The 40,740-nt window shown below is 74.3% G+C and carries 29 protein-coding genes, 2 pseudogenes and 1 riboswitch (1 of these 32 cut by a window edge); of the genes and pseudogenes, 11 read left to right on the top strand and 20 right to left on the bottom strand.

All coding sequences use genetic code 11. The features are described 5' to 3' along the window. Positions 1-418 precede the first annotated feature (418 nt). Positions 419-1,315 (bottom strand): annotated as a pseudogene (locus ABZ576_RS18670) (LysR family transcriptional regulator); the annotation flags it as partial. A gap of 101 nt (positions 1,316-1,416) precedes the next feature. Between ABZ576_RS18670 and ABZ576_RS18665 the strand changes: the two are divergent. Continuing rightward, positions 1,417-2,814, top strand: a complete 1,398-nt coding sequence (locus ABZ576_RS18665; protein WP_360741431.1) for an MFS transporter — start codon at positions 1,417-1,419, stop codon at positions 2,812-2,814. 62 nt (positions 2,815-2,876) lie between these two features. Further along, positions 2,877-3,701, top strand: coding sequence for a serine hydrolase domain-containing protein (locus ABZ576_RS18660; RefSeq protein WP_360741429.1), 825 nt, complete (start codon positions 2,877-2,879; stop codon positions 3,699-3,701). Between the two features lie 227 nt (positions 3,702-3,928). Here the strand turns inward: ABZ576_RS18660 and ABZ576_RS18655 are convergent, their stop codons facing one another. The 6 genes from ABZ576_RS18655 to ABZ576_RS18630 form a co-directional block, all read right to left on the bottom strand. Continuing rightward, positions 3,929-4,918: a malate dehydrogenase gene (locus tag ABZ576_RS18655; RefSeq protein WP_360741427.1), complete on the bottom strand. Its 990-nt coding sequence runs from the start codon at positions 4,916-4,918 to the stop codon at positions 3,929-3,931. 484 nt (positions 4,919-5,402) lie between these two features. Next, positions 5,403-6,857: a DUF2690 domain-containing protein gene (locus tag ABZ576_RS18650; protein WP_360741425.1), complete on the bottom strand. Its 1,455-nt coding sequence runs from the start codon at positions 6,855-6,857 to the stop codon at positions 5,403-5,405. A 172-nt stretch (positions 6,858-7,029) separates the two neighbouring features. Then, the gene (locus tag ABZ576_RS18645) at positions 7,030-7,698 is read right to left on the bottom strand and encodes a response regulator transcription factor (RefSeq protein ID WP_360741423.1); all 669 of its coding nucleotides are present in this window, start codon (positions 7,696-7,698) and stop codon (positions 7,030-7,032) included. A 30-nt stretch (positions 7,699-7,728) separates the two neighbouring features. Then, the gene (locus ABZ576_RS18640; protein ID WP_360741420.1) at positions 7,729-8,898 is read right to left on the bottom strand and encodes a sensor histidine kinase; all 1,170 of its coding nucleotides are present in this window, start codon (positions 8,896-8,898) and stop codon (positions 7,729-7,731) included. Positions 8,899-9,234: 336 nt separating this feature from the next. Further along, a complete protein-coding gene (locus tag ABZ576_RS18635; RefSeq protein WP_360741418.1) occupies positions 9,235-9,705 on the bottom strand; it encodes a DUF3017 domain-containing protein in 471 nt (156 codons plus the stop codon). Further along, entirely contained in the window at positions 9,695-10,549 is an 855-nt protein-coding gene (locus ABZ576_RS18630) for a bifunctional methylenetetrahydrofolate dehydrogenase/methenyltetrahydrofolate cyclohydrolase (RefSeq protein WP_360741416.1), read from the bottom strand. The genes ABZ576_RS18635 and ABZ576_RS18630 overlap by 11 nt, the downstream gene beginning before the upstream one ends. 239 nt (positions 10,550-10,788) lie before the next feature. On the opposite strand from ABZ576_RS18630, the gene ABZ576_RS18625 reads away from it, so the two are divergent. Beyond that, the gene (locus tag ABZ576_RS18625; RefSeq protein WP_360741414.1) at positions 10,789-11,394 is read left to right on the top strand and encodes a hypothetical protein; all 606 of its coding nucleotides are present in this window, start codon (positions 10,789-10,791) and stop codon (positions 11,392-11,394) included. 234 nt (positions 11,395-11,628) lie between these two features. Here the strand turns inward: ABZ576_RS18625 and purH are convergent, their stop codons facing one another. Beyond that, positions 11,629-13,191 (bottom strand): bifunctional phosphoribosylaminoimidazolecarboxamide formyltransferase/IMP cyclohydrolase, encoded by a 1,563-nt coding sequence (gene purH / locus ABZ576_RS18620; RefSeq protein WP_360741412.1) that lies wholly within the window; start codon positions 13,189-13,191, stop codon positions 11,629-11,631. After that, complete coding sequence (gene purN, locus ABZ576_RS18615) at positions 13,188-13,826, bottom strand: phosphoribosylglycinamide formyltransferase (RefSeq protein ID WP_360741410.1); 639 nt, start codon at positions 13,824-13,826, stop codon at positions 13,188-13,190. The genes purH and purN overlap by 4 nt, the downstream gene beginning before the upstream one ends. 294 nt (positions 13,827-14,120) lie before the next feature. On the opposite strand from purN, the gene ABZ576_RS18610 reads away from it, so the two are divergent. Then, positions 14,121-15,293 carry a hypothetical protein gene (locus ABZ576_RS18610; protein ID WP_360741408.1) on the top strand — a complete coding sequence of 391 codons (1,173 nt, stop codon included), beginning with the start codon at positions 14,121-14,123 and terminating at the stop codon, positions 15,291-15,293. 1,002 nt (positions 15,294-16,295) lie between these two features. On the opposite strand, the pseudogene ABZ576_RS18605 reads toward ABZ576_RS18610, so the two are convergent. Beyond that, positions 16,296-17,669: pseudogene (locus ABZ576_RS18605) on the bottom strand (DUF6350 family protein); the annotation flags it as partial. A gap of 96 nt (positions 17,670-17,765) precedes the next feature. On the opposite strand from ABZ576_RS18605, the gene ABZ576_RS18600 reads away from it, so the two are divergent. Further along, on the top strand, positions 17,766-18,689 hold the full coding sequence (locus ABZ576_RS18600) for a sigma factor-like helix-turn-helix DNA-binding protein (protein WP_360741406.1): 924 nt from the start codon (positions 17,766-17,768) through the stop codon (positions 18,687-18,689). Between the two features lie 58 nt (positions 18,690-18,747). Here ABZ576_RS18600 and sucD read toward each other — a convergent pair whose 3' ends face one another. The 5 genes from sucD to ABZ576_RS18575 form a co-directional block, all read right to left on the bottom strand. Then, positions 18,748-19,632: a succinate--CoA ligase subunit alpha gene (sucD, locus tag ABZ576_RS18595; RefSeq protein ID WP_360741404.1), complete on the bottom strand. Its 885-nt coding sequence runs from the start codon at positions 19,630-19,632 to the stop codon at positions 18,748-18,750. Between the two features lie 27 nt (positions 19,633-19,659). Continuing rightward, positions 19,660-20,838, bottom strand: coding sequence for an ADP-forming succinate--CoA ligase subunit beta (sucC, locus tag ABZ576_RS18590; RefSeq protein ID WP_360741402.1), 1,179 nt, complete (start codon positions 20,836-20,838; stop codon positions 19,660-19,662). A 699-nt stretch (positions 20,839-21,537) separates the two neighbouring features. After that, positions 21,538-22,722 (bottom strand): VWA domain-containing protein, encoded by a 1,185-nt coding sequence (locus ABZ576_RS18585; protein ID WP_360741557.1) that lies wholly within the window; start codon positions 22,720-22,722, stop codon positions 21,538-21,540. A gap of 185 nt (positions 22,723-22,907) precedes the next feature. Next, a complete protein-coding gene (locus ABZ576_RS18580) occupies positions 22,908-25,586 on the bottom strand; it encodes a DUF5682 family protein (protein WP_360741400.1) in 2,679 nt (892 codons plus the stop codon). Beyond that, positions 25,583-26,713, bottom strand: coding sequence for an AAA family ATPase (locus ABZ576_RS18575; RefSeq protein ID WP_360741398.1), 1,131 nt, complete (start codon positions 26,711-26,713; stop codon positions 25,583-25,585). The genes ABZ576_RS18580 and ABZ576_RS18575 overlap by 4 nt, the downstream gene beginning before the upstream one ends. Before the next feature lie 131 nt (positions 26,714-26,844). Between ABZ576_RS18575 and ABZ576_RS18570 the strand changes: the two genes are divergently transcribed. Together ABZ576_RS18570 and ABZ576_RS18565 are read left to right on the top strand one after the other, a co-directional pair. Then, entirely contained in the window at positions 26,845-28,200 is a 1,356-nt protein-coding gene (locus ABZ576_RS18570) for an SWIM zinc finger family protein (RefSeq protein WP_360741396.1), read from the top strand. Between the two features lie 61 nt (positions 28,201-28,261). Continuing rightward, positions 28,262-29,941 carry a DUF5691 domain-containing protein gene (locus ABZ576_RS18565; RefSeq protein ID WP_360741394.1) on the top strand — a complete coding sequence of 560 codons (1,680 nt, stop codon included), beginning with the start codon at positions 28,262-28,264 and terminating at the stop codon, positions 29,939-29,941. On the opposite strand, the gene ABZ576_RS18560 is transcribed toward ABZ576_RS18565, so the two are convergent. Continuing rightward, the gene (locus ABZ576_RS18560) at positions 29,917-30,339 is read right to left on the bottom strand and encodes a cobalamin B12-binding domain-containing protein (RefSeq protein WP_360741393.1); all 423 of its coding nucleotides are present in this window, start codon (positions 30,337-30,339) and stop codon (positions 29,917-29,919) included. The genes ABZ576_RS18565 and ABZ576_RS18560 overlap by 25 nt on opposite strands. Before the next feature lie 223 nt (positions 30,340-30,562). Between ABZ576_RS18560 and ABZ576_RS18555 the strand changes: the two genes are divergently transcribed. Together ABZ576_RS18555 and ABZ576_RS18550 are read left to right on the top strand one after the other, a co-directional pair. Further along, entirely contained in the window at positions 30,563-31,414 is an 852-nt protein-coding gene (locus tag ABZ576_RS18555; RefSeq protein WP_360741391.1) for an alpha/beta fold hydrolase, read from the top strand. A gap of 254 nt (positions 31,415-31,668) precedes the next feature. Next, entirely contained in the window at positions 31,669-33,192 is a 1,524-nt protein-coding gene (locus ABZ576_RS18550; RefSeq protein WP_360741389.1) for a M23 family metallopeptidase, read from the top strand. Between the two features lie 51 nt (positions 33,193-33,243). Here the strand turns inward: ABZ576_RS18550 and pcrA are convergent, their stop codons facing one another. Continuing rightward, positions 33,244-35,733 carry a DNA helicase PcrA gene (pcrA, locus tag ABZ576_RS18545; protein WP_360741387.1) on the bottom strand — a complete coding sequence of 830 codons (2,490 nt, stop codon included), beginning with the start codon at positions 35,731-35,733 and terminating at the stop codon, positions 33,244-33,246. Positions 35,734-35,996: 263 nt separating this feature from the next. Continuing rightward, positions 35,997-36,166: riboswitch (cyclic di-AMP (ydaO/yuaA leader) on the top strand. 8 nt (positions 36,167-36,174) lie between these two features. Here pcrA and ABZ576_RS18540 point away from each other — a divergent pair. Then, a complete protein-coding gene (locus tag ABZ576_RS18540) occupies positions 36,175-37,545 on the top strand; it encodes an NlpC/P60 family protein (protein ID WP_360741385.1) in 1,371 nt (456 codons plus the stop codon). A 16-nt stretch (positions 37,546-37,561) separates the two neighbouring features. Here ABZ576_RS18540 and ABZ576_RS18535 read toward each other — a convergent pair whose 3' ends face one another. Then, positions 37,562-37,915, bottom strand: coding sequence for a hypothetical protein (locus tag ABZ576_RS18535; protein ID WP_360741383.1), 354 nt, complete (start codon positions 37,913-37,915; stop codon positions 37,562-37,564). Positions 37,916-38,328: 413 nt separating this feature from the next. Between ABZ576_RS18535 and ABZ576_RS18530 the strand changes: the two genes are divergently transcribed. Further along, positions 38,329-39,411 (top strand): NlpC/P60 family protein, encoded by a 1,083-nt coding sequence (locus ABZ576_RS18530; protein WP_360741381.1) that lies wholly within the window; start codon positions 38,329-38,331, stop codon positions 39,409-39,411. A gap of 75 nt (positions 39,412-39,486) precedes the next feature. On the opposite strand, the gene ABZ576_RS18525 is transcribed toward ABZ576_RS18530, so the two are convergent. Together ABZ576_RS18525 and ABZ576_RS18520 are read right to left on the bottom strand one after the other, a co-directional pair. Next, positions 39,487-40,224, bottom strand: coding sequence for a response regulator transcription factor (locus ABZ576_RS18525; RefSeq protein WP_360741379.1), 738 nt, complete (start codon positions 40,222-40,224; stop codon positions 39,487-39,489). Further along, positions 40,221-40,740: the 3' end of a PspC domain-containing protein gene (locus tag ABZ576_RS18520; protein ID WP_360741377.1), read on the bottom strand. Its footprint extends 770 nt past the window's final position; the window shows 520 of its 1,290 coding nt (coding positions 771-1,290); the start codon falls outside the window, past its right edge — the gene reads right to left on this strand; its stop codon occupies positions 40,221-40,223. Before ABZ576_RS18520 ends, ABZ576_RS18525 begins: the two co-directional genes overlap by 4 nt.

Below are 40,740 nucleotides of genomic sequence, written 5' to 3'. Positions count from 1 at the left end.
TCGGCGACCGGAGGGCCGGGACGGAGGGCGCGGAGGGGGACGGACGGCCGGGGCGGCGCGGCGACCGGAGGGCCGGGACGGAGGGCGCGGAGGGGGACGGACGGCCGGGGCGGCGCGGCGACCGGAGGGCCGGGACGGAGGGCGCGGAGGGGGGCGGACGGGCGGAGGGCCGGGACGGGGCGCGGGAAGGGCGGCGCGACCGCAGGAGGGCCCCGCGCCCGCGCGGCCGCGGGCGTCACCGACCGGCCGCCGGCCCTCCGGGATCACGCGGAACCGGCCCGTCCGACAGCGGGCGGGTTGGGTCCACCGGAAGGCGGGCCGGGTCCACCGGCGGGAGGGCGGGGCCCGCCGGAAGGCGGGCGGGGGCCGCCGGCAAGGGGGCGGGGGCCGCCGGCGGGAGGGCGGGGGCCGGCCCCGCGGCCATCAGCTCCCGGACGCAGTCGCGCAGCCAGGCGTGTGCCGGGTCGGCGTCGTGGCGGGGGTGCCAGGCGAATCCGACCTCGGCGGCGGGGAGATCCAGCGGGATCTCGAAGGTGACCAGGCCGAGGGTGTCGGCCAGCGGCCGGCTCCACCGGCTGACCAGCCCGATCAGGTCGGTCTCGCGCAGCACGAACAGCGAGGCCGGATAGGTGCCGACGCTGCCCACCACCCGGCGCTCCAGGCCGAGACCGGCGAGGGCGTCGTCGACCGGCCCGCGCTGCCTGCCGCGCCGGGAGACGATGAGGTGCCCGGCCGCCCCGGCGAACCGCTCGGGCGTCAGCGGGCCGTCGAGCAGCGGGTGCCCGGCCCGTACGACACCGAGCATGCGGTCTCGGTGGACCGTTTCCACGTGCACCTCGGGGGCGACCGAGTCGATCACCCCGACCTCCAGGTCGGCGGTGCCCTGGCGCAGGAACGGGGCGTCCACGTGGCTCTCGCTCAGGAAGCGCAGCCGGATGCCGGGTGCCTCGCGGGCGGCGCGGGCGAAGAGGGCCGCGCCGTGGGCGGCGGCGATCGCGTCGTGGCCGAGGATCGTGAAGGTCCGGGTCACCGTGCGCAGGTCGGTGTCCCGGCCCGGGGCGAACAGCGCCCGGGCGCGCTCCACCACCGCGCCGACCTCGGCGCGCACGGCGAGCGCGTGCGGTGTCGGCACCATCCGGCGGCCGGCCCGGACCAGCACCGGATCGCCGAGCGCCTTGCGGATCCGGCCGAGGGTGCGGCTCATCGCGGGCTCGGACAGGTGCAGCCGGCGGGCGGCGCCCTGCACGCTCTCCTCCTCGAGCAGCACGTCCAGCGCCACCAGCAGATTCAGGTCCAGGCCCGCGGATTGCGTCATGTGCAGGTATCCCTTGCGAAGGTTGCACTGGAGTGCAGGTCGGTGGCGAGCCTACGGTGGGCGGGCATCCCACACCACCCCGTCTGCTCCCGGGAGGAGCCGTGCCCGCGCACGCCCTGAAACGCTCGACCCTGCTGACCCTGTGCGCCTGCGTCCTGGTCGCGCAGAGCATGGTCGCCGCCATCAACCTGCTGATACCGCAACTGGCTTCCTCCGCACCGCACCCCTCGCACACCGAGATCCTGTGGACGGTGGACGCCTACGTCATCGTCTTCGCGGGGCTGCTGGTCCCGGCCGGTGCGCTCGGCGACCGGTACGGCCGCAAGGGCGCCCTGCTCACCGGCCTGGCCGTGTTCGCCGCGGGCGCCGCGACCAGCGCCCTCGCCCCCGATCCGGCCCTGCTGATCGCGGGCCGGGGCCTGTCCGGCGCGGGGGCCGCGCTGATCACCCCGGCGACGATGTCGATCCTGGTGCAATTGGCCGGCCCCGAGCGCCGCGCCCAGGCGATGGCGTCCTGGACGCTGGCCATCGGACTGGGCGGCATGGCGGGCAACCTGGGCGGCGGCCTGGTCGGCCAGTACCTGTCCTGGCGGGCTCTGTTCGCCGTGATGGTCCCCCTGGCGGGCGTCCTCGCCGCCGCGGTGGCGCTGACCACCCCGCGCACGGCCCGCTCCCCGCTGAGCAGCCCGGACCCGGCCGGCACCCTGCTGCTCACCGCGGGTCTGGTCGCCGTGCTGTTCGGCATCATCGAGGGTCCGGACCACGGCTGGACCTCGGCGCGCATCCTGACCGCGTTCGGCGTGGGCGCCGTGCTGGTGGCGGCCTTCACCGTGCACGCCCTGCGTTCGCGCGCCCCGCTGTTCGACCCGCGCGTCTTCCGCTCCGCCGGGCTGCGCGCCACCACGCTGGGCCTGGCCACGGGCTTCTTCGGCCTGTTCGCGCTGTTCTTCGTCAACTCGCAGTACCTCCAGGAGGTCAAGGGCTTCGAGCCGGCGGTGACCGGGGTCGCGATCGTGCCGCTGATCGTCGGCATGGCCCTGGTCCCGAGGTTCGCGGCCCGCTGGTCGGCGCGTCCGCGCCCGGTCGTGGGCACCGGACTGGCGCTGATCGGCGCGGGCCTGCTGGCCGCGTCCACGGCGGACGCGCACACGCCGTACCCGCTGTACGCCTGCTGGCTGCTGGTCATCTCGGCCGGCACCGGACTGGCGATGCCGGCCCTCACCCTGGGTGTCGTGGTGTCCCTGCCGGCGCATCAGGCGGGGCTGGGCTCCGGGCTCGGCACGTCGGCCCGCGAGGTCGGCGCGGCCCTCGGTGTCGCCGTCGCCGGCACGGCCCTGGCCGGCCACGCCGACTTCGCGAACGGGATGGGCCCCGCCCTGCGCGTGGTGGGAGCGACGGTACTGGTGTCCACGGCCCTGGTCGTGACGGGCTTCCGGGGCTCCGGCCGGGCCTCCCGGGTGGCCGCGGAGGCACCGTCGGCCACGGAACCCGTGGCCTGAACCTGCCGGTGAGTCACCGTCGACGGCACAGAATGCCGACGTCGAGGAAAGAGAGGACCACCGTGCGCCGTATCCCGACCTGTGTGCTGAGCGACGCGGGCCCACCCCGCGTCGGCGACGGGCACGCGGTGGACCGTTACGTCGAGATCGGGTCCCTCACGAAGGCGCTCACCGGCACGCTGCTCGCCCGGCTGGCCGAGGCGGGCGTGGTCGGCCTCGACGACCCCGTCGAACGGTGGCTCCCGGCGCCGCCCGGCACGGGTGTCACCCTGCTCCACCTGGCCCGGCACACCTCGGGCCTCCCCCGGCTGCCGCCCCGCGTCGGCCGCCGGGACCCGTACGCGGCGTTCGACCACGCGGAGTTGCTGCGGCTGGTGCGCGGCCTGGACGCCCTCGCCGTACGCCCGCCGGGGGGCGAGGAGTACTCCAACCTGGGGTACGCCGTCCTCGGCGCGGCCCTGGCCCGGGCGGGCGGGGCCGGCTACGGGGAACTGCTGGACACCCACGTCCTGCGCCCGCTGGGGATCACCGAGGTGACGGTCCGTCCGCCCGCCGGACGGCGGCTGACGGCGCCGGGGCTGCTGCCGGGCACCCGCCGCAGGCCGTGGACGATGGACGGGGCGATCCTGCCGGCGGGCGGGCTGTGGGCGACGCCGCGCGCCCTCGGCGATCTCGTCGTACGGCTGCTGGTGGAACGGCGGTTGGGCGAACCGGCCGTGAGCTGGCAGTCGGCGGGCCCGCTGCGCTGGCACAACGGCGCCACCGGGGACGCCTCCGCGTTCGCCGGGGCGATGGACGACGGCCGCTGGGTGGTGGTCCACCGGCTGGGCGGGCGCCCGCAGGACACGGACCGGGCCGGGGTCGCGGCGCTCAAGCGGGAGGTGTGAGGCTCCCCCGGCTCCGGCCGGGCGGCGCCCGTACGACGAAGTCCCCTCCCGCCGAGCGGAAGGGGACTTCGTGTGTGGAGCGCCGGGCAGGCCTTGCACCTGCATCTCCCCGCAGGAAGCGGGACGTCTTTCCTTGGACCACCAACGCATCACCTGGTGCCGGTTTCCCGGCGGCCGGTGCGTGATCAACTATAGCGCACCGGCCGGGGGTGTCACACCACGTCAGGTCAGATGAGGCCGAGGCCGCGGACCGCCTCGCGCTCCTCCTCGAGCTCCTTGACGGAGGCGTCGATGCGGGCGCGGGAGAACTCGTTGATGTCCAGGCCCTGGACGATCTCGTACTTGCCGTCCCGGCAGGTGACCGGGAAGGAGGAGATCAGGCCCTCCGGGACGCCGTAGGAACCGTCCGACGGGATGCCCATGGAGGTCCAGTCGCCCTCGGCGGTGCCGTTGACCCAGGTGTGGACGTGGTCGATGGCGGCGTTCGCGGCGGAGGCGGCGGAGGACGCGCCCCGGGCCTCGATGATCGCGGCACCGCGCTTGGCGACGGTCGGGATGAAGTCCTCGGCCAGCCACTTCTCGTCGTTCACGACCTCGGCGGCGTTCTTGCCGGCGACCGTGGCGTGGAAGATGTCCGGGTACTGGGTGGCGGAGTGGTTGCCCCAGATGGTCAGGCGCTTGATGTCGGCGACCGTGGAGCCCGTCTTCTTCGCGAGCTGGGTCAGCGCGCGGTTGTGGTCCAGGCGGGTCATCGCGGTGAAGCGCTCGGCCGGGACGTCCGGCGCGGCGGCCTGCGCGATGAGCGCGTTGGTGTTGGCCGGGTTGCCGACGACGAGCACCTTGATGTCGTCCGCGGCGTGGTCGTTGATGGCCTTGCCCTGCGGCTTGAAGATGCCGCCGTTGGCCTCCAGCAGGTCGCCGCGCTCCATGCCCTTGGTGCGCGGGCGGGCGCCCACCAGCAGGGCTACGTTGGCGCCGTCGAAGGCGACGTTCGGGTCGTCGGAGATGTCGATGCCCTGGAGCAGCGGGAAGGCGCAGTCGTCCAGCTCCATGGCCGTGCCCTCGGCGGCCTTGAGCGCCGGGGTGATCTCCAGCAGGCGCAGCTTGACCGGCACGTCCGCGCCGAGCAGCTGGCCGGAGGCGATGCGGAAGAGCAGGGCGTAACCGATCTGGCCGGCCGCGCCGGTGACGGTGACGTTCACGGGAGTGCGGGTCATGGCGTTCTCCGTATGACAGCTGGCGGTGGGGCTCCCTGCCCCGGGCGGATGATCGATCTCTTGGCGTCAAGAGAGATCCAGCGGTCAGGCTATCGCGCATCCGGCATGCGAGACGTCCGGGGCCGTGTGGCTCACCCCACAAGGGGATCAGCGGGGACCGACGGGGACGTATCGCCGGTGACGGCGGCCGCGCGGCGGGCCTGCGCGGGTGCCGGACGGCAGGGCGCACGGCGGGGCCGACGGCGGCGCGGACGGCAAAAGGCGGCCGTCCGTCCGGGAGAGGAAGGGACGGCGGCCGCCGGTGGGGGGTACCGGCGTACCGGACTCCCGTGGGGGTACCGTTCGCGTTCCCGGGATCCGGCGCACTATGCGCAACGGCCCGGAATTTCTCCCTCCTTCTTGCTTTCCCGGCCCGCCGTCGCGCGGCTGCCGTCCGCTGCGGGCCGGTGGGGCCGGGTTCCCGCGCGCCGGCGCGGTCCGTCCGTCATTCCGTGCAGCCCGTCAGGCCCGAGGCGAGCCTGGCGCAGGCCCTGGCCTCGGCGGGGCTGCGCACGGCGACCATCGGGGTGTACCCGATCGTGTCGCCGGCCGCCGTGATGTCGCCGGTCTGCCGGGTCCTGCCCACGGAGAGCTTCACGGTGTCGCCGGGCACGCCGCTGGTGATGCGGCCCCAGACGGCGCCGCACGCCTTGTTGTAGCGGACCTCGACGGTGGTGGTGCCGATGGTGGCGGTCTTGGCGGTGGTCACCAGGTCACCGCCGCACCCCATGGCCTCGGCGTCCTTGCCGGTGCAGCCGGCGCCGGCGCACTTGACGCCGGGGGGCGGGCTCGTCCGGGAAGCGGCCGTTGGGGAGGGCGACTTCACGGCCCCCTTTCCGTGGTCGTCGCCGTCGCGGTGGGTGAGGAAGAAGGCGCCGGCGATGAGGACGAGCACGCCGATCAGGCCCGCGAAGAACATCGTCACCTGCTGGCGGCGCGCGGACCACTGCCCCGGCCGCGGCGCGGCGGCGGGCCGGCCGTCGAGGGCACCCGGGGCGTCCGGGCCCGGGACCACCGCCGGATCGGCCGGGGCCCGGGTGGAGCCGGCCGGCGCGGGCGCGGGTACGGGAGCGTGCGGGCCCGGGGCGGGACCGGCCGGAGCGCCGGTGCCTTGGGGGGTGCGGGTGCCTGCCGGGGTGCGGGTGCCTGCCGGGGTGCGAGTGGGGTCGCCCGGAGCGCGGGTGGACGCGCCGGGGGTGCGGGGCGAGTCGGCCGGAGTGCCGGGCGCGGCGGGGGCACCGATGGGGTCCGCCGGGCGGGCCGGGGGGCGGCCGCCCGGGCGCGCGCTCACCGGGGACGGGCCCCGGTAACCGGCCAGCCCCCAGGAGTTCTTGACGGCCGGGCCGTCGCCGCCGCCGTCCGCCGGGCCGCCGCCTCCGTCCGCCGACGCCTCGCCCCCGTCCGCCGGGCCGCCCGCGGCGCCGTCGCGCGCCCCGGTGTCCGAGGCGGCAGGCCGGGCGGGGACGGCCGGGGAGACCGCGGCGGAACCGGCGGCCCCCGGCGTCGCGGCGCCGGCGCCGCCCTTGCGGGCGGCCGGTGCCGCGTCCTGCTCCGCCGTCACCAGGTCCCCGAGCGCGGCGCGCGCCTGCGCGACCCGCAGGGCCTCCATGGTGGTGTCGTGCCGCATCTCCGCGCGGCTCCAGGCGCGTTCGGCCAGCTCCCACAGCGTGGTGAGGTGGACCGGGTGGGTGCCGGTGGCCTCGGCCAGCGCGACGACCGCGCCCTTGGGGGCGAGGAGCCGGCCGCCCAGGTACCGCTCCCAGGACGTCTTGCTGTATCCCGTGCGGTCGGCCAGTTGCGCGATGCTCAGGCCGCTGCTGTCCACGAGCCGCCGCAGCCGGCCGGTGAACTCCTTGATCTGCGGGTCCAGGTCCTCCGGCAAGGCTTTCCAACGAGGCATCGTTCCCCCTCTTCCCCCCGGTCGTGCTGACGTTCTCGCGCGCGGTCCTTCCGGCCCGTCCCCGCGGTCCGGTACCCGTCCTGGCCGGCCACCCACAGGGATGCGCGGACCAAGGATCCCAGTTCCCCGAGGTGGTTGCACACGCGCGGGGCGGCGTCCGCCGCCGGGGCGGTCAGCCGCCCGGGGTCACCAGGCCCGTCTCGTACGCCAGCACCACCGCCTGCGCCCGGCTGCCCAGGGCGAGCTTGGTCATCGTGCGGTTGAGGTGGGTCTTGACGGTGGCCTCGCTGATGAAGAGGCGGTCGGCGATCTCCAGGTTGGACAGGCCGCGGGCGGTGAGCCTGAGGACCTCGGTCTCGCGGGAGGTGAGCACACCGAGGTCGGGCGGCGAGGCGGTGTCGGCGGCGGGCGCCTGCTGCTTGGCGAAGGCCTCCACCAGGCGCCGGGTGACGCTGGGCGCGAACAGCGCGTCGCCGCCGTCGACCGCGGTGACCGCCGCGAGCAGCCGCTCGGGGCCGGAGTCCTTCAGCAGGAAGCCGGAGGCTCCGGCGCGCAGCGCCCCGTACACGTACTCGTCCAGGTCGAAGGTGGTCAGCACCAGGATCCGGGGCGGCCGGTCGGTGGCCCGGGCGAGGATCCGCTCGGTGGCCTCGATGCCGTTGACGCCGGGCATCCGGATGTCCATGAGGACGACGTCGGGGCGGGTCTCGGCGGCGAGCCGGACGGCCTCCTCGCCGTCCGCGGCCTCGCCGGCCACCTCGAAGCCGGGCGCGGCGTCGAGCAGGCCCACGAGTCCGGCGCGGATGAGGAACTGGTCGTCGACGACGAGCACTCTGATCACCGCGGCCGTCCCCCCGACGTGCGCCTCCCGTTACCGCTCCGCCTCCCGCGCGTCCCGCCCGCCGCGCTCGGCGGCCGAGGTGGGCAGGGTCAGCCGGACCTCGTAGCCGCCCTCGGAGCGTGGGCCGACTGCGATCGTCCCGCCGTAGAGCTTCGCTCGCTCACGCATGCCAATCAAGCCGTGCCCGCCGCCCGCCGGCACTCTGGCCGGATCCGCCCCCTCGCCGTCGTCGGTGACGCGGACGGTCAGCTCGTGGGCGCCGTAGCCGAGTTCCACGCGCGCGCGAGCCGGGCCGGCGTGTTTGAGGGCGTTGGTGAGGGCCTCCTGGACGACGCGGTAGGCGCACAGTTCGACGCCGGGCGGCAGCGGGCGCGCGGTGCCCTCGACGGCGAGGTCCACGGGCAGGCCGCCGGCCCGGACCCGGTCGAGGAGTTCGCCGAGCCGGGCCAGGGTGGGCATGGGGGCGCGTTCGGCGGCCTCCGGGTCCTCCTCGCGCAGCACCTGGAGCATGCGGCGCAGCTCCTCCAGGGCCTCGCCGCTGGTGCCGGCGATGGTGCCGAGCGCGCCGCGCGCCGTGCCGGGGTCGGAGTCGAAGACGAACCGGGCGAGGCCGGCCTGCACGGAGATCACCGACATGTGGTGGGCGACGACGTCGTGCAGTTCGCGGGCGATCCGGCCGCGCTCCTCGGCGACCGCGCGCCGGGCCCGCTCGGCCTGTTCGGCGCGCAGCCGCCGGGTCAGTTCGGCGGTACGGCGGGCCAGGTGGCCGAACCAGACCAGTACCGAGCAGTACAGCAGCGCCTGCCCGAGCACGGAGGCCATGGACGGGCTGTGGCTGACCACGCCGGCGTACACCCAGACCGCGCTCATGACGGCGGCGCAGGCCAGGGCGGTGCGCACCGGGCGGACGGAGGCCACGGTGTACAGGGCGAGCATGGAGCCGAAGGTGCTCACGACCGGCCAGTAGCCGAGGCTGACGTAGGCGACGGCGGCGGCCTGGACGACGGCGAAGACGGTGACCGGACGGCGGCCGCGCAGGGCGACCGGGAGGTGGGCGAGTGCGACGAGGACGTAGGCGCGGGCGTCGAGTTCCGGCCATCCCTGCGACCGGGACTCCCGTCCGAGCAGGACGGCCACCACGACCATGGCCACCGCGATCAGGGTGTCCACGACGAGCGGGCGGGGGGTCCTCAGTCGCATCGCCGCAGGGTAACCCGCACGGCCGGGACCGGGAGTCAAACGGACGCGGTACCGCGGAAGTTGCAGCCCGCGGACGCCTACCGCCCGCGACGGTACGGCGGTTCAGCCCGGGGACGGAGGCGGCGCGCGGCGGGCGGGCCGTAGCGTCGGGGACGGGGGGTACGGCGGTGGCCCGCGTCCCCGGGGGAGGCGCGGGCCACCTGGCGTACCGGATGCGCCGCTCGGGGAGCCGCGCCGCTCGGCGCGCTCCGCTCCCCGGCGAGCTTCACCGCGTGGCGAGCCTCGCGACCTGGCGAGCCTCGCGACCTGGCGAACCTCGCGACCTGGCGAGCTTCGCTACTTGGCGAGCGTGAAGTGCAGGATGTCCTTCAGGAACGGGATCCGCAGCCACGGGTTGGGCTGGACCATCATCGCCAGCAGGACGATCACGGAGCCGAGGATGCCGTAGGTGGCGATGTCCGTGAAGCGGGAGCGGACGGCGAGCATGCCGACGCCCGGCAGTATCCAGCGCAGCACCGCGCCGGCCAGCAGGGCGGCGCCGATCAGCAGGGTGCCGACCCGGAACGCGTCCAGCGCCGTCAGCAGCAGGCCGAGCGCGACCCCGGACAGCACGACGAGCAGGGGCCACTGCCGGGCGGGCGCCGGGGCGTCGCCGGGCGCGGCCCGGCCGCCGCCCTCGGGCCGTGCGGTGTCCCTGGTGAACAGCGGGAAGCGGCGGGTGGTACGGCGCGGGCGCCCCTCGGCGTCGGGGGCGCTGATCGCGTCACGCACGCTCGGCTCACCGCCGCGCGTGTCCTCAGCCGGCACTGCGCTCCGCCGCCTCGACCACGTTGACCAGCAGCTGCGCCCGGGTCATTGGGCCGACACCGCCGGGGTTAGGGGAGATCCAGCCGGCCACCTCGGTCACGTCCGGGTGGACGTCGCCGACGATCTTGCCCTCGGCGTTGCGGGAGACACCGACGTCCAGGACCGCGGCGCCCGCCTTCACGTCCGCGGCGCGGATCAGGTGCGGGGAGCCGGCGGCGGCGACGATGATGTCGGCGCGCTTGAGGTGGGCGGCCAGGTCACGGGTGCCGGTGTGGCACTGGGTGACGGTGGCGTTCTCGCTGCGCCGGCTGAGCAGCAGCGGCATGGGACGGCCGATGGTGACACCGCGGCCGACGACCACGACCTCGGCGCCCTTGATCTCCACGCCGTGGGCCCGCAGCAGGCTGATGATGCCGTTGGGGGTGCAGGGCAGCGGGGCCGGCTCGTTGAGCACCAGGCGGCCCAGGTTCATCGGGTGCAGGCCGTCGGCGTCCTTGGCCGGGTCCATCAGCTCCAGGATGCGGTTCTCGTCGATGCCCTTGGGCAGCGGCAGCTGGACGATGTAACCGGTGCAGGCGGGGTCCTCGTTCAGTTCGCGGACGACCGCCTCGATCTCCTCCTGGGTGGCCGTGGCGGGAAGTTCGCGCTGGATGGAGGCGATGCCCACCTGGGCGCAGTCGCGGTGCTTGCCGGCGACGTACTTCTGGCTGCCGGGGTCGTCCCCGACGAGGATCGTGCCGAGGCCGGGCGTGACGCCCTTCTCCTTCAGCGCCGCCACGCGGGCGGTCAGATCGGACTTGATCGCGGCTGCGGTGGCCTTGCCATCGAGAATCTGGGCGGTCATGGTCCCATCCTCGCGGATAGACCGGCCCCGGTTCCAATCCGGGTGTCACAGCTTGATCGATGATGTTGCACTTGCACAACACCTCGCTTTCCAGCTGGACAAGTAAGAGCGTGTTAAAGAACGATGAGCGGACAGTGCCGCGGGCAGTGCCGGGGGGACGGACCGCATCACAGAACTCTCCTCCGAACCGTGCCGCGCGTCGTCCCCGCACTTGAGCAACGCAACGGAGGAACACCGCCATGAGCTTTGGCGACCCGAACAACCCCTACGGCCCGCCGCAGGGCCAGCAGCCCGGCTACCCGCCCCAGGCGCCGCAGGGCCAGCCCGGCTACGGCTACCCCGCCGCGCCGCAGGGCCAGGCCGGTTACGGCTACCCGGCCGCCCCGCCGCTCGGGCAGCCCGGTTACGGCATGCCGATGGAGATGCCGGGCCTGATGAAGACCGCGCGCGTCCTGCTGTTCATCCTCGCCGGTTTCCAGCTCCTGTTCGGGCTGCTCGCAGGGGCGCTCATCGGTGCCGCCCAGGACGTGTCCAACGGCGTCGGCTCCGGCGACAGCACCGACGGCCTGGCCGGCCTCGGCTTCCTGCTGGCGGGTCTGCTGCTGGGCCTGGGCGCGCTGTCGATCTTCCTCGGCGTGAAGTTCAGGAACGGCGGCAGCGGCATCCGCATCACCACGATCGTCTACGCCTCGCTGATGATCCTCGGCGGCATCAGCAACATGGTGAAGGGCGGCAACGGCTCCGCCACCTTCGGCGGTCTGATCTCGCTCGCCATGGCCGGCATCATCCTCGCGTCGATGGTGACCAGCTCGGCCTCGGCCTGGTTCAACCGCCCGCGCTACTGAGTACCGGACCCCGGCGGCCGACCGGGCTGCGTCCCTCTCCGGCAGAGGGGCGCAGCCCGGTTCCGTTTTCCCGGCCGCGGGGCCGTGGCCCGTCGGTCGTGTCCCGGCGGTCCGTACGGGACGCGGAACGGCCCGGGGCCCGGGTGGGCGGGCCGTGTCGATCCGCCGGGCGCACGAAGGCGTGGTCCCGCCCGTCGGCCGACGGGCGGGACCACGCGGAGCGGCGGGGGCCGGTCAGTGGAAGAAGTGGCGCGTGCCCGTGAAGTACATGGTCACGCCCGCCTTCTTGGCGGCCTCCACGACCTGCTCGTCGCGGATCGAGCCGCCCGGCTGGACGATCGCCCGGACACCGGCGTCGATGAGGATTTGCGGACCGTCGGGGAAGGGGAAGAAGGCGTCGGAGGCCGCGTAGGAACCACGGGCCCGCTCCTCGCCGGCCCGCTCGACGGCCAGCTTGCAGGAGTCGACGCGGTTGACCTGGCCCATGCCGACACCGACCGAGGCGCCGTCTTTGGCGAGCAGGATCGCGTTGGACTTCACCGCACGGCAGGCCTTCCAGGCGAAGGCCAGCTCCTTCAGCTCCTCGTCGGAGAGCGCCTCGCCGCTGGCCAGCGTCCAGTTGGCCGGGTCGTCGCCCTCGGCCTGGAGCCGGTCGGCGGCCTGGAGCAGCGCACCGCCGTCGATCGGCTTGACCTCGACCGGGTGGGCCGGGGCGTCGGGGCAGCGCAGCACCCGGATGTTCTTCTTCCGGGCGAGGGCCTCCAGCGCGCCCTCCTCGTAGTCCGGCGCGACGATGACCTCGGTGAAGATCTCGGCGACCTGCTCGGCCATCTCCTTGCTGACCGGCCGGTTCACGGCGATCACACCACCGAACGCGGACAGCGGGTCGCAGGCGTGCGCCTTGCGGTGCGCCTCGGCGACGTCCGCGCCGACCGCGATGCCGCAGGGGTTGGCGTGCTTGATGATCGCGACACAGGGCTCGGCGTGGTCGTACGCGGCACGGCGGGCGGCGTCCGTGTCCGTGTAGTTGTTGTACGACATCTCCTTGCCGTGCAGCTGCTCGGCCGCCGCGAGCCCGCCCTCGCCGGAGGTGTAGAGGGCGGCGGGCTGGTGCGGGTTCTCGCCGTAGCGCAGGGTGTGCGCGCGCTCCAGGGTGGTGCCGAGGAAGTCGGGGAAGGCGGAGTCGTCGGCCGGGGCGTACGCGGAGGCGAACCAGGACGCGACGGCGATGTCGTACTCCGCGGTGTGCCGGAAGGCCTCGGCGGCCAGCCGCTTGCGGGCGGCGAGGTCGAAGCCGCCGTCCTGCACCGCGGCGAGGACGTCGGCGTACCGCTGCGGGCTGGTGACCACGGCCACCGACGGGTGGTTCTTGGCCGCGGCGCGGACCATCGACGGGCCGCCGATGTCGATCTGCTCCACGCACTCGTCGGGCGAGGCACCGGAGGCGACGGTCTCGCGGAACGGGTAGAGGTTGACCACGACCAGGTCGAACGGCTCCACGCCCAGCTCGGCGAGCTGCCGCCGGTGGTCGTCCAGTCGCAGGTCGGCGAGGATGCCCGCGTGCACCTTGGGGTGCAGGGTCTTGACCCGGCCGTCCAGGCACTCGGGGAAGCCGGTCAGCTCCTCGACCTTGGTGACGGGGACACCGGCGGCGGCGATCCGGCCGGCCGTGGACCCGGTGGAGACCAGCTCCACACCGGCCTCGTGCAGCCCGCGGGCCAGCTCCTCCAGGCCGGTCTTGTCGTAGACGCTGACGAGCGCGCGACGGATGGCCCGCTTGTTGCTCTCGGCGGTCACTGGATAACTACCTTTCGTCCCTCAATGCGATAGCCGTTGCGGGCGAGCCGCCCCACGACCTCGACGAGCAGCCTTCGCTCGACTTCCTTGATGCGCTCGTGCAGCGCGCTCTCGTCGTCCTCGTCCCGGACCTCGACCACGCCCTGGGCGATGATCGGCCCGGTGTCGACGCCGTCGTCGACGAAGTGGACGGTGCAGCCGGTGACCTTGGCGCCGTACGCCAGTGCGTCACGGACCCCGTGGGCCCCGGGAAAACTGGGCAGCAGGGCCGGGTGGGTGTTGACGAACCGCCCGCCGAACCGTGCGAGGAACTCCTTGCCGACGATGCGCATGAAGCCGGCGGAGACGACCAGGTCGGGCTGGTGGGCGGCCACGGCCTCGGCCAGCGCGGCGTCCCACTCCTCCCGGCTGCCGAAGTCCTTCACCTTGCACACGAAGGTGGGCAGCCCGGCCCGCTCGGCGCGGGCGAGACCCTCGATACCGGTGCGGTCGGCCCCGACGGCGACGATCCGGGCGCCGTACGCCTCGGCACCGGCTCGCTCGATCTCGTCCAGGAGCGCCTGCAGGTTGGTGCCGGATCCGGAGACCAGCACGACGAGGCGCTTGACCGCGGGGCCAGCGGTGGTGGCGGCCACGATGGGGCCCTTTCTCGGGTTGCGGTACGTGCCCGGCCGTCGGCCGGCCGAGCGGTTTGTACAGTCGTACGAATGCTTCGCGCTCCCGGATACGGGGAAGTCTACGAAGCGGCCGACCGTCAGCAACGATACCGGCACTTCGGACGGGCCCCTCGGGACGGGTCACCGGCCGGAAGGTAGCGTTCGCAGCGAATCACGGAGAGCAGTCTCGGGAACGCGGTCGTCGTGCGGTGCGTTCACGGGGTGGAAGCTCACGTCGACTGCCGTAGTCACCTAGGGGAAGACGCTCTTTTGATGCCCGATCGCAGCCTGCGACTCCTCACGTTCCCGCCGCGCCCGGCCCAGGGGGGCGAGCGTGGCGCCGCACTGCTGCGCGAGCGGCCGACCTCACCGCCGGCCCGGACCCCCAGCGGCGGCCCCGGCGACTCGGGGCAGGGCGCCGGCTCGGGGCAGGGCGGTGGCTCGGGGCAGGGCGGTGGCTCGGGCTACGGCTCCGGGAACGGCGCTCCCGAGCAGGGCGGCTCCGGGAACGGCGCTCCCGAGCCGGGCGGCTCCGGGCAGGGCGGGCAGCGACAGGAGGACAATCCGTTCGCGCCGCCGCCGGAGGGGACTCCCGACCGTCCGTGGCAGCCTCGCCACCCCGCAGGAGCGGCCGGACCCGGTTACGGACCCGGGCCGGGACAGGGGCACGGCCCCGGTGCCGGTCAGCGATACGGCCCCGGACCCGGCTACGGCCCTCACCCCGGTCAGGGTTACGGCCCCGGAGCCGGGCCGTGGCAGGGGCCGGGCGCGGGTCAGGGACACGGTTCCGGTCCGGGCGCGGGTCAGGGGCCTGGGCACGGCCAGGGACCGTGGCACGGACAGGGACCGTGGCAGGGGCAGGCGCCGGGGCACGGCCAGGGGCAGGGGCCTGCTCAGGGACCGGGTCAGGGGCCGGGGCCCGAAGGCGGTCCGCACTGGGGCGGTCAGTGGAGTGACCGTCAGCCCGGACGCTCCCCCGGCGGTTTCGGTGAGCGGCCCGGTGGCGGCCCGCAGGGCCCCGGCGGGCCGGCCGGTCCCGGCACGCGCTGGGATCCGACCGACCCGGCGCAGCGCCGCGCGCGGTACGCCTTGCTCTCCGGCATGTGGGCGGTCTTCTTCGCCCTGTTCAGCTGGCCGTACGTGGCCCTGCTGCTGGGCGCGCTGGCCCTGTACTGGGGCGGCAGCGCGCTGCGCGCCGAGCCGCGCCGCCCGGAACCGGACGCCCCGGCGGCCCCCACCGGCCGGCCCCAGAGGACGGCGGCCGTCAGCGGCCTGGTGACGGCGTCCCTGGCCCTGATCCTGGTGGCCTCGACCTTCACGGTCCAGCTGGTCTACCGCGACTACTACACCTGCGTGAACGACGCTCTCACCCACGAGGCGAAGCAGTCCTGCGAGACGCTGCTGCCGCGGGAGCTGCGGGGCGTACTGGGCGCGCAGAACAGCTGACACCGCTCACCCCGCGGACTTCGGAGGTGAGCCGGCCTCCGGCGCGGCGGACGCTCCAGGGGTGGCGCCGGCCGTGTCCCGGGCCGCGGCGGCCTCCCTCAACGCCGCCCAGCGGGAGGCCCGGGCGCCATCGTCGTGCCAGTCGCCGGGCAGGGGCTCGCTGAACGCGGTCGGGAAGGGGTCGGCGGCGGGCACGAAGTCGTACAGGTCCTCCTCGGCGGCCTCCACGCGCGCGGGCACCGCGCCCTTGCCCGTACCGGTTCCCTTGTTGGTGCCGGTGCCCTTGTTGGTGCCGGTTCCCTTACCGGTGCCGGTGCCCTTGTTGGTGCCGGTGCCCTTGCCGACCCCCTTGCCGGCGCCCTCCGCCCGGGCCGGCCTCTTGGTCCTGCTCCACAGCCGGCCCTTGGCCACGACCGGGCCGGCCGTGTCCCCGCCCTGGCCCGCGGCGAGGCCGTCCCCGCGGTCACCCGCGGCCGGCACCCCGCCGTCGCCCATGGCCGGCACCCCGCCGTCGCCCGCGACCGGCACCCCGTCGGTCCCGGCCGCTCCCGGCTCCGCAGCCTCCCCCGCACCACTCGCCGATGCCGCACCACTCGCCGACACCGCACCGCTCGCCGACGCCGTAGCGCTCGCCGACACCGGGCCGCCCGCCCGCACCGCGCCGCCCGCCGGCACCTCGTCCCTTCCGGTCGCGGCCCCCTTCACCGCGTCCGTCGCCGCCACGCCGGCCTTCGGCGCGGCCGGTCCCGCCGCGCTGTCCCTCGCCGCGCCCGGTCCCGCCGCAGTGTTGCTCGACGCGTCCGGTCCCACCGCAGTGTTCCGCACCGCTCCCGGCCCCGCCGTACCCGCCTTCGCCGCTCCCGGCCCCGCCGTACCCGCCTTCGGGGCACCCGGCCCCGCCGTACCCGTCATCACCGCCCCCGCCGTGCTCCGCTTCGCCGGGTCCGTCCCCGTCGCGGTCTTCGCTCCCTGCGCCGGGACCGCGCCGGGCTCGCCGTGCCGGCCGCGCAGGCGCCAGGCCCGCGCGATCAGCGCCACCGGCAGCGCGAAGACCAGCGTCCAGATGCCGGCCGCGCCCCCGGTCTGCCACCACAGCGGGCCGAGGCGGGCCAGGGCGGCCACGCCCAGGGGGCCGCCCGCCAGCGCGGCGAGCAGGGCGAGGAACCCGGCGCAGACCGTCGCCGTCAGCAGGACCACGCCCGCGGTCCGGCCCGCCGGCCAGCGGGCCGTCGCCGGTCCCCCGCCGTCCGGCCGCCGTACGGCCGCCCGCGCCACGAACCACCCCGCCGTCATCCCGGCCACCGCGGGCACCAGCCCGGCCGCCCAGTTCTGCGGCGTACCCGGGCCCGGGTCCGGCATCGCGGCCAGCAGCGGGAACGGCGGCAGCAACGGCGCGGGGTCGGAGGCGAGCGGGTGGACCAGGTGGCCGGTGCCGAGGGTGAAGCCGGGACCGAGTGCGTAGGAGGCGGCCCACACCGCGGCGTTGGGGACGAGCGCGGCCCCGAGCAGCAGCACGGCGAACCGCCCCGTCCAGCCCTCCGTCAGTTCGAGGAAGGAGGCCCGCGCCGGCCCGCCGTGCCACACCAGGGACACCCCGACCAGCAGCGCCCCGCCCCCGAACAGCACCACAGCGGCGGCGCCGGCGGCCCGGACGGCCGCGTCCAGCCGTCCCGCCCCGTCCCTGCGGGACACCAGCCGCCGCAGAGGCCCCGGCAGCACCGCCGGCACGCTCCGGGAACCTCCCCGGGGGCCCGGCTGCGCCACGGCGGGAAGGTGGCCGCCGGGCCGGCAGCCGTACGCCGACCCCACCCCGACGCCGGCCGCGGCGCCCGCGACGAGTGGCAGACACACCGTCACCCAGACCCACTGCGGACGCAGTTCGCCGCCGGAGCAGTACAGCGTGGCGGCGGCGCCGACGCCCAGGTAGCCGAGGACCACGCCCGTCCACGCGGTTCGTGCCGGCACCGGGGGCGGGCCGTCCGGGTCGGCTGAGGCGTCGGTGGCGTCCCGCGCCGCCCGGTACACCAGCCACAGCGGCAGGGCGAGCAGCAGCAGCGGGGTGACGCCGACGGGCATGGGCGCGCCGGAGAGGGTGTCGGTGCGGACCAGTTCCACGCCGTGCGCCAGCAGCCAGAGAGCGGCGGCGACGTGCAGCGCCCCGCCCGGTCCGCTGTCCGGGTACGGCGAACTGACCCACAGCATCATCACCAGCACGGCGATCGAACCCAGGCCGAGTCCCGCCGCGACGGCACCGCCCAGCAGGCTCGCGGCCAGCCCTGGCGAGCGGTCGCGCAGCCGGGAGAGCAGAGGCGACGACGAGCGGCGAGCGGTCGGCAACGACGGGCGGCGAGCGGTCATCCGGATCACGCACGCCATGCTCCCAACGACACGCGCTTTCCCGTCGTAACAGGCGAACCCCCGTAGTGTCGCTCAATATACGTTTATGTTCTTTTTCGCACGGAAGGGCGTACGGTGACGACGCAGAACCAGCTGCCACCGCCGAACGAACGCCGACGCCTGCGCCGGCCCGGCTCGCTGACGGCGGATCAGAAAACCTCCGAGCGGGCGGGCTCGGGCACCGGGCAGGGCGGCCCCGCGCCGCTGACGCCCGCTCAGGCGTTCGACGCGCTGTACGCCTTCTGCGCGCCCGCCCTCGTCCGCCAGACCTATCTGCTCACCGGGCGCCGGGAGCTGGCCCGCGAGGCCGTGGAGCGGGCCTTCCAGCTGGCCTGGCAGCGCTGGCCCGAAGTGGCCGTCGACCGGGACCCGGGCGGCTGGGTGCGGGCGGTGGCGTACGACTGTGCGCTCTCCCCCTGGCACCGCTTCCGCCCGCGCCACCGGTCCCCGGAGCCCCCGCCCGCCGACCCCGCCGACCGGGCGCTGCTGCACGCGCTGCTCGGGCTGCCGCCGTCGTACCGGCGCACGCTCGTGCTGTACGACGGTGTGGGCCTCGACCTGCCGGAGACGGCGGCGGAGACGGAGGCGAGCACACCGGCGGCGGCCAGCCGGCTGACCCACGCCCGCGAGGCGCTGGCCGCTCGGCTGCCGGAACTGGCCGATCCGGCCGAGCTCCACCGCCGGCTGCTCGAACTGGCCTCGGCCGAGCGGCTGTGCGCGGCCCGGCCGCCGACGGTACGCGTCGGCGGCGAACGCCGGAACGTCTTCTGGACCCGGGCGGCCATCGCCTTCACCGTGACGATCATCGGGGCGACGACGCTCACGCTGCGCACGGCACCGACGCGGTACGAGGCGCCGCTGGCCCCGGCCCAGGCGGTGCAGGGGGTTCCGCCGCCGGGGGTCATGGGCCCGCTGTCCCAGGAGGAGCAGGCCCTGCGGGCGAAGCTGCGCAAGGCTGCCGCCAAGGGGCCGGAGAGACTGGTGCCGGAAGCCGGGTGAACGCCGGCAGGCCCGCCCCGGCGAACGGGGCGGGCCTGCCGGTGTGCGGTCGGAAGGCTCAGGCGGAGAGGATCTCGCGGGCGAGCTTCGCCGTCTCGGTCGGGGTCTTGCCGACCTTGACGCCGGCGGCCTCGAGGGCCTCCTTCTTGGCCTGCGCGGTGCCGGAGGAACCGGAGACGATGGCGCCGGCGTGGCCCATGGTCTTGCCCTCGGGCGCGGTGAAGCCGGCGACGTAACCGACGACCGGCTTGGTCACGTTCTCCTTGATGAACGCGGCCGCGCGCTCCTCGGCGTCGCCACCGATCTCACCGATCATGACGATCAGGTCGGTGTCGGGGTCGTCCTGGAACGCGGCCAGGGCGTCGATGTGGGTGGTGCCGATGATCGGGTCACCACCGATGCCGACGGCCGTGGAGAAGCCGATGTCACGGAGCTCGTACATCATCTGGTACGTCAGCGTGCCGGACTTCGAGACCAGGCCGATGCGGCCCGGCTTGGTGATGTCACCCGGGATGATGCCGACGTTCGAGCCGCCCGGGGTGATGATGCCGGGGCAGTTCGGGCCGATGATGCGGGTCTTGTTGCCCTTCTTGCCGGCGTACGCCCAGAAGGCGGCCGTGTCGTGCACGGCGATGCCCTCGGTGATCACGACGGCCAGCGGGATCTCGGCGTCGATGGCCTCGACGACCGCGTCCTTGGTGAACTTCTCCGGCACGAAGATGACGGAGACGTTGGCGCCGGTCTTCTCGATGGCCTCCTTGACGGTGCCGAAGACGGGTACCTCGGTGCCGTCGAAGTCCACGGTCTGACCCGCCTTGCGCGGGTTCACGCCGCCCACGACGTTGGTGCCGTCGCCGAGCATGAGCTTGGTGTGCTTCATGCCGGTGGCGCCGGTCATGCCCTGGACGATGACCTTGCTGTCCTTGTTGAGCCAGATAGCCATGGTGTGTTGTGTCCTCGTCCTGAGTGCTTACTTGGCGGCGTGGGCCAGCTCGGCGGCCTTGTCGGCCGCGCCGTCCATGGTGTCGACGCGCTGGACCAGCGGGTGGTTGGCGTCGGTGAGGATCTGCCGGCCGAGCTCGGCGTTGTTGCCGTCGAGACGGACGACGAGCGGCTTCGAGACGTTCTCGCCCCGGTCCTCCAGGAGCTTCAGCGCCTGGACGATGCCGTTGGCGACCTCGTCGCAGGCGGTGATGCCGCCGAAGACGTTGACGAAGACGGACTTGACGTCCGGGTCGCCCAGGATGATCTCCAGGCCGTTGGCCATGACCTGGGCGGAGGCGCCGCCGCCGATGTCGAGGAAGTTGGCGGGCTTGACGCCACCGTGGTTCTCACCGGCGTACGCCACGACGTCCAGGGTGCTCATGACGAGACCGGCGCCGTTGCCGATGATGCCGACCTCGCCGTCGAGCTTGACGTAGTTGAGGCCCTTCTCCTTGGCGGCGGCCTCGAGCGGGTTGGCCGCGGCCTTGTCGTGCAGCTCGTCCCAGTCGTGACGGAACTCGGCGTTGTCGTCCAGCGACACCTTGCCGTCGAGGGCGAGGACCTCACCGGAGGCGACCTTCGCGAGCGGGTTGACCTCGACCAGGAGGGCGTCCGACTTGATGAAGGTGTCCCACAGCTTGACGAGGACGTTCACGACCTTGTCCGCGACCTCGGCCGGGAACTTGGCGGCCTCCACGATCTCGCGGGCCTTCGCCTCGTCCACACCGTCGATCGGGTCGATCGGCGTCTTGGCGACGGCCTCCGGACGGGTGGCCGCCACCTCCTCGATCTCCATGCCGCCCTCGACGGAGGCGATGGAGAGGAAGGTGCGGTTGGCACGGTCGAGGAGGAAGGAGACGTAGTACTCCTCGACGATCTCCGGGGCGGTCTCGGCGATCATGACCTTGTGGACCGTGTGGCCCTTGATGTCCATGCCGAGAATGTCCGTCGCGCGAGCGACGGCCTCGTCCGCGGAGGCGGCCAGCTTGACGCCACCGGCCTTGCCGCGGCCACCGACCTTCACCTGCGCCTTGACGACGGACTTGCCGCCCAGCCGCTCGGTGATCGCGCGCGCCGCCTCAGGCGTGTCGATGACTTCACCGGCCAGCACCGGTACATCGTGCTTGGCGAAGAGGTCCCTCGCCTGGTACTCGAACAGGTCCACGCGCTTCCGTCCCTATCAGTGATCTCGCGGTTCGTTGGATGCGTGGGCGTGCCGCGAAGGGCAACGTGACGTCCGCTTGTCACAAGGGAGGCGCACACGGTGTCCGAGCGCGCGGCATGTCCGTCTCGCAGGTTATCGCTGCTACCGGGGGCCCTCTAAATCGCGGGTCACACCCGAGCGGTGATACCTGTCACATGATGCCGGATTTCATGGCACGGCGTGCCGCCACATGAGCGGTACGGGCGGTGTGCCAGGCCTCACCGGGCTGGGGTTGACCCGGTGAGGCCCCCGGGCGGCCCCGGACGACCGGGACCGGAGCGTTTGATCCCCACCCCAATGGGGACCACCCGCCCCATCCACGAGGGCGCCGCCCGGACGAGCCGACGGCTTTCGACCACCCGGGTCCGGTCACCCCGCGGAGCTGTTCCGGGCGCTGGGCCCGGCTGTCCATCGGGTGCCCTTCCGAGACCGGTCCCACTCGCCCCGCCCTTCTCCTTCCCGCGCGTGTCCCGCCCCGACCCTCCTCCGCCCCGGCCCTCCTCCGCCCCGCCGGCTCTCCGTCCCGCCTGGTTCCCGTCCCGCCCGTTCTCCGCCCCTTCCGTCCCTGGCATGCCTTCCGCCCCTCGCATGCCTTCCGTCCCTCGCATGCCTTCCGTCCCTCGCATGCCTTCCGTCTTTCCCGTTCCTCGGTCCGTGCGGTCATGCCGTGTCCGGTATCGGCAGGGGGCGCTTCTCCAGCGCGGCGGCCATCACCTCGGGGAACAGGTCGGGTGTGCAGGCGAAGGCCGGTGCGCCGAGCGCGGCGAGTGCCGCCGCGTGCTCGCGGTCGTAGGCCGGCGCCCCCTCGTCCGACAGGGCGAGCAGCGCCACGAACTGCACCCCGGACGCCTTCATCGCCGCGACCCGCTTGAGCATCTCGTCGCGGATCCCGCCCTCGTAGAGGTCGCTGATCAGTACGACGACGGTCTCGGACGGACGGGTGATCTGCGCCTGGCAGTAGGCGAGCGCCCGGTTGATGTCCGTGCCGCCGCCCAGCTGCGTGCCGAAGAGCACGTCGACGGGGTCGTCCAGCTGATCGGTGAGGTCGGCGACCGCCGTGTCGAAGATGACGAGCCGGGTGCTGATCGACCGCATGGAGGCGAGGACCGCCCCGAACACCGACGCGTACACCACGGACGCCGCCATCGATCCGGACTGGTCGATGCAGAGCACGACCTCCTTCCTCACCGACCGCGCGGCCCGGCCGTAGCCGATGAGCCGCTCCGGTACGACCGTGCGGTGCTCGGGCAGGTAGTGCTTGAGGTTGGCCGCGATGGTGCGGTTCCAGTCGATGTCGTGGTGGCGCGGGCGGTGGATTCGCGCGCTGCGGTCCAGGGCGCCGTTCAGGGTGGCCCGGGTGCGGGTGGCGAGCCGCTTCTCCAAGTCCTCGACCACCTTGCGGACGACCGCGCGAGCCGTCTCCCGGGTCGTCTCCGGCATCGCCTTGTGCAGCGAGAGCAGGGTGCCGACCAGGTGCACGTCGGCCTCCACCGCCTCCAGCATCTCCGGTTCCAGCAGCAGGGAGGCGAGGCCGAGCCGGTCGATGGCGTCGCGCTGCATGACCTGGACCACGGAGGACGGGAAGTAGCTGCGGATGTCCCCGAGCCAGCGCGCCACGGACGGCGCCGAGGCCCCCAGCCCCGCCGACCTCTCGCGGCCGCCCTGCGCCCTGTCGTTCCTGCCGTACAGCGCGGCCAGCGTGCCGTCCATCGCCGCGTCCCGGCCGGTCAGCACGCATCCGGTGCCGTCCGCCTGGTCCCCGCCGAGCACCAGCCGCCAGCGCCGCAACCGCTCGTGCGCCGGATCGGGATCCCCCGCCGGAGCCGGCGCGCCGGTCGAGGACAGAGGCCTGCCGGTCCCGCTGGTCACACCGGTCGTACCGGTCACAGCGGCCACATCGGTCACAGCGGTCACACCGGTCCCGCCGGCGGTTCCACCGGCCGAGGACGCCGGCCCGCTCCCGGACGCCGGGGCACCCGCCGGGGACGGCCGCCCGACCGCCGTGGGTTCCGCTGCGTCCGTCGTGTCGGTCATGTGCCCACCCCCGCGAGGCTGTCGTCGTCCGTGATGTTGTGCGCGGTGCCGTGCGCGGCGTTGTGCGCGGCGTTGTGCGCGGCGTTGTGCGCGGTGTCGTGCGTCGTGTCGTGCCCGGAGTCGGGGCCGGTGCCGGGCGGGGGGACGTGTGGTGCGGCCAGGGCGGCCGCGTCCAGGCCGAGCAGCAACCGCAGCACGGGGAGTACGGCGTCGGCGCGCCCGGTATCGGGTTCCGCGGCGAAGCCGGGGAGCGCGGCCGCTGCCTGGGCGGTGGCCCCGGCGCGGTCCCCGGGACCGCGCCGGACCAGCTCGCCGAGGGTTCTGCGTACCCCGGGCTCATAGGCCGCGAAGGTGCGCCGCAGCAGCGGCAGTACGTCCGTGAACGCCTCCGCCGGCACCCCGGTCAGCCAGCTGTCGAGCAGGCCGAGCAGCCGTTCGTCGTGCACCAGCAGCAGGCCGCCCCCACCGCCCGCGAAGCCCTCGACCCAGGCGGCGGCAGCGGCGGGCGGCGTGCCGGGCGACAGGGCGAGCCCCATCAGCCGGGCGGCCTCCTCGGGCCGCAGCGCGCCGTCGTCCAGCAGCAGCCGCGCGGCCCGCCCCCGGATGACCCCCGGCGCGGTCTCCCGCAGGGACAGCGCCCGCAGCACACCCCGCCAGCGCTCCCGCAGGCCACCCCCGTCCGCGCGGTGCCCTCCCTGGTCCCGGGCGCCCCACTCCCGTCCGGCGCCCGCGCCGCCTCCGGTGCCCGCGCCCTCGCCCTCGCCCTCGCCGGAAGCGCCGCCGTCCGACCCGCCTCCCGCGTCACCGCCGGCCAGGCTCTCCGTCAGCAGCCCGACCGCCGAGTGCACCGCGTCCACGTGGCCGCGCATCTCCTCCGCCGCGTCCGCGTCGAGGGCGGCACAGGCCGGAGGCAGGCCGACGAAGACGCGTTCGGCGAGCCCCGCGGCGACCTCGGCCAGCGCGCCGGTGTCCGTACCGCGCACGTCGCCGTAGCGCAGCGAGCGGACCAGGGCGGGCAGGGCCTGGGCGAGGTGGCCGACGTCGGTGTCCAGCGCCGCCCGGTCGGCGAGCACCCGCATCACCAGGGGCAGCGCGTCCGGCAGACCGGCCAGCAGGCACTGCTCGGCGAGCGCGGTGACGTCGGCGAGGGCGCGCGCCGCCACCACGTCCGCCTCGGCCTTGGCCTGTGCCGCCGCCCGGACGGTCGTGCCCCACACGCCCGCCTCGGCGACCCGCACCGACAGTTCGGGCTCCCAGCGCAGCCGCCAGGTCTCCCGGAACGTGCCGGTGCCCGACCGGGACCGGGCCGGCTCCCCCCAGCCGACGCCGAGCAGCCGCAGCCGGTGCAGCAGCCTGCTGCGGGCGGCGTCGGTGTCCCCGCGCAGGTCCAGCTCCAGCTCGCGCTCCAGTGCCTCGGGCTTGAGCCGCAGCGACCGCTGCTGCCGGGCGAGGTCGCGCTGCAACGGCACCGCGGGCGCCGACTCGGGGACCTCGCCGAGGACGTCCCCGACCACCAGCCGGTCGTGCACCAGCGCCAACGGCACGTCCGATCCCTCGCAGAGCACCGCACGGACCGCGTCGGTGGTCTCGCCGAGGCCGGGCAGCGGGCGGCCGCGCAGGGTCGCCAGGGTCTCGGCGAGCCGTACGGCCTCGATGACATGCGCGGAGGACACGATCCGGTCCTCCTCCCGCAGGAACCCGGCCACCTTGGTCAGCCAGCGCTCGACCGGCCGGTCGGGGGCGTGGAAGAGATGCGCGTACCAGCCGGGCGAGTCGATGCCCGCGCCGTATCCGCCGGACCGGGCCAGCCTGCGGTGGGTCCACGGCACCCAGGTCAGGTCGGTCCTGACCCTGGGCAGGCCCCTCAGCAGCGCCCGATCGGCGGTGACGGTGGACTTCTCGCGCAGCGCGGGCACGTGCCAGGCCCCGCACACCACGGCCACGGCGTCCCCGAACTCCTTGCGCGCCTCGCGCAGCCGCAGCCGCATGTGCGCCTCGCGCACGAGGTCCCGGGGGTGCCCGCCGGCGCCGTACCGCTCGCGCAGCGCGCCCATGGCCTCGGCCACCGCCGCGAACGGCGCGAAGGGGTCGCCGGCGCCCGGCCCCCGGTGCTCGACGACGTCCTCCCACCAGCGCTCCGGATCGTCGTACCCGGCCGCCTCGGCGAGCACGGCGAGCGGGTCGACGCGGACCTGGTCACCGCCGCTCCCCTCCCCGGCCCCGTCACCCCCACCACTCCCGGCCCCGTCACCCCCATCACTCCCAGCCCCGTCACCCCCACCACTCCCGGCCCCGTCGGGAGCGGACGCGTCCCCTTCCTCCGTCCACGCGAGCGTGTGCGTGGCCGGCAGGTCGATGAACCGGGCCGGGACGCCGTGCTCCAGGGCCCAGCGGACGGCCACCCACTCGGGGCTGAACTCGGCGAACGGCCAGAACGCCGAGCGGCCGGGTTCGTCCACCGCGTGGGCGAGCAGGGCGACCGGGGGCCGCAGGCCCGGGTCGGCGGCCAGCGGGATCAGCGCGTCGGCCTCGGGCGGGCCCTCGATCAGCACGGCGGCCGGACGAGCGGCGTCCAGAGCGGCCCGAACCGCCCGCGCGGAACCCGGCCCGTGGTGCCGTACGCCGAGCAGCAGCGGCCCGGCGGCGCACCCCGCGCCGCCGCCGGTGCCGGTCATGCGCTCACCTCCCGGCAGGCGCGGTAGAAGTCGGTCCAGCCGTCGCGCTCGCGGACGACCGTCTCCAGGTACTCCTGCCAGACGACCCGGTCGGCCGCCGGGTCGCGGACGACGGCGCCGAGGACGCCGGCGGCGACGTCTCCCGGGCGCAGTACGCCGTCGCCGAAGTGCGCGGCGAGCGCGAGGCCGCCCGTGACGACGGAGATCGCCTCCGCCGTGGACAGCGTGCCGCTGGGCGACTTCAGCTTCGTGCGGCCGTCGGCGGTGACCCCGTCGCGCAGCTCGCGGAAGACGGTGACGACCCGGCGGATCTCGTCGATGCCGTCGGGCGCGGCCGGCAGGTCGAGGGAGCGGCCGAGCTGCTCGACCCGGCGGGTGACGATGTCGACCTCGGCGTCGGCGCTCGCCGGCAGCGGCAGCACCACGGTGTTGAAGCGGCGGCGCAGCGCGCTGGAGAGGTCGTTGACCCCGCGGTCGCGGTCGTTGGCCGTGGCGATCAGGTTGAAGCCGCGGACCGCCTGGACCTCCTCGCCCAGCTCGGGAACGGGCAGGGTCTTCTCGGACAGGATGGTGATCAGCGTGTCCTGCACATCGGCCGGGATGCGGGTCAGCTCCTCCACGCGGGCCGTCATGCCCTCGGCCATGGCGCGCATCACGGGGCTGGGCACCAGGGCGTCCCGGCTCGGGCCGTGCGCGAGGAGCCGCGCGTAGTTCCAGCCGTACCGGATCGCCTCCTCCGGGGTGCCGGCCGTGCCCTGCACGAGCAGCGTCGAGTCACCGCTGACCGCGGCGGCCAGGTGCTCCGACACCCAGGTCTTGGCGGTTCCGGGCACACCGAGCAGGAGCAGGGCGCGGTCGGTGGCGAGGGTGGTGACGGCGACCTCGACGATGCGGCGCGGCCCCACGTACTTCGGTGTGATCACCGTGCCGTCCGGCAGGGTGCCGCCGAGCAGATACGTCGCCACCGCCCACGGCGACAGCTTCCAGCGGGCCGGGCGCGGGCGGTCGTCCTGCTCGGCGAGCGCGGCGAGTTCGGCCGCGAAGGCGTGCTCGGCGTGCGGTCGCAGCGCCTGCGCGCTTGCGGCAGGGTCGGTTTCGGCGGTCGTCGGTCGCGCGGACACAGTCATGGCTGAGGCCCCCTCCAGCTCGGCCGGTTCGGATCTGCACCCACCGTGCACCACGCCACTGACAATCGCTCTGACCTGCACGAACGCGTCGGCCGGGCCGATTGTCAGTGGGGGGACCTACCGTCGGTGGCATGACTGAGCAGGGGGTGCGCTGGACCGCGGAGCAGGTGCTGGCACTGGCGCCTGACGCCGCGTCACACAGGGCGGGGAGCAGGCTCGGCGCGGCCGGGCCGTGGTCCGGGACGGGCAGCGGGCAGGGGGCGGTGTGGGGGCTGTGCAAGGGCAGCGGCAGCAGGCCGTACCAGACGGTGGTGGACCTGGCCGGCGCGGCCGGTCCGGCGTACAAGTGCAGTTGTCCGAGCCGTAAGTTCCCGTGCAAGCACGCGCTCGGCCTGCTGCTGCTGTGGGCGGCCGACGACGGCGCGGTACCGGGCCGCGCGCAGCCGCCGGACTGGGCCGGGCAGTGGCTCGCGGGCCGGCGCGGCCGCGCCGAGGCCGGGCGGACCCGGGCCGGCGGGGGTGCCGCGGCCGGGCCCGCCGACCCGGAGGCCGCCCGGCGGCGGGCCGAGCGCCGGGCGGAGCGGGTCACGGCGGGCGCGACGGAGCTGGAGCAGCGGCTGGCGGACCTGCTGCGCACCGGCCTGGCCGCCGCCGAACAGGCGGGGTACGGCATGTGGGACGAGATGGCGGCCCGCATGGTCGACGCCCAGGCGCCGGGACTGGCCGCCAGAGTGCGGGAGCTGGCATCGATCCCGGCGTCCGGGGCGGGCTGGCCGGCCCGGCTGCTGGAGGAGTGCGCCCTGCTGCACCTGCTCGACCAGGGCTGGCTGCGCCGTGACGAGCTGCCGGACCCGCTCGCCGCCACGGTCCGCTCCCGGCTCGGCCTGCCCGCGGCGCCGGACGGCCCGCCGGAGCGCGACCGCTGGCTGGTCCTCGCGCAGTACGACGTGGTGGAACCGAAACTGACGACGCGCCGGATATGGCTGCACGGCGCCGCCACCGGAGAGACGCGGCTGGTGCTGTCCTACGGCGCGGCGGGCCGGGCGCCGGAGCTGTCCCTTCCGGTGGGTCTCGCCCTGGAGGCCGAGCTGACGGCGTATCCGGGCGCCGGCCGGACGCGGGCCGCGCTGGGCGAGCGGTTCGACGCGCCGGCACCGGCCGCGTTCCGTCCGCCCGGGGTGACCACCGAGGACGCGGCGGCCCGGTACGGCGAGGCGCTGCGCGACGACCCCTGGCTGGAGTCGGTGCCGGTCACCCTGGACCGAGTGGTTCCGATACCGGACGGCGACCGGTGGCAGCTGGCCGACGCCGCCACGGACACGGCCCTTCCGCTGTCCCGGACCGCCCGCTCCCGCCCCGGCCTGTGGCGGCTGGTCGCCCTCTCCGGCGGCGCTCCCGTCACCGTCTTCGGCGAGTGCGGCCACCGCGGTTTCACCCCGCTCACCGCGTGGCCGGAGGGGACGGGCGAGGCGGTACCGCTGTGCTGACGGGCCGTACGGACATCCACGGGGGCGCCCGGCGGGCGCGGGAAGAAAGGAAGGCGACAGGATGAGCGGCGCACCGGCCAACCCGAACGGCACCGTGCCGGAGAGCTCCTGGGAGGAGCTGGTCACCACCGCGCTCCTCGGCACCGACCGGCGCGCACCGGCGCACGGTACGCCCGGACGCGCGGCGCCGGTCGCGCTGCTCGACGCGGCCGCCGTGGCGACCGTGCGGCGCCGCGCCGGACTGCGGCCCGCGCGGGCGGCGCAGCGGCCGGAGCGGGCGCCCGCCGACCCGCGCCCGGCCCTGCCCGCCGCGGCGGCACACCGGCTCACCGCCCTGCTGGCCGACCGGTCCGGGGGCGCGTCCGGCGGCCGGCGGGGCAGCTCCCCGGACCTGATGGAACTGCTGCCGCAGTGGCTGGCGACGGCCAACGCGCACGGGTACGCGGCTCCCGCGCAGGCCTTGCCGGGCCTGCTGGACGCGGCCCGGGGACGTACGGACCTGCGTCCGGCGGCACTGGCGTTCGCCGGCCCGCGCGCGCTGTGGCTGGCCCGGCAGAACCCGGAGTGGCGGTTCGCGCTGCGCGCGGCCCCCGGCGGCGGCGCGACGCTGCCCGGTCCGGACGACGCCGAGGGGGTGCGCCGGCTGTGGCAGGAGGGGCTGTTCGCCGAGCGCGCCGCGCTGCTGGGCGCGCTGCGCTCCCGGACACCGGCGCTGGGGCGCGAACTGCTGGCGTCGACCTGGGCGACGGAGCGGGCGGAGGACCGGCTGATGTTCCTCGACTCGCTGCGCACCGGACTGTCGGACGCGGACGAGCCGTTCCTGGAGCAGGCGTTGGGCGACCGCAGCCGCAATGTCCGGGCCACGGCGGCGGAACTGCTGTCGGCACTTCCCGGTTCGGCACTCGCCCGGCGGATGGCCGTACGGGCCACGGCGTGCGTGGCGCTGGACCGCACGCGCCCCTCGCCGACGATCATCGTGGAGGCCCCGCACGAATGCGACACCGGGATGGAGCGGGACGGTGTGGTGCCCACCCCGCCCGCGGGCCGGGGGGAACGGTCATGGTGGCTGGGTCAGTTGGTGGAGTCCGCTCCGCTCGGCACCTGGTCCGGGCGGCTCGGCGGGCGGACGCCCGAGGAGATCGTGGCGCTGGCGGTGGCGGACGGCTGGCAGGGCGAGCTGCACGCGGCCTGGTGCCGGGCGGCGGTACGGCAGCGGGACTCCGCGTGGTCACGGGCGCTGCTCGGCTCGCCGTCGGCACCGGAGGCGGGCGGACCGGGCGCGGTGTCCCTCGCCGAGCGGGCCAAGCTGCTGGCCTCGCTGGAACCGGCCGAACGGGCGGCGTGGGTGGCCGGGTTCATCGCGACCCACGGCCTGTCGGAGGCGTTCCAGCTGCTCGGTGTGTGCGCCGTGCCGTGGGCGCCGGAGCTGGGCCGTGCGGTGGTGGACGCCCTCAACATCGCCCGCGACGCGGGCAGTTATCCATGGAGCTTCAGCGGTGTGATGGGGCTGGCCGAACGCTGCCTCGACCCGGCGGAGACCGTGCGGCTGGAGGCGTTGCTGGCGGTACCCGACGAGCGGGAGGACGCCGCGCCGGGGGCCGGCGGGTACTGGGCGGAGGCGTTCCAGCGGCTGGTCACCACGCTGCGGCTGCGGGCGGCGATGACGCGGGAACTGGCCCCGGCCGCACCGCCCGCCGAGCCGTCGGCGGCCGTCGCTCAGCCCCCGGAGGCGGCCGGCTGACGGACGTTCTCCCGGACCCACTCCACGATCGACGTGGTCGTCGCCCCGGGCGTGAAGATCGCCGCGACGCCCTTCTCCTTCAGCGGCGGGATGTCCTCCTCCGGGATGATGCCGCCGCCGAAGACGAGGATGTCCTCGGCCTCCCGGTCCTTGAGCAGGTCGATGACCGCGGCGAACAGCGTGTTGTGGGCGCCGGAGAGAATGGACAGGCCGATCGCGTCGGCGTCCTCCTGGATGGCGGTGTCGACGATCTGCTCCGGCGTCTGGTGGAGACCGGTGTAGATGACCTCCATGCCCGCGTCACGCAGGGCGCGCGCGATGACCTTGGCCCCCCGATCGTGGCCGTCGAGCCCCGGCTTGGCGACCACCACACGGATCGGACCGGCTGCCACACCCATCACTGCCTCCATCAAGCGACCACGGAAGCGATCGCTTCCGCCCGTATCGACAAGTACCGCACTTTTGGCGCGTTCCGCCACCGTCGCGAAGTGAACGAACGTTATCTGCAGCATCTCGCAACGGGCAGTTTTACGGCACGCGGCGAGGGGGAAATCACATGATGGGACATGAGGGCACACGGGGGATCCAGCCGTCCTCCGGCGTGCCGACAGGAGGTCGGCCATGAAGGTCACCGGGGTTTTCCCGCTCTTCTACCCGCTCTGCCGCCGCCTGTGGCCGGAGCGACTGGCCGGCTTGTCGATGACCCTGCTCCGGGCCACCGCCCTGGAGGCCGCGATCCTGGCCGGCCACCTCCTGCTCTACCCGACCGGCCTGGTCCAGGAACGCCGTTGCGGGGGCCGGCCCGCCACGGACGGCACCGCCCGGCTGCCGGTGCCCGCCGGCCCGCCGGTCGTGCTGCTGCACGGTTTCATCGACAACCGCTCGGTGTTCGTCCTGCTCCGCCGCAGCCTCGCGCAGCACGGCACGCAGCGCGTCGAGTCACTCAACTACTCTCCGCTGACCTGCGATATACGCACCGCAGCCGAATTGCTCGGCCGGCACATCGAGGAGATCTGCGAGCGCACCGGCAGCGCGCGGGTGGACGTCGTCGGCCACAGCCTCGGCGGCCTGATCGCGCGTTACTACGCCCAGTGCCTCGGCGGTGACCTGCGAATCCGCACGCTGGTCACGCTCGGCACCCCGCACTCCGGGACCCGGGTGGCGCCGCTGGCGGACGCGCACCCGATCGTGCGGCAGATGCGGCCCGGTTCGGCGGTGATCGAGGAGCTGGCCCGCCCCGCGCCCGGCTGCCGGACCCGGTTCGTCAGCTTCTGGAGCGACCTGGACTCGCTGATGGTGCCGCTGGAGACGGCCTGCCTGGAACACCCCGATCTCGACGCGCGCAACGTCCGCGTGACCGGCATCGGACATCTCGCCCTGCCCGTGCATCCCGCCGTGGCGGTCGGGATATGCGAGGCCCTCGACGCCCCGCACCCCGGGGACCGGGTCGGCGACGGCCTGACGGTGGCCTGACGGCGGCCCGGGACCGGGCGTGGCCGCCCGAGCGGACGGCGGTCACAGCCGACGCACACCCGGCACATCACCACTCGACATCGAACACTCATCGAACGCCAGGCCAACTTCACGTCCGGGCTCCCCCGAAACACGGCCGAATGCCCGTTTCCCGCCCACACGAAACCGGCGGAAGATTGTCGCGCCCAGGTACTGCCGGGTACAGTCGCCGCACTGCTCTGGCAGCCCCTGTTGTCGAGGCGAAAGAGAAGTTGGTGAACGACCGTCACCCGCCGGGGACCATGACCACCCCGGCCGCGGCTTCCGACGCCTCCACCGCGCACTACGCGCCCTACGGCGCAGAGGAAGTCCACTACGACGACCTCACCACGTACGGCGGCTATGACGCCACCGGTTTTGCCGGCGGCACCACGGCCTTCCACGCCGACCCGCTCTTCGGCAGCCTCCCGGGCGGCGAGCAGACCACCGGCGCCTACGACACCACGCAGTGGCAGACGAGCACCGGCCAGACCCAGCTCTACGACCCGTACGCGGCCCAGCACGTCGCCGCGTACGACTCCGGCGTCTACGACAGCACCGCCTGGACCGTTCCCGCGCAGGCCGGCGGGAACGACGTCAGCGGCCAGTGGGACGCGAACGCCTGGCTCCAGCCCGACCAGTCCGCGTCCGCCGACCCCACCCAGCAGTGGGAGTGGGGCACCCAGACCTTCGACACGGGCGCGTACGACGCCACGCAGTGGAACTCCGCCGGGCAGACCGTGGCGGCGGAGTCCGAGCAGGGTGGCGAACCGTTCGACCAGCAGGCCACCGCGACGTTCGAGGCGGTCGGGGACGCACCGGCGTTCGAGCGCGCCGCCGACCCGCAGGCGACCGCCGCCTTCGCCCAGGTGCCGTACGAGGACGCCGCGTTCGGCACGGACGCCTCCGGAGAGAGCGAGGCGGAGTCCACCGGCGAACTGCCCGCCGTGACCAGCCTGCTGGACGACCAGGAGGAGGGCGTCCCGGCACCGGCGACCCGCGCGGGTGCGCGCGGCGCGGCCCGCTCCCGGCGCCGTACGCCCGCCAAGCGTTCCGCGCTGCTGACCGTCGCCGTGCCCTCGGCCTGTGTCATGGGCGTCGCCGGGATCGCCGCCGCCTCGGTCGGCGCGCTCGCCGACGACTCCACCAAGGACACCTCCACCACCGCCGCGGACGCGCAGCCGGTCAAACCGGCCGTCGCCAACAGCAAGCTGGACACCCAGCTCAAGACCCTCTCCGCCGGCGCCGACGACTTCGCCGACCGGGCGAGCCGCACCCAGGAGCGGATCGACCTCAAGGCGCAGCAGGAGCTGGAGAAGAAGAAGGCGGCCGCGGAGGCCGCGCTCAAGGAGCGGCTGCGGCCGAAGTTCGCGCTGCCGGTCGCACAGCACGGCCTGAGCGCCTACTACGGCCAGGCGGGCATCAACTGGATGTCGGTGCACTCGGGCATCGACTTCCCGGTCTCGTACGGCACCACCGTCATGGCCGCCACCGACGGCACCGTCACCACCAAGTGGAACAGCGCCTACGGCAACATGATGATCGTGACGGCGAAGGACGGCACGGAGACCTGGTACTGCCACCTCTCCACCTACCGCGTCGCCTCCGGTGCGTCCGTCAAGGCGGGCGAGCCGATCGCCTACTCCGGCAACTCCGGCAACTCCACCGGCCCGCACCTGCACTTCGAGGTCCGGCCCGCGGGCGGCGCGGCCATCGACCCGCTGCCGTGGCTGCGCAGCCACGGTCTCGACCCCACGTGATCCGGCAAGCCGTCGAAGGGGCCCCCGCCGTCCGGCGGGGGCCCCTTCCGCTTACAGCTTCTCCACCGGCGCGTACCGCAGCAGCAGCCGCTTGGGCTTGGCGTCGCCGAAGTCGATCGTCGCCTCCGCGTTGGCGCCCGTGCCCTTCACCGCGACGACCGTGCCGAGGCCGAACTGGTCGTGTGTGACCCGGTCGCCGACGGCCAGTGCGACCACCGGCTTCTCCGCCGTGCGCCGCGTGGCGAACCCGGACGCGCCCGATGCCGAGGAGCGTGAGCGGGACGAGGACAGCGAGGCCGCGATCCCGGACGCCGGCCCGGAGGACACCGGTGCCGCCGCTCCGGTCCGCTTCCACTCCACGTGGGTGGGCGGGATCTCCTCGAGGAAGCGGGAGGGCGGGTTGTACGACGGCTGGCCCCAGGCGCTGCGCATCGCCGAGCGCGTGAGGTACAGCCGCTCCCGCGCGCGCGTGATGCCGACGTACGCCAGGCGCCGCTCCTCCTCCAGCTCCTTCGTCTGGCCGAGGGCGCGCATGTGCGGGAAGACGCCGTCCTCCATGCCGGTGAGGAACACGACCGGGAACTCAAGGCCCTTGGCGGTGTGCAGGGTCATCAGCGTGATGACGCCGTCGCCGTCCTCCTCGTCGGGGATCTGGTCGGAGTCGGCGACCAGGGCCACCTGCTCCAGGAAGTCGGCGAGCGTGCCCTGCTCGCCCTCGCCGCGCTCCTGCTCGAACTCCAGGGCCACGGCCGCGAGCTCCTGCAGGTTCTCGATGCGGGTCTCGTCCTGCGGGTCCGTGGACGCCTGCAACTCGGCCAGGTAGCCGGTGCGTTCGAGGACCGCTTCGAGGACGGTGGCCGGTCCGGCACCGGACTCCACGATCGTGCGCAGGTCCTCCATCAGCGTGTTGAACCGCTTGACCGCGTTGGTGGAGCGCGCCGCCATGCCGTACGCCTCGTCCACGCGCTTCAGGGCCTGCGGGAAGCCGATCTTCTCGCGCTGGGCGAGGGCGTCGATCATCGCCTCCGCGCGCTCGCCGATGCCGCGCTTGGGCACGTTGAGGATGCGGCGCAGCGGCACCGAGTCCTCGGGGTTGGCGAGGACCCGCAGGTAGGCGAGGACGTCCCGGACCTCTTTGCGCTCGTAGAAGCGGACACCGCCGACGACCTTGTAGGGCAGGCCGACGCGGATGAAGACCTCTTCGAAGACACGGGACTGGGCGTTGGTGCGGTAGAAGACGGCGACGTCCCCCGCGCGTGCCTTGCCGGCGTCGACCAGGCGGTCTATCTCGTCGGCGACGAACTGGGCTTCGTCGTGCTCGGTGTCGGCGACGTACCCGATGATCCCGGCGCCCTGGCCGGCGTTGGTCCACAGGTTCTTCGGGCGGCGGGACTCGTTGCGCTCGATGACCGCGTTGGCGGCCGACAGAATGGTCTGCGTGGAGCGGTAGTTCTGCTCCAGCAGGATCGTCGTCGCGTCGGGGTAGTCCTCCTCGAACTGGAGGATGTTGCGGATCGTCGCGCCCCGGAAGGCGTAGATCGACTGGTCCGCGTCGCCCACGACACAGAGTTCGGCGGGCGGGAGGTCGTCTACGCCGGGCGGGGTGCCGGCGTCCCCGGCGGTGCGCTCGCCCGTCCCGACCAGCTCGCGGACGAGGGCGTACTGGGCGTGGTTGGTGTCCTGGTACTCGTCGACCAGGACGTGCCGGAAGCGGCGGCGGTAGTGCTCGGCGACGTCCGGGAAGGCGCGCAGCAGGTTGACCGTCGTCATGATCAGGTCGTCGAAGTCCAGCGCGTTCGCCTCGCGCAGCCGCGACTGGTACAGCGCGTAGGCCTGGGCGAGGGTCTTCTCGAAGCCGTCGGCGGCCTGGGCGGCGAAGTCCTCCTCGTCGATCAGCTCGTTCTTCAGGTTGCTGATCTTGGCGCTGAAGGACTTGGGCGGGAAGCGCTTGGGGTCGAGGTCCAGGTCACGGCAGACCAGGGCCATCAGGCGCTTGCTGTCGGCGGCGTCGTAGATCGAGAACGACGACGTGAAGCCCAGCTTCTTCGACTCGCGGCGCAGGATCCGCACGCACGCGCTGTGGAAGGTCATCACCCACATCGCGTTGGCGCGCGGGCCGACGAGCTGCTCGACACGCTCCTTCATCTCGCCCGCGGCCTTGTTGGTGAAGGTGATCGCGAGGATCTGGCCCGGGTGCACGTTCCGCTCGGCGAGCAGGTGGGCGATGCGGTGGGTGAGCACGCGGGTCTTGCCGGAGCCGGCGCCCGCGACGATGAGCAGCGGGGAGCCGGCGTGCACGACCGCGGCGCGCTGGTTGTCGTTAAGCCCCTCCAGGAGCGCCGCCGCATCGATCACCGGGCGCGGGGCACCGTCCCGGTAGTACGCGTCCCTGTCCGGCGGTACGTCGAACTTCCCGCCGAACAGATCGTCCGGAAGCGGCTCCGGAGCGTGATCGTCCTCGGGCGGCGGCGGGGGCTCCTCCTCGCGCCCGCGAGGGGGCTGGAGGTCCGCCAGGAAGCTGTCGTCAAAGAGGCTGCTCATCGCTCTCCGAGTCTAGGGCGCCCCACCGACAACCGGTCGCCGTCCCCGGAACATGACCGGTTTCCGGAGGAGTCGATCTCTACGCCGGCCCCGCCCCGCCCTTTGCTCACGCAATGGAAGCAGCCGGTGACGCGGTCGTGAAACCTCTGACAGGTCACGGAAATGTATCGGACATACTGCGCACCAACCTTCACAGAAGACACACGAGTTGGCTAGGTTGCCGTCAGGCCGCACGACCCCCTACCGGCGAACGTCGCCGGGCCGCGCGGCCTCCGCCGAGTCCGGCGCGCCCCGCACGGTGCCCGGAGCCGGGGACCCACCGATCCTGGGGTGAATCGGCCGACTCCCGCCCGGGACGACGCCGTAGGGCAACCCTTCCAAGCAGCCGCCCGAACCCGACAGCTAACCCGGTAGGCGGCAGCACGGAAGGAGTCGCCCCTCTTGGCGTCGCACCGCAAGCCGCGCCCCGGCGGTACTCAGACAGCGGGCATCCGCACCCCCGCCCTCGCCACCGCCGCGCTCACCTCCGTGGCCATGCTCTCCCAGAGCTCCGAGGCCACCTACGCGGCCGGTCACGGCAAGCCGAGCGCCGAGGAGGTCGAGCGGAAGATCGACGACCTCTACCGCCGGGCGGAGTCGGGGGCCGGGACATCCGGCACGGGCAAGGAACGAATCGTCCGGGGCGACCGGGCGGAGCGCGCCGGGTGGACCGAGCGAGCGGAGCGCACCGGGAAAGCCGAGCGCACCGGGGGGACCGGGCGGGAGGAACCGGCCGAGGCCCCGCGGCGACGCGCGGACAGTCTCCAGCGGCTCCGCGACGAGGTCGCCCGGCGCGCGGCCAGGACCCGCGCCCTTCCCGCACAGCGCGGCACCACCCCCGGCGACAGGACCCCGGGCGACAGGACCCCGGCCCAGCGCGGCGCGGCCCCGGCCCAGCGCGGCGCGGCCCCGGCCCGGCACGGGGCCGCCCCGGACTCCGCCGTGGCGGGCACCGCCGTCGCAAGCACCGCCGTCGCAAGCACCGCCGTGGCGGGCAGCCGGGCCGAGGTTCCTGCGAGCGGCCCGAAGGCGGCCAAGGCGGCCGTGCAGAAGAAGCTCGCCCACGCGCGCGTGCTGGTGTCACGGCGGACCACCCGGGCGACGCCGCCGACCGGCCACATGTCGCAGCCGGCCGACCAGGCGCCGCAGGGGCCCGACCACGTGTCGCGGGGGCCCGCCCAGGTGCCACAGCGGACCGGGCAGGTGCCGCAGTGGACCGGGCAGGTGTCGCAGCGGACCGGGCAGGGCATCGCCACGCCGCCCATGCCGTCCAGGCCACCCGTGCCGTCCGTGCCGCCGGCCTCGTCCGCGCCGTCCGTGTCCCCTGCCTCGCCCGCGCCGTCCGTGCCGCCCGCCTCGTCCGCGCCGTCCGTGTCCCCTGCCTCGCCTGCGCCGTCCGTGCCGTCCGGTGGGCACGCGACCAAGGCCAGGGAGGCCGTCGCCTTCGCGCGCGCCCAGCTCGGCAAGCCGTGCGTGTGGGGCGCCGCCGGTCCCGGGTCCTATGACTGCTCGGGCCTCACCCAGGCGGCCTGGAAGTCCGCCGGCGTCACCCTGCCGCGCACCGCGCGCGAACAGGCCGCCGCCGGCACCCCGGTCCCGCCGGCCGAGGCCCGCCCCGGCGACCTCGTGTTCTTCGACGACGTGAGCCATGTCGGACTCTGCACGGGCGACGGCATGATGGTCCACGCCCCGAGGCCGGGTGACTACGTCCGCGAGGAGCCGGTCTCCGGCGTCGGCCGGCCGGCCGTCCACAGCGTGGTCCGGCCGGGGTGACCCGGAGCGCCGGGGATCAGGTCCACAGGACGGCGATGAAGACGTTGGCGGTGGTCAGCAGGCCGACCAGCCCGAAGAGGCCCTTGTCGACCCGTTCCTCGTCGCGCTTGACGTAGACCAGGCCGAGGATCACGATCAGCAGCGCCAGCTTCACGCCGATCTTGATGTTGTTCACGTGCTGGTCGTCGGCCTGGTTGAGACCGACCAGGGCCACGCCGGTGACCAGCATGGTGAGAGCGCCGTGCAGCATCCCGGGCACGAACCGGGCGGTGCCCTGGCCCATCGCCTTCATCTGGGTGAGGAAACCGCCGAGCAGTGCGGCGATGCCGACGATGTGCAGGCCGACGAAGAGATGGATGAGTACGTCCATGGGGCCGGAGCCTAGCCAGGGCGCTCCGGCCCTCCCGCGACCGGGCCCTCCGACGGCCGTGCGGTGCTTGCATATATGCGCTCCATAGCATCCCTCGGTCACCGCGTGTGCACTTCCCGGACTTCGGTCACTACGCTGCGTAAAGATTGCGACTCCGCCCCGCCGGCTCGGTCACATGCGGTCACATATGGGTCCGTCAAGGCCAGTTCCGTACAGGGCGTTACCCACTTGTCACGGTACGTCCTAGCCTCCTCGCCCAGGTGACCGGCTCCCCACCGCCGCCCGACCAGGGAGGCAGTCGGCCACCACCTCCGAGAGAGGCCCGGCGGCGGCCCGGTCCCCCTGTGCGGGCCGCCGCCGGGCGCACCGACCCCTCGGTCGTACGAGTCGTACGGAAGGACGTGACGGTCCAGGTGGCAACGCACCGCAAGCCCGGACAACGCTCGCTCAGCGGCCATACGGCCCGCACGGCCGCGACACTCGCCCTGGCGGGCGCGGCCACCGCGACGGGCTTCGACGGGACGGGACACGCCGAGCCACAGCTGACGCCGGCGCAGGTGAAGGCCAAGGTGAGCACGTTGTACCGGGAGGCCGAGGCCGCCACCGAGAAGTACAACGGGGCGAAGGAGAAGGCCGACGCGGCCCAGCGCCGGCTGGCCGCCCTCCAGGAGGAGACCGCCCGCGAGCAGGAGAAGCTCAACTCTGCCCGGGAGGAGCTGGGTTCCATGGCCGCGGCGCAGTACCGGGAGGGCGGCATCGACCAGGCCTGGCGGCTGGCCCTCTCCAGCGACCCCGACCGGTACCTGGACGGCGCCGCGTTCGCCGAGCGGGCCGGGGACCGGCAGGCGATGGCGGTGTCGGGGGTCCGCGAGCAGCTGCGGGAGATCGAGCGGTTGCGCGGTGCCGCGCGCGTCGAGCTGACGTCGCTGCGGTCACGGCAGGCGGAGCTGAGACGGCAGAAGAGGACCGTCACCGGCAAGCTGGACGAGGCCCGGCGGCTGCTCGCCCGGCTGCCCCCTCGGCAGCGCACCGGGGTCATCGGTGCGGGTGGCACGGGCGAACGCGTCTCCCGGTCGGCGGCGGACCCGCGGCAGCCGCTGAGGCCGGCGGAACCGGCCGGAGCCTCCGCTCCCGCTCCCGCCCCCTCCGGACGCGCGGCGGCGGCCGTCACCTACGCCTACGACAAGCTCGGCAGCCCCTATGTGTGGGGCGCCACCGGCCCCAACGCCTTCGACTGCTCGGGCCTGGTGCAGGCCGCCTACCGCTCCGCGGGCATCTCCCTGCCGCGCACCACCTACGCCCAGATCAACGCGGGCCGACGGGTCTCCCGCTCCGAACTCCAGCCGGGCGACCTGGTCTTCTTCTACTCCGGGATCAGTCACGTCGGCATCTATGTGGGCGACGGCCGGATGATCCACGCCCCCAACCCGTCCGCGGCGGTCCGCCTGGCCCCGGTCGACGAGATGCCGTTCGCGGGGGCGACGAGGGTGGCCTGAGGACCGACTGGGCAGCTCGGGGTGAGGACGAGGGGCGTGCCGGGCGGGGGCCGGGCGGGGACGGGTCCGTGGGGATCAGACCAGCCGGCGCGCGGTCGCCCAGCGGGTCAGCTCGTGCCGGTTGGACAGCTGGAGCTTGCGCAGCACCGCCGAGACGTGGGACTCGACCGTCTTCACCGAGATGAACAGCTGCTTGGCGATCTCCTTGTAGGCATAGCCACGGGCGATCAGACGCAGCACCTCGCGTTCCCGCTGGGTGAGGCGGTCCAGGTCCTCGTCCACCGGCGGGGCGTCGGTCGAGGCGAAGGCGTCCAGGACGAACCCGGCCAGCCGCGGGGAGAAGACGGCGTCGCCCTCCTGGACGCGGAAGATCGAGTCGATCAGATCGGTGCCGGTGATGGTCTTGGTGACGTAGCCGCGGGCGCCGCCCCGGATGACCCCGATGACGTCCTCGGCCGCGTCCGACACGGACAGCGCCAGGAAGCGGACGGGCCGCTCGGTGTCCGCCGACAACGCGGCGCACCGGCGCAGCACCTCCACCCCGCCGCCGCCCGGCAGGTGGACGTCGAGGAGCACCACCTCGGGCCGGGTCGCGGTGATGACGGCGACCGCCTGGTCGACGTCCGCGGCCTCGCCGACCACCTCGACCCCGGTCTCGGCGGTCTGGCCGATCTCGGCCTGCACGCCGGTGCGGAACATCCGGTGGTCGTCCACGAGCACCACCCGTACGTGCCGGCCACCCGCGCCGCCGTCGCCGGACCGGTCCCCCTCCGCCGCTCCCGCCGTGCCGTTCGCCTCGCTCGTGTCGCTCATGACGTCCTCTCCGCCCTCTCCATCTCCAGCTCGACCTCGGTGCCGCCGCCGGGCACCGCCCGCAGCCGGGCCGTGCCGCCGTTGCGTTCCATGCGGCCGATGATCGATTCTCTGACGCCCATGCGGTCGGCGGGTATCGCCTCGAGGTCGAACCCGGGACCGCGGTCGCGCACGGATACGAAGACCGTCTTTCCCTCGACTTCGGCATAGACCTGCACGGCACCCCCCTCGCCACCGTACTTGGCGGCGTTCACCATCGCCTCGCGCGCGGCCTGCATCTGCGCGGTGGTCCTCTCGTCCAGCGGGCAGTCGCCGACGACCACGACCTCGATCGGGACGCCGTGCTTGTCCTCCACCTCGGCGGCGCTGCGCCGCACCGCCTCGGCGACCGTGTCCGGCTCGTCGGCCTCGTCCTTGCCGGTGCCCTCCGGCTTGTACAGCCAGGTACGCAGGTCGCGCTCCTGGGCCCGGGCGAGGCGGCGCACCTCGCTCGCGTTGTCGGCGTTGCGCTGGATC

Origin of the sequence: Streptomyces sp. NPDC013455 (assembly GCF_040632975.1) — a bacterium.
Taxonomy (GTDB): Bacteria; Actinomycetota; Actinomycetes; order Streptomycetales; family Streptomycetaceae; genus Streptomyces.
This window is presented reverse-complemented; position numbering and strand designations above follow the sequence as displayed.

Excerpts from the sequence above, each read along its gene's own strand:
- ABZ576_RS18655 (WP_360741427.1), bottom strand. The coding sequence starts at position 4,918 with ATGACCCGCACTCCCGTGAACGTCACCGTCACCGGCGCGGCCGGCCAG.
- ABZ576_RS18650 (WP_360741425.1), bottom strand. The coding sequence starts at position 6,857 with ATGCCTCGTTGGAAAGCCTTGCCGGAGGACCTGGACCCGCAGATCAAG.
- ABZ576_RS18640 (WP_360741420.1), bottom strand. The coding sequence starts at position 8,898 with ATGCGACTGAGGACCCCCCGCCCGCTCGTCGTGGACACCCTGATCGCG.
- ABZ576_RS18630 (WP_360741416.1), bottom strand. The coding sequence starts at position 10,549 with ATGACCGCCCAGATTCTCGATGGCAAGGCCACCGCAGCCGCGATCAAG.
- ABZ576_RS18625 (WP_360741414.1), top strand. The coding sequence starts at position 10,789 with ATGAGCTTTGGCGACCCGAACAACCCCTACGGCCCGCCGCAGGGCCAG.
- ABZ576_RS18610 (WP_360741408.1), top strand. The coding sequence starts at position 14,121 with ATGCCCGATCGCAGCCTGCGACTCCTCACGTTCCCGCCGCGCCCGGCC.
- sucD (WP_360741404.1), bottom strand. The coding sequence starts at position 19,632 with ATGGCTATCTGGCTCAACAAGGACAGCAAGGTCATCGTCCAGGGCATG.
- ABZ576_RS18580 (WP_360741400.1), bottom strand. The coding sequence starts at position 25,586 with ATGACCGGCACCGGCGGCGGCGCGGGGTGCGCCGCCGGGCCGCTGCTG.
- ABZ576_RS18575 (WP_360741398.1), bottom strand. The coding sequence starts at position 26,713 with ATGACTGTGTCCGCGCGACCGACGACCGCCGAAACCGACCCTGCCGCA.
- ABZ576_RS18570 (WP_360741396.1), top strand. The coding sequence starts at position 26,845 with ATGACTGAGCAGGGGGTGCGCTGGACCGCGGAGCAGGTGCTGGCACTG.
- ABZ576_RS18565 (WP_360741394.1), top strand. The coding sequence starts at position 28,262 with ATGAGCGGCGCACCGGCCAACCCGAACGGCACCGTGCCGGAGAGCTCC.
- ABZ576_RS18560 (WP_360741393.1), bottom strand. The coding sequence starts at position 30,339 with ATGGGTGTGGCAGCCGGTCCGATCCGTGTGGTGGTCGCCAAGCCGGGG.
- ABZ576_RS18555 (WP_360741391.1), top strand. The coding sequence starts at position 30,563 with ATGAAGGTCACCGGGGTTTTCCCGCTCTTCTACCCGCTCTGCCGCCGC.
- pcrA (WP_360741387.1), bottom strand. The coding sequence starts at position 35,733 with ATGAGCAGCCTCTTTGACGACAGCTTCCTGGCGGACCTCCAGCCCCCT.
- ABZ576_RS18535 (WP_360741383.1), bottom strand. The coding sequence starts at position 37,915 with ATGGACGTACTCATCCATCTCTTCGTCGGCCTGCACATCGTCGGCATC.
- ABZ576_RS18525 (WP_360741379.1), bottom strand. The coding sequence starts at position 40,224 with ATGAGCGACACGAGCGAGGCGAACGGCACGGCGGGAGCGGCGGAGGGG.